A 57671-nucleotide genomic window follows, 5' to 3' on the forward strand; every position below is an offset into this window, starting at 1 on the left:
CTGTTTTTGACCGCCGAGTCCGGCAAGATAGTACCGGACAACGTCAAGTTTGAACTGAAGTGAATACTTCATCAGAACTGTACCTCCAAATGTCAGATGTTTGTCCAACATTTGGGGTTCAGTTCACCTTCGCGCCCGGTTTTTTTGCGTATGGCATTCCAACCTTGAATCTCCTTGCTTGCCGAGTTTTGGTTTTAGCGTCATTTTTATGCTCCCTCACCTTGAAATGATACCAATATTGATACTAATATGGGACAGCTAAATGAAAGGACTCAGAGAAACCATTGACGATCTGCAACAGCGGCAAGCCAATATCAAATTCAACACATTAGTAAAGATCTGCACCTACTGGTTTGGCCCACCCCGCTTGAACGGTGGCAGTCACAAGGTTTACAAAATGCCTTGGCCGGGGGATCCACGCGTGAATATCCAACGTGCAGATAGCGGCATGGCAAAGGTATATCAGGTCAAACAGGCGATCAGCGCGCTGATCAAACTGGAGGAAGAAAATGGAAAAACATGAGCACTACACTTACCGCATCACCTGGTCAACGGAGGATAGCGAGTATGTCGGCCTCTGTACGGAGTTTCCTTCTCTGTCATGGCTGGCACCTACCCGCACCGCAGCGCTGGACGGCATTGAAAAGCTGGTCCGCGATGTGATTGCCGATATGCTTTCCCAAGGTGAAACGCCGCCAGAGGCACTGGCAGAGAAAAATTTCAGTGGGAAACTGGTGCTGCGGATGACCCCGGAACAGCATCGCCGCCTGGCGATTAATGCTATGGATGAAGGCGTTAGCCTGAACCGCTATTTGTGCGCCCGGTTGGCAGGATAAGGGCAGCATTGCGCTGCCCTCGGCGTAGCTTAGAACAGGCGTTTTTTCGCCTCGGCGATTGCATAGGCAACCTGCTGAGGAGAAACGCCGCCCTTGGCCGCACGCTTATCCAGGCAAGATTGCAGCGACAGGATCGGATAAACATCGTCACCAATCACGCTGTTGAATTTCTGCAAATCGCTCAACGGCAGGTCTTCCAACGGTTTGCCCTGGCGGATCGCTTCCACTACCGCTTCACCCACAATGTGGTGCGCTTCGCGGAACGGCACGCCTTTGGCAACCAGATAGTCGGCCAGCTCAGTGGCGTTAGCATAACCTTGCTGTGCCGCTTCCTGGCAACGCGGGCGCTTCACCTGAATGCCGTCCAGCACCAACGCCGCCATTTGCAGGCAATCCATCCAGGTGTCGAGCGCGTCGAACAGCCCTTCTTTGTCCTCCTGCATGTCTTTGTTGTAGGCCAACGGCAGGCCTTTCAACGTCATCATCATGCCGGTCAAAGCCCCTTGCACGCGGCCAGACTTGCCACGGATCAGCTCTAGCGCATCCGGGTTTTTCTTCTGCGGCATCAGGGATGAGCCAGAGGTCACGCGATCCGAAAGCTCGACAAACGCCGCTTCGCCGCTGTTGAAGAAGATCAGATCTTCTGCAAAGCGCGACAGGTGCACCATGCTGATGGCCGCATTGGACAGCAGTTCCAGCACGTGGTCACGATCGGAGACGCTGTCCAGACTGTTGCGCGTAGCAGAGGCAAAGCCCAACCAGCCAGCCAGTTGTTCACGGTCGATAGGATAAGCGGTTCCGGCCAAGGCACCGCTACCCAGCGGGCTGACGTCCAGGCGTTTCAACGTATCCTGCAGGCGGCTTTCATCACGCGCCAGCATCTCGACGTAAGCGAGGCACCAGTGGGCAAAAGTCACCGGCTGGGCGCGCTGCAGGTGGGTATAACCCGGCATCACCGCATCCTGATTGGCTTCGGCGGTTTCCACCAGCGCCTGTTGCAGCTGTATCAATGCCTGAAGCAGTTCACTAACCTGATGTTTGCACCACAGTTTCAGATCGGTGGCCACCTGATCGTTACGGCTGCGGCCGGTATGCAGCTTTTTGCCCAGATCGCCGACTTTCTCGATCAGCTTCTGCTCGACCCAGCTGTGAATATCTTCTGCGTCGCTGTTAACGATCGCCAGAGGATCGGCCTGCACTTCTTCCAGCAGCACGTTCAGTGCCTGCTCAAGCTGCTGTTGCTCTGCTGACGTCAGTACGTTGACGGTCACCAGCGCTTTTGACCAGGCGACGGAGCCCACAATATCCTGTTCCGCCAGGCGATAGTCAAAGCGCAGGGAATCATTTAACTGTTTGAACCGCTGATCCGCTGCCTGACTAAACCGTCCGCCCCAAAGTGCCATAATCTTGCTCCTGAATAAGTATGCGAAAGGGCGCAGCATGCTGCGCCCCTCTAATTGACGCTAAACCAACAACGTTACTTTTTCTTCTCGTTCAACGCGCGAATACGGGAAGAGAGCGAGAACAGACGGATAAAGCCACCCGCATGGCTGTGATCGTAAACTTCGTCTTCGCCAAAGGTCGCAAATTCTTCTGAGTACAGGCTGTTGGCTGATTTCTTCTGGATCGCCGTCACCTGGCCTTTATACAGCTGCAATACCACTTCGCCGTTAACTTCTTCCGCCAGCGCTTGTGCTGAAGCCTGAATGGAACGACGTAGCGGAGCAAACCAGCGGCCATCGTAGACCACATAGGACATTTCCAGGCCCAACTGCTCACGCCATTTAAAGCTATCACGATCCAGTACCAACTGCTCGATCCCGCGCAGCGCGGCAACCATAATGGTGCCTCCTGGGGTTTCATAGCAACCACGGGATTTGATGCCTACCAGGCGGTTTTCCACGATATCGATACGGCCCACGCCATGTTTGGCACCCAGCACGTTCAGGGCTTCCAGACACTTGTACGGGCTCATGGCTTCACCGTTAACGGCCACTACACAGCCTTTCTCAACGGTCACGGTCACTTGTTCTGGCTTGTCCGGTGCTTCCAACGGATCGACAGTCCAGACCCAGCAATCTTTGTTTGGCGCATTCCACGGGCTTTCCAGCACGCCGCCTTCGGTAGAGATGTGCCAGGCGTTTTCGTCACGGCTGTAGATCTTCTCCAGCGAAGCGGTGGTTGGGATATTACGCTCTTTCAGGTAATCCAGCAGTGCCTCACGGGAACGCAGGTTCCACTCACGCCAAGGTGCGACGACCTTCAGGTGTGGAGCCAATGCGGTATAGGTGGTTTCGAAACGCACCTGATCGTTGCCTTTACCGGTAGCCCCGTGACACAGCGCATCAGCGCCCACTTTCAGCGCCAGCTCAACCTGAGCCTTGGCAATGATCGGACGCGCCATTGAAGTCCCCAGCAGGTAGCTGCCTTCGTACAGTGCGCCGGTCTGCAGCACCGGATAAACGTAGTCACGGATAAACTCTTCACGCAGATCGACAACATGACACTCAGAGGCACCGGATTGCAGAGCTTTCTGCTCAACGCCTTCCAGATCGCCGCGCTCCTGGCCGATGTCCGCCACGAAGGCTACCACTTCACAGCCGCCGTAGTTCTCTTTCAGCCATGGAATGATGGCCGAAGTATCCAGACCGCCGGAGTACGCCAGAACGATTTTCTTGATGCCTTTGTTTTGCATTGTGTTATTCCTTTTTAATTCTAAATTTAAGCGAGGATCCGGGTGCCAATCGACACACCATTAAACAGAGCAGGGAGCTTTTCGGCATTACGCCAGCTGGCGATATCTACCGGGCGGCCAAGGGTACGTGCAGCATCCAGCGCTGCATTGACCTTCACCACCATACCATCGGTAATGATGCCTTGAGCAATCAGTTGCTCGGCTTTTTGTGCTGTCATTTCCGCGATGCGCTGCCCTTTGCCGTCGAGAATACCGCTGACATCCGACAGCAGGATTAAATCCGCCCCCAGCGTGGCGGCCAGGGCCGTCGCTGCCTGATCGGCGTTCACGTTCATCAGTTGGCCCTCGGCAGTGATACCGATGGAGCTGACCACCGGCAGGTAGCCAGCGCCTAACAAGGTATTGAGCAGCGCAGGTGTTCCTGGAACTGCATGGCCTACGTGGCCCAACGCTGGATCCAGCTGCGTAACCGCAACGCTGCCACCGTCTGCCAGGCTCAGACCAACGGCATTAATTTTGTGCTTCACCGCCCAGGCCAGCAGGGTTTTATTGGCCGTTCCTGCCAGCGCGCCGGTGATGATATCGATCTGATCGGCTGGAGTGACACGCAGGCCGTTCTTCTTCACTACCGGCAGGGAGAGCTGTTTCATCAGCTCATCTACCACGCAGCCGCCGCCGTGAACGATCACCAGCGGGCGCTGATGTTCCTGGCGATAGACATCCAGCGCGGTAAACAAACGCTCCAGCGCTTCTTCACTGTCCAGTAGCACGCCACCTAGTTTGATAATCAATGGATTCATTGCTGTTTACTCACGCTGATTTAAAGTAAGGATTGGGTTTCCGGGAAGCCGAAACGGATATTCAGACACTGCACCGCCTGGGCCGCCGCACCTTTCAACAGGTTATCTTCTGCAGCTACGACGATCAGATGCTCGCCCTGCACGGCAAAACCGATATCACAGAACGGCAGGCCCACCACGGATTTCAGTGCTGGCACCCCTTGGTCGTACAGCCGTACCAGCGGTTTATCATCGTAAGCCGCATGGTAAGCCGCCGCCACGTCCTGCGCGGTGACGCCCTTGTTCAGGCGGCAGGTGATGGTTTCCAGAATACCCCGTGGGAAGTTACCCAGATGTGGCGTAAAGATGACAGGCACCCCGAGATGAGCAGAGATTTCTGGCTGATGACGGTGATTGAACAGGCCGTAAGGTTGCAGGCTGACTTCACAGAAACTGGTCGTGACGCTGGCTTTACGCCCTGCACCGCTCACGCCACTGACGGCGTTGATCACTGGCCATTGAGCCAGGTTCAGCAATTGCTTGTCGAGCAGCGGTTTGAGCGCCAGCTGCGCTGCCGTTGGGTAGCAGCCCGGCACGGCAATCAGCTGCGCCTGCTTGAGTTTTTCGCTCTGCCACTCTGCCAGGCCGTAAACCGCCTGCGCCAGCCACTCGGCATGCTGGTGTGTAAAACCATAATACTGCTGATAAAAATAAGCATCCTGTACGCGGAAGGCGCCGGAGAGATCAAACACCACACAACCGGCGGCCAAGAATGCTGGCGCGATGTCGTGGCTCACCTCATGGGCGGTCGCGAGGAAAACAACATCGATGCCTTTGGCCGCTGCGGCAACGTCAACCAGCGGTTGTAATGGCAGATCGACGATGCCTTTTAATTGAGGGTGCAGCTCGGAAAGCAATTTTCCTGCATCTGCACTTTGCGCTGAAACCGCTAAAGCGGTTATGTTCATGTGTGGGTGGCGATTCAGGTAAGCCGTGAGCTCTGCTCCGGCATAACCGCTGGCACCAACAATCAGCGTATTCAACATGTGGCCTTTCACCTTCTTGGCTAGCAATCTAAGAGTCACGGCGACCCTGGTAGCAGGGCTTGGTCGCGTTGTTGCGCGGTTCACCCACGTGGTTGAGCGTGATGTTTTTATCAACATCCGGGTTACAGGTTCCCTTACGCTCTAGCTTACTGTATTTTTATTCAAAATTAATGCATGAATATTGATACTATCCTAACCAAAGGCTGTCAACAGTGAAGATGAAATTACCTCCATTTATTGAGCTGTACCGGGCGTTGATCGCCACTCCGTCGATCAGCGCCACCGATGGCGCCCTCGATCAGAGTAATGAAGCATTAATCAACTTGCTTGCTGGCTGGTTCAACGATTTGGGCTTCCGCGTCGACGTGCAGCCCGTGCCGGACACCCGCAACAAATTCAACCTGCTAGCCAGCCTCGGCGAAGGTAGCGGCGGCCTGCTGCTGGCGGGCCATACCGACACGGTGCCTTACGATCAGGGCCGTTGGACGCGAGATCCCTTTACCCTGACCGAGCACGACAACAAGCTGTACGGGCTGGGTACCGCCGACATGAAGGGTTTTTTCGCCTTTATCCTCGATGCGGTACGCGATATCGATGCCAGCAAGCTGACCAAGCCGCTGTACATTTTAGCCACCGCTGATGAAGAAACGACGATGGCTGGTGCACGTTACTTTGCTGCCTCCAGCAAAATCCGCCCGGACTTTGCCATCATCGGCGAGCCAACCTCGCTGCAACCGGTGCGCGCGCACAAAGGCCATATCTCAAGTGCGATCCGCATCGTTGGCCAGTCGGGCCATTCGAGCGATCCGGCGCGCGGCGTCAATGCCATCGATCTGATGCATGAGTCCATTGGGCATCTGATGGCATTGCGCAAAACGCTACAGGAGCGCTACAACAACCCGGCGTTTGCTGTGCCTTACCCAACCATGAACTTTGGCCATATCAGCGGCGGCGATGCGGCCAACCGTATCTGTGCCTGCTGTGAACTGCATATGGATATTCGCCCATTGCCGGGGATGACGTTGGATAACATCAACGAACTCCTGCACGAAGCGCTGGCGCCGGTAAGCCAACGTTGGCCTGGCCGCTTGACGATCGATGAGTTGCATCCGCCGATCCCAGGCTACGAATGCCCAACCGACCATCACATGGTGGCGGTGATTGAAAAACTGCTGGGTTCACGCACCGAAGTGGTCAATTACTGCACCGAAGCACCGTTCGTCCAGGAAGTATGCCCAACGCTGGTGCTCGGCCCAGGTTCGATCAACCAGGCGCATCAGCCGGATGAATATCTGGATACCGCGTTTATTGAGCCAACGCGTAAGCTGCTGGGTCAGTTGGTCGACCATTTCTGCCGGCAATAAACCTTAATAACAACAGGGGAATGGGTTACCATCCCCTACCTCTTAAGAGGTAGCAATTTACGCCGATAAGCCAGACTGATAACCGACAGCGCGTAATTAAATTTCAGAAAATACGCCGAATTTGATGTTTTTTTGCTAAAAATAGTGTCAATTGATGATTGGACAGGCACGTGATCGGCTAAAACCGGCAGGCTGCGACGGCACGTGAAATTTACTTACAAGATGAAAAATCACGTACTCATCGTGTTCAGGTAGTGGTGAAAAACGCTGCAATCGGAGGATGATAAGTATGCAAAGAACTGGGTCAGGGATTATATGAACGAACAATATTCGGCAATGCGAAGTAATGTCAGTATGCTCGGCAAACTGCTAGGCGATACCATTAAAGAAGCGCTGGGCGAGCATATTCTCGATCGCGTTGAAACTATCCGTAAGCTTTCCAAATCTTCACGTGCCGGTAACGAGGCGCATCGTCAGGAGCTGCTCTCTACGCTGCAGAACCTGTCTAACGATGAGCTGCTGCCCGTTGCCCGCGCCTTCAGCCAATTCCTCAACCTGACCAACGTTGCCGAGCAATACCACAGCATCTCGCCGCACGGCGAAGCGGCCAGCAACCCGGAAGCCTTGGCGCAGTTGTTTACCAAGCTGAAAGACAACAAGCTGGATAACAAACAGCTGCAAAAAGCGGTGGACGATCTTTCCATCGAGCTGGTCCTGACCGCTCACCCAACGGAAATCACCCGCCGCACCCTGATCCACAAGCTGGTTGAGGTGAACACCTGCCTGAGCCAGCTGGACCATAACGATCTGGCCGACTACGAGCGCAATAAAATCATGCGCCGTCTGCGCCAGTTGGTCGCGCAATCCTGGCATACCGACGAGATCCGCAAGAATCGCCCATCCCCGGTTGATGAAGCCAAATGGGGCTTTGCCGTGGTGGAAAACAGCCTGTGGGAAGGCGTACCGGCTTTCCTGCGCGAGTTCAACGAACAGCTGGAAAACTCTATCGATTACCGCCTGCCGGTAGAAGCCGTGCCTATCCGCTTCACCTCCTGGATGGGTGGCGACCGCGACGGCAACCCGAACGTGACCGCCGAAATCACCCGTCACGTGCTGTTGCTGAGCCGCTGGAAGGCCTGCGATCTGTTCACCCGTGATATTCAGGTGCTGGTTTCCGAACTGTCGATGACCGAATGTACCCCGGAACTGCGGGCATTGGCCGGTGGTGACGAAGTACAAGAACCTTATCGCGAATTGATGAAGCAACTGCGCAGCCAGTTGATGAGCTCCCAGGCCTACCTTGAAGGCCGCCTGAAGGGTGAACGCGTGCTGCGTCCGCACGATCTGCTGGAACATAACGAACAGCTGTGGGAACCGCTGTATGCCTGCTACCAATCTTTGGTGGCCTGTGGCATGAGCATTATCGCCAACGGCCAACTGCTGGACACGCTGCGCCGCGTGCGCTGCTTTGGCGTGCCGCTGGTGCGTATCGACGTGCGCCAGGAAAGCACCCGCCATACCGAAGCCATTGCCGAACTGACCCGCTATCTGGGCCTGGGGGATTATGAGAGCTGGTCAGAAGCTGACAAACAGGCATTCCTGATCCGTGAGCTGAACTCCAAGCGTCCGCTGGTACCACTGAAGTGGGAGCCGAGTGCAGACACTCAGGAAGTGCTGGAAACCTGCAAGGTAGTCGCCGAAGCGCCACAAGGTTCGATCGCCGCCTACGTCATTTCCATGGCACGTACCCCGTCCGACGTCTTGGCTGTGCACCTGTTGTTAAAGGAGACTGGTTGCCCATTCGCGCTACCGGTGGCCCCGCTTTTCGAAACCCTCGACGATCTGAACAACGCCGAAGACGTGATGACCCAGTTGCTGAACATCGACTGGTATCGCGGTTTTATTCAGGGCAAACAGATGGTCATGATCGGCTATTCCGACTCGGCAAAAGATGCTGGCGTGATGGCGGCCTCCTGGGCGCAATACCGTGCACAGGACGCACTGATCAAAACCTGTGAGAAGGCCGGAGTAGCACTGACGCTGTTCCATGGCCGTGGTGGTTCCATTGGCCGTGGTGGCGCACCTGCGCACGCCGCTCTGCTGTCCCAACCACCAGGCAGCCTGAAAGGTGGCCTGCGCGTGACCGAACAGGGCGAGATGATCCGCTTTAAATTCGGTCTGCCAGAAGTCACCATCAGCAGTCTGGCGCTGTACGCCGGTGCGGTGTTGGAAGCCAACCTGTTGCCACCGCCGGAGCCTAAGCCAGAATGGCGCACGCTGATGGATGAACTGTCCGAAACCTCGTGCAACATGTATCGCGGTTACGTGCGTGAAAACCCTGAGTTTGTGCCTTACTTCCGCGCCGCTACGCCAGAGCAGGAACTGGGGAAACTGCCATTGGGTTCACGCCCGGCCAAACGCCGCCCGAACGGCGGTGTTGAAAGCCTGCGTGCCATTCCGTGGATCTTCGCCTGGACGCAGAACCGCCTGATGCTGCCAGCCTGGCTGGGTGCCGGTGCTGGCCTGCAGGAAGCGGTGAAGGCTGGCAAGCAGGACCAGTTGGAAGCCATGTGCCACAACTGGCCGTTCTTCTCTACCCGTATCGCAATGCTGGAGATGGTATACGCCAAAGCCGACCTGTGGCTGGCCGAATACTACGATCAGCGTCTGGTAGACAAGTCCCTGTGGCCGCTCGGCCAACAGTTGCGTGATCAATTGGCCAGCGATATCAAGACGGTGCTGACCATTGCCAACGACGACCATCTGATGGAAGACCTGCCGTGGATCGCTGAATCTATCGCGTTGCGCAACGTCTACACCGACCCGCTGAACGTGTTGCAGGCCGAGCTGCTGCACCGTTCGCGCCAGCAGGAGCATCCGGATGCCCGCGTTGAGCAGGCGCTGATGGTCACTATTGCTGGCGTGGCGGCCGGGATGCGCAACACCGGCTAATATTGCTTCATCTTTGCAGCAAGCACCGATGCGATCGGCGTCGGTGCTTATTTTCCCCCGGCGATCCCCCGTTCCCAATCTGCATATTTTGCCCCAGCGGTCACTCGCTACGGGTTATCAAGACTATCATTGCTGACACTCATTCTGAGTCCATGCTCAGTTTGACCACACCTTTTGCATTGATTATGCTGAACTTCTGGTCCAATAATGCAGTTAACATCAAAATTACCGGTACTATTCGTTACTGGTAATAGCCAAAGACCTTACCTTCTTGAAAATATCCCCACAGAAAGATATTTATCATGAAGATTGATAATGACAGGGAAAGTAAATGGATGTAGCACTAATAATCAGCTTGGCAGTACTCGTCGTGGTCGGTTACGCCATTGCCAAGAATTACGACACCAAGCTGGTGTTGTTTAGCTCAGGGATCGTACTCATGTTGGCGGCAGCCACCTTGGGCTTGCCGATTTTGAGCGCCGGAACGGGGACGGGCACCGTCTGGTTGGATCCGTTAAAACAAATCGAGCTGGATTTCATCAAGCAGTTTAGCCGGGCAGGCATCATCATCATGGTGCTGTTCGGCTTTTCCGCTTATATGTCGCACATTGGCGCAAACGATGTCGCGGTTAAAATCATGTCAAAACCCATCGCGAAGATCCGCTCCCCCTATATTCTGGTACCGATCGTATTCTGGATAGGGTCACTGCTGTCATTGATTATTCCCAGCGCCGCCTCACTCGCCGTGATTTTAATGGCTACGCTTTACCCCATTCTGCGCGTGGCAAACATGTCCTCACTCAGCGCCGCCGGGGTCATTGCCACCACTGCCACCATCGTACCCACACCGCTGGGTGGCGATAATGTGGTCGCAGCCAAAATCCTGGGTTTCGAACACGTGGTGGACTACGTCACTATGCACCATGCCGTTATCTCACTGCCGGTACTGGTCATTATCGGCATCGCGCACTATTTCTGGCAAAAGTACATGGATAAGCGCCAGGGTGCCGCCGCGTTTACCGACGTCGATGAGAGTAAATTGGCCACCAACAGCCTGCTCCCTCCGGCTTACTACGCCATATTCCCGCTGATCCCGTTATTCCTGATCGTGGTATTTGGCCTGTTCTTCCGCCAGATAAAAATCGGCCTGGTGGAAATTACCCTGTTCTCGTTTGCCCTGGCCTTTATTGTGGAACTGATCCGCAAGGGCGACCTGCGCGAGCAAATGAAAAACTCGTCGCTGTTCTTTACCGGCATGGGGCAAGGCTTCTCGCAGGTGGTGGTGTTGATCGTGGCTGCCAGCACCCTGGTGGCCGGGTTGACCGTCATCGGGGCCATCGGCACCGTGGCCTCGCTGGTTAAAGAGGTCAACAACGCCGGGATCGGCCTGATGTTTATCTTCTCTGGCCTGACCGCGCTGATCACGCTGATCAGCGGTAGCGGTAATGCGGTGTTCTACTCCTTTATCGAGCTCATTCCTTCGATAGCCACTCAGGCTCACGTCGATCCGGTGATGATTGCCCTGCCGATGCAGCTGACCTCAAACCTTATCCGTGCGATGTCGCCAGTCTCTGCGGTGGTGATCATCGTGGCATCAGTAGTCAAAGTCAGCCCGATTGAGGTGGTCAAAAGAACCTCGGTGCCGTTGCTGATCGGGTTTATCGCCACCCTGATTTTCACGCTGATCCGCTATTCGTTCTGAGGAGATGCAAATGAGTACTATCAGCTATTTTGACCATCAGCACTAACTCTGTATGGGAGATATTATGTCCTCTAGCTCTGCACCTATTGCCATAATCCTGGATACCGATCCCGGTATTGATGACGCCGTCGCGCTGGTTGCCGCGCTGTTTCATCCCAAAATCGACCTGCGCCTGGTAAGTACGGTAGCTGGCAACGTTAGCGTGGATAAAACCACCAACAATGCGCTGCGCCTGCTGCATTTCCTGGGCGCATCAACGCCCGTAGCTCGCGGGGCAGCGGCTCCGCTGGTACGTAAACTGGAGGATGCCAGCCATATTCACGGCAACTCCGGCCTGGATGGATACGAGTTTGAAAAGCCGACACGGCAGATCGTTGACGGTCATGCCGTTGAAGTGATGCGTGACCTGCTACTGGCCAGCAAGGAACCGATAGTCTTGGTGCCGATTGGCCCGTTAACCAACATTGCCCTGTTGCTCACGCTCTACCCGGAATGTAAACCATCCATCGCGCGGATCGTCATGATGGGAGGCTCCGCCAGCCGTGGCAACCATACGCCAAACGCGGAGTTCAATATCTACGTGGATCCCGAGGCCGCCAGCATGGTGTTTGCCAGCGGTATCCCGATTGTCATGTGCGGTCTGGACGTCACCAACCGGGCTACGCTCACCGCCGAGATGATAGCCAGCTTACCGACGCTGAACCGCACCGGGGCCATGCTGCATAGCCTGTTCCAACACTATCGGGGTGGGAGTATGAGCCGTGGGCTGAAAATGCATGACCTATGCGCTCTGGCCTATCTGGCAAAACCCGAGCTATTTACCACTCAGGCCTGCCATGTGGCGGTAGAAACGCAAGGTGAGCTGACCAGAGGAACGACCTGCGTCGATCTGGCCAACCGTTTGAAACTGCCAGCCAATGCCGAAGTCTGTCTAGAAATCGATGTCGAAGGATTCCGGCAGTGGTTTGTGGAGATGCTCACGCACCCGGCCGTCCCTTGATGATGTCGCGGTTGCCGCAACGGCAACCGCTATCTATCAGCCCACCACTGCAGCGGGGCGCACGCCCAGGGTATGGCAGATGGCGTAACTCATTTCCGCACGGTTGAGCGTATAGAAGTGGAAATCTTTGACTCCTTCGCGGCTCAGGATCTTCACCATATCCATGGCGATATTGGCGCCGACCATCTTGCGGGTTTCCGCATCGTCATCCAGCCCGGCAAACATGCTGGTCATCCAGCTTGGCACCCGCACGTTGGTCATGGTGGCAAAGCGCTGTAGCTGCTTGAAGTTGGACACTGGCAGAATGCCAGGCACGATTTCTACGTCGATGCCAGCAGTCACACAGCGGTCACGAAAACGCAGATAACTTTCAACGTCGAAGAAGAACTGGGTGATGGCACGGTTGGCACCGGCATCGATTTTACGTTTCAGGTTGATCAGGTCTGACTGGGCGCTTTTCGCTTCCGGATGCACTTCCGGGTAGGCCGCGACAGAAATATCAAAGTCGCCGACGTCTTTGAGCAGCGTGACCAGATCGGTCGCATACATCTCCGGCTTGCCACCGCCTGGTGGTAAATCGCCACGCAGCGCAACGATATGGCGGATACCGCTGTTCCAGTAATCAGTAGCGATCTCACGCAGCTGCGCCGGGCTGGCATCAATACAGGTCAGGTGAGGCGCTGCTTCCAGACCAGTGCGCTCTTTGATCCCCTTGATGATGCTGTGGGTACGGTCACGCTCACCCGAGTTGGCACCGTAGGTCACAGAAACAAACTTGGGTTTGAGGCTGCTCAGGCGATCGATCGACTGCCACAAGGTATCTTCCATCTCGCTGGTGCGCGGCGGGAAGAACTCGAACGACACGTTAATCTGGCCGTTTAACTCTGCCAGACTCTGATTCAGCGCTTCCCGCTGGTTTGCGTGATAAAAACTCATACCCTGTCCGCCTCTTATCGATCACTGTTTTGCTTCGTTATAATAAGCGTCTATACGTTTAGACGTCTAGATAGAAAATGCCGGATGTTGCCTGAAGAGTCAACAGGAAAGTGAGGGAGATACGATGATTAATCCTCACGCAAGATGAGAGAATTTCATGTTGAAGGATTGAACGGGGGCAGCGCGGCGCCACCCCCGAGGCTAAAGCGAGGATTTAAAGCAGTTGTGCCAAGCGGTTAAGGTCGGACTGGATGGCTCCAGCCGTCACGTCGCGACCGGCCCCTGGCCCACGGATCACCAGCGGGTTGTCGCGGTACCAGCGGCTCTCGATGGCGAACACGTTGTCACAGGGCAGCAGCGAAGCCAGCGGGTGTTCTGGCCGCACGGCCTCAACGCCAACGCGCGCTTTGCCATTGGCATCGAAACGCGCCACGTGGCGCAGCACCAGGCCCATTTCGTTGGCCGCTTCGAAACGCTGTAGCATTTGCTGATTCAGCGCGTCGCCGTTCTCGAAGAACTGGTCGATGGACCCTTGCTCCGCACCTGCAGGCACCAGTGACTCCACACGCACCTGGTTAGGTTCAATGTCATAACCCGCTTCACGCGCCAGGATCACCAGCTTACGCATCACGTCTTGTCCTGACAGGTCAACACGCGGATCCGGTTCCGTCAGCCCCTGCTGCCAGGCCTGATCCACCAGATCGGTGAACGGCACCGTGCCGTCAAACTGCAGAAACAGCCAGGAAAGCGTGCCGGAGAAGATGCCGCTGATCGCAAGGATGCTATCCCCGCTGTCGCGCAGATCGCGCACGGTATGGTTCACCGGTAACCCGGCTCCCACGGTGGCGTTATACAGCCAGTGGCGGCCCGTTTTGGCAAACGCATCGCGGATCTGGCGGTAATTGGCACTGCATGAGGCCCCCGCCAGCTTGTTGGCGCTGATCACATGGAAACCATAGCTGGCAAAGTCCAGATATTGCTCCGCCAACTCCCCACTGGCGGTGACGTCGAGCACCACCAGATCGTCGAACGGGTGCGCTCGCATCCACAGGAACAGCGACTCTTCGTCCAGTTCCTGGGCTTCATCTTCAAAGAACGCCAGCGCGCGGCTGGCATCCAATCCGTCATAATCGAGCAGGCTGCGACGGCTATCCACCACCCCTGCCAGGCTAAACTCAAAGCCGCTGCGCGCAGAGATATTCTTCTGTTCACGAGCAAACAGCTCCAGCCAACGCGAACCAATATTGCCTTTGCCAAACAGCACCAGGCCAATACGCTTTTCCGCGCGGAACAGCGTTTGGTGCAGGCCCTGGATCAGCAGACCAGTCGGCCCCTGACGCAGCACGGCCACCAGGCTGATACCATCCTCGGCCTGCCAGATGAACTCCACCGGCTGGTCCTTCAACTGCTGATAGAAACGATGGCTATGCAGCGGATTCTTGCACACGCCCGCGCCCACCAATGCTACCAGCGCCAACCCTTCACGCAGTTGCAGTTCACCCGGTAGCCCAGCCTCCTGCAAAATGCGCAGCACGCTGCCCACCACTTCAGAGGTGTAGCACAGCTGGATCAGGTTACGGTCAGGATGAACCCCTACGGCCAACGGTTTGATCTGCGCGCGCTTGAGCACCAGATCCAACTCTTTCTGCGCCAGCTTGAAGTCATGCTGCGGCGCAACGCTGAGTTCGATCAGGCAGACATCATCGTGGCTGGTGACAATTTTGGCACCGGTGCCGGAAGCCAGCACGCGCTCAATACGGGTCGACCCCTGCTCCGGCTGATAGCTGCAACGCAGTTGCAGATCGATATCGCTGCCAGACACCGGCTGCAAGGTTCGGGTATGTAGCACCGGAGCCGCCAGGCGGGCCAGCTCGCTGGCCTCATCCAGACGCAACAGCGGCAGCAGGCAGGCATCTTTCACTTTGCGCGGATCGGCGCTGTAAACCCCGGCCACGTCGCTCCAGATGGTGACTCGCTCCACTCCGGCTAACGCGCCAACCTGCGTGGCAGAATAGTCACTGCCGTTGCGCCCCAGCAGCACGGTTTCACCGCTGTCATTACGCGAAATAAAGCCGGTTACTACCAGACGTTTGCCGGGATGTTGAGCCAGCAGTTGCTGCAATAACGGATAGGAACGACCTTCGTCGACCTGCGGCTGTGCCGCACGTTCGGCACGCAGGAAATCACGCGCGTCCAGCCATGCCGCCTGCATGTCCTGCTTGTTCAGCACCGCAGCCATCAGGCGTGCTGACCAGATCTCACCGTGCCCCACCACTTCGGCATACACCGCATCATCAACCTTGCCGTCCAGCAGGATTGCCAGGCGCTCAAGATCGTGGATAAATTCGGCAATCAGCGGTTCCGCCGTTTCCGCCGGCAACAACCCGCCGATCAGCTCACTGTGATAACGGCGCAGCGTTTGCTGCACCTGATGCGCGGAAAGGCGATCGCTCTGGCTAAGCTTCAGCCAGCTGATCAGTTGGTTGGTGGTGCTCCCCGCCGCCGACACCACCATCATGTCACCCGGCTGGCTGTATTCGGCCATGATCCCGGCCACCCGCAGATAACACTTCACATCTGCCAGGCTGCTGCCGCCAAATTTGTGCAGTTGACGCCCGCTAACCGGCCCTGCTACCGCAATTGCATTCATGACTTACCTCGTAGCCGCCGCCTGGAAGGCTTGTTCCAGATCGGCAATCAAATCTTCGCTGTCTTCAATCCCCACGGAAACACGCAGCAGGCTTTCGGAAATCCCCGCTGCGGCACGCGCTTCTGGCGCCATACCGGCGTGAGTCATGGTTGCCGCATGTGAGATCAGGCTTTCTACGCCACCCAGGGATTCCGCCAGCGTAAACAGCTCCAGAGCGGACAGGAAACGGCGCAGCAGCGCTTCATCCCCATCCAGTTCAAAGCTGAGCATGGCACCGAACCCACGTTGCTGACGGCACGCAATCTCATGGCCAGGGTTTTCTGGCAAGGAAGGATGATACAGCTTTTTGACCAAGGGTTGCTGCTGTAAATAGCCGACAATCGCCTCGGCATTATGTTGTGCAGCCTTGATACGCGGCGACAGGGTACGCATCCCCCGCAATAACAAATAGCTATCGAATGCCGCGCCGGTGACGCCGATATTGTTGGCCCACCAGGCCAGCTCGACCGCCAGATCTTTATCTTTAGCAATCACCGCGCCCGCAACCACGTCGGAGTGGCCGTTGAGGTATTTGGTACAAGAGTGGACGACCAGATCGGCACCCAGTTCGATCGGCTGTTGCAGCGCCGGGCTGAGGAAGGTGTTGTCTACCACGGTCAGCGCACCGGCTTCGTGGGCAGCTTTACAGATGGCCGCGATATCCACCACGCGTAATAGCGGGTTGCTTGGGCTTTCGATCAGCACCAACTTCGGTTTTTGCGCCAACGCATCGCGCAATGCGGCTTCATTTCCTTGATCGACAAACAGCACCCGATACGCCCCGCGTTTGCTCAGGCTATCGAACAGGCGGTAGCTGCCGCCGTAGCAATCATGAGGGGCCACCAGCAGATCGCCCGGTTTGAGAAATACCGTGGTCACCAGATGGATCGCCGACATCCCGCTCCCGGTCATCACCGCCCCCGCACCTCCTTCCAATTCTGCCAGCGCACGCTGCACGACATCACGCGTAGGGTTACCACGGCGTGAGTAATCATGAGCTCGGGGCTGGTTGAAATCGGTGAAGTTATAGGTGCTGGAAAGATGGATCGGCGGAACGACGCAGCCGTACTGTTCGTCATCATTCAGACCGCTACGTACGGCAATCGTGGCTGGTTTACGCGTCATAGGGTGGCTCGGCTCTCGGAAAGTGGGGGAATGAGGCTTAAAGATTAACCGCAGCGGATATAGACGTCAATACATCTGGACATCTAAACTTCTTTGCGTATAGATTGAGCAAAGGGACAATACCCGCTAAAATTATGGCGGTTTGTAATATTGATAAGATGTCAGCCCAACAATGCATAGGCATAGCCTATTAAATCATCAGATTCAGTGACCCTTATCGCGTAAAGAAGACATTTATTTAGTGAGCACAGTGAAGATCGGGCATAATTGGCCGGTTTTTAGAATTTTGTATTTTTCAGACAATTTTAAGGTGTCCCATGGCTGAGTGGAACGGCGAGTATGTCAGCCCTTACGCTGAACACGGTAAAAAGAGCGAGCAAGTCAAAAAAATCACGGTATCCATTCCGCTGAAGGTGCTGAAAATCCTGACGGATGAACGGACTCGTCGCCAGGTAAACAACCTGCGCCACGCCACCAACAGCGAACTGCTGTGTGAAGCATTCCTGCACGCCTTTACCGGCCAGCCGCTGCCGAACGATGAAGACCTGCGCAAAGAACGCAGCGATGAAATCCCGGAAGCCGCGAAAGTACTGATGCGAGAATTGGGTGTCGACCCTGATACCTGGGAATATTGATCCTGCCTGCACCGAAGGCAAAAACGAAAAAAGGCGCCCGAAGGCGCCTTTTTCATCTGACGATAAGAAAACTTATTTCTTAACGCCTGGCACGCTGAAACGCTTGTTGAAGCGGTCAACGCGGCCACCGGTAGCAACATCACGCTGCTTGCCAGTGTAGAACGGGTGGCATTCGCCACAAACGTCCAGGTTCAGATCGTGACCCACGGTAGAGCGGATTTTGATCACGTTACCGCAAGAGCAGTTTGCAGTAACTTCTTCGTATTTAGGGTGAATACCTTTTTTCATGGGAGAACCTCAGTTAAGGCCGTGTCGCTATCCAGCCCTGTTCCGCCAGACACCACACGTGGTTGATAATAGGTTTTGATATGGGATTATACCAAAGGCGGCAAATTATACAGAATAAAATGTAGCGCGCAATCGGATCCGTACATTTGCCAGCCTACCGTGTAAACTAGCCAACACTTTTTTCTACCTGGACAGCCACATGCCTGTTGTACACGTTGCTCTACCGGTTCCCCTTGCCCGCACCTTCGATTATCTGCTGCCCGCAGGCCTGCAGCCGGTCATCGGCGCGCGCGTCAGTGTGCCTTGGGGAAAGCAACGGGCGATAGGCATCATCACCGGCAGCAGCGAGAGCAGTGAACTGCCGCTGGAAAAGCTCAAGCCCATCGATGGCCTGCTGGATAACGACTCGCTGTTCACCACCAGCCTGTGGCGCATCCTGCTGTGGGCCAGCGAATACTACCATTACCCGATCGGTGAAGTGTTGTTCCATGCGCTGCCCATTCTGCTGCGTCAGGGTAAGCCCGCAGAAGCCGCCCCGCTGTGGCAATGGTTTGCTACCGAACAGGGGCGCGCAACCCCGCCGGAAAGCCTGAAGCGTGCGCCGAAGCAGCAACAGGCACTGGCGGCACTGCTGCAACGCCCGGTGTATCGCCATCAGGTCAGCGAATTGGAGCTGACGGAAAGCGCGCTCCAGGCGCTGCGGGCCAAAGGTTTGATCGACCTGCGTTCGCAAACTGTGGCAACGCAGGATTGGCGGCCAGGCTTTGCCGTGCTCGGCGAACGATTGCGGCTCAATACCGAGCAGGCCACCGCCGTGGGCGCTATCCGCAGTGAAGACGAGCAGTTTGCCGCCTGGCTGCTGGCCGGGGTCACCGGCTCCGGCAAAACAGAGGTTTACCTCAGCGTGCTGGAAAATATCCTGGCGAAAGGTAAGCAGGCGCTGGTGTTGGTGCCGGAGATCGGCCTCACCCCGCAGACCATCGCTCGCTTTCGTGAACGCTTCAACGCACCGGTAGAAGTCCTGCACTCCGGCCTGAACGACAGCGAACGGCTGGCCGTTTGGCTACGCGCGCGCAGCGGTGAAGCCGCCATTGTGATCGGCACCCGCTCGGCGTTGTTCACCCCCTTCTCACGCCTTGGGGTGATCATCATCGACGAAGAACACGACAGCTCCTATAAACAGCAGGAAGGCTGGCGCTATCACGCTCGCGATCTGGCGGTATTCCGCGCTCACGCCGAAAACATCCCGCTAGTGATGGGCTCTGCAACACCGGCGCTGGAAACGCTGCACAACGTGCAGTTAGGCAAATACCGCCAGCTCAAACTGACCCAGCGGGCGGGCAACGCCAAACCGGCCAATCAGCATCTGATCGATTTGAAAGGCCTGCCGCTGAAGGTCGGGCTCTCTCAGCCTCTGCTGAAAAGCATGCAGCACCACCTGAAGAACGGCAATCAGGTGATCCTGTTCCTTAACCGCCGTGGCTATGCCCCCGCGCTGCTGTGCCATGAGTGCGGTTGGATCGCCGAATGCCAGCGCTGCGACCATTACTACACGTTCCACCAGCATCAACGCCAGCTGCGCTGCCACCACTGCGACAGCCAGCGCCCGGTGCCACATCAGTGCCCGCAGTGCGGTACCACCAACCTGGTTTCCGTCGGCGTCGGTACTGAACAGTTGGAGAACGAACTGGCTCCCCTGTTCCCGGAAACCGCCATTACCCGTATCGATCGCGATACCACCAGCCGCAAGGGATCGCTGGAACAGCATCTGGCCGATATTCACCGTGGCGGCCCACGTATTCTGATCGGCACGCAAATGCTGGCCAAAGGCCACCACTTCCCGGATGTCACCCTGGTGGCGTTGCTCGACGTGGACGGCGCGCTATTCTCCGCCGATTTCCGTTCTGCCGAGCGGTTTGCCCAGCTTTATACTCAGGTTTCAGGCCGTGCCGGGCGGGCGGGCAAGCAGGGCGAGGTGCTGCTGCAAACCCATCACCCAGAGCACCCATTACTGCAAATCCTGTTGCAACAGGGTTACGACGCCTTTGCCAAGCAAACCCTGGTCGAGCGTAGCAGCGTCTTCCTGCCGCCCTACACCAGCCACATCATCGTGCGTTCGGAAGATCACGATAATCAGCAGGCACCGCTGTTCTTACAGCAGCTACGCAATCTGTTGGAAGCCAGCCCGCTGAAGGATGATTCGCTGTGGGTAATGGGCCCGGTTCCGGCACTGCAACCCAAACGCGGGGGTCGCTTCCGCTGGCAACTGTTGTTGCAGCACCCGTCCAGAAAACTGTTACAGCACCTGATAAAAAGCACGTTGCCATTGATTGGCACCCTGCCTCAGGCACGTAAAGTCAAATGGACGTTAGACGTTGATCCCATTGATAGTTGATTAAGAAAACTCTCAATTCCTTGGTTAAAAGCAAACGTTTACACCACAATTTGCGAGCGAACACGAAAAAACCTTCCTGCGTCACACTTTTCATGCAAATTAGGTAACAAAAGCGGCCCGTAATCTGTTTAGAATGTCGGTGAAGGCATTTTTTCAGCCAGGCAATGGAATGCTTGAATGTGGATGACGCTAAAAATAACACCACCACCACTGCATGCCAGACTTTTTGAGCAAACTGAAGTAACCGCGTTAGCCGGGTGCTGACGCAAGGAGAAAGGCGTTGGAACACAAGCAAGAATTACCCATGGCGACCATGAAAGACGTTGCCGAAATGGCCGGCGTTTCCACGGCAACCGTGTCGCGTGCGCTGATGAATCCGGAAAAGGTGTCAACGCCAACGCGCCAGAAAGTGGAACAGGCCGTGCTGGCCGTGGGTTACTCCCCTCATGCCCTGACACGCAATATCAAACGCAATGAATCCCGCACTATCCTGGTGATCGTCCCGGACATCTGCGATCCGTTTTTTGCCGACGTGATCCAGGGGATCGAGCAAACGGCAGCGCAGCAGGGTTACCTGGTGCTGATCGGCGACTGTGCGCAGCAGAACCAACAGGAACGCACCTTCGTTAACCTGATCATCACCAAACAAATCGATGGCATGCTGCTGCTCGGCTCCAACCTGCCTTTCGACGCCAGCAAGGAAGAGCAACGCAACCTGCCGCCAATGGTAATGGCCAACGAGTTTGCACCGGAGCTGGAACTGCCAACGGTGCATATCGACAACCTGACCGCCGCGTTTGAAGCCGTACATTATCTGCATCAGCTTGGCCATAAACAGATCGCCTGTATCGCCGGGCCAGAACAGATGCCGCTGAGCCATTATCGGTTGCAAGGCTACATTCAGGCGCTACGCCGTAATGGCATTACCGTCGAAAGCAGCTATATTACCCGGGGTGACTTCACCTACGAAGCCGGTGCGCAGGCGTTAGCCTCACTGATGGCGCTGCCGAAACCGCCAACGGCGGTCTTTTGTCACAGCGACGTCATGGCGATCGGCGTATTGTCCCAGGCGAAAAAGCTGGGCTTGCGTGTACCGCAGGATCTGTCGATTGTCGGCTTTGACGATATCAAGCTGGCGCAGTATTGCGATCCGCCACTGACCACCGTGGCACAGCCCCGCTTCCAGATTGGTCAGCAGGCGATGTTGCTGCTGCTGGAACAGTTGCATGGGCAAACCGTGAACAGCGGTTCCCGGTTACTGGACAGTGAATTGATCATCAGAGGCAGCACCGCGGCCCCTAAACGCTAGTCAAATATTTTTGGGTTAAGTAACATGGCTGACCCAGCGCCGGCCAAACCGGCGTAATGATCATTGTTGTGGTCATTTTGCCAGAACCGCTCCCCGGAGCCTGCCTACACCTACAGGGCAGTAAGCTTATGCAAAATGGCCGATAAAATAGCTAGAGGATAGGTTTTAACCTCATCACGACACAGCGGAATTATAGTGGCACAGAGAGACTATGTAGGCCGCGGGCGCTCAGGAGCAGCGCGGCGCAAGACCCCCAGCCGTAAAAAACGCAGTTCTCCAAAGGTATCCAAAACCGTGGTGGCGCTTGCCGTCGCCATTCTGGTTGTCTTTATCGGTGGTCTTTATTTCATTACCCACAACAAACCGGATGAAACGCCGATGTTGCCTACGCATGGCACACGCCCGGGCAACGGTCTGCCACCGAAGCCGGAAGAGCGTTGGCGTTACATCAAAGAGCTGGAGAACCGCCAGATCGGCGTCAAGACACCTACCGAGCCAACCGCCGGGGGAGAGGTCAACTCCAAAACGCAGTTGACCGACGAACAGCGCCAATTGCTGGAGCAGATGCAGGCCGATATGCAGCAGCGCCCAACGCAACTGTCTGAGGTGCCTTACAACGATCCTTCACAGCTGCGTAACGGTGGGCAACAGCCGGTACAGCAGCAGATAGCGCCACCGGTACAGCAACAGCAGACCACTCAGCCTCGCAACCCGTTCAACAACGGCGCAGCACCCGTGCAGCAGCAACCGGTACAGCAGCACCAACAGCAAGTGCAGCAGCCGAAGCCGCAGGTACAGCAACCAAAACCACAGGCCGTGACTCCGCAAGTGCAGACCCGTCAGCCAGAAGTGAAACAAGAAGTAAAAACGGAAGCGGCCAAGCCGGAAACCAAACCGGAGTCGAAGCAGAAGTGGATGGTGCAATGTGGTTCGTTCCGCGCAGCCGATCAGGCCGAGTCGGTACGGGCACAGCTGGCGTTTGAAGGGGTTGAAAGCCGGGTCACCGCAGGCGGTGGCTGGAATCGTGTGATGCTCGGCCCATACAGCAGCCGCGCCGCCGCAGACAAAACCCTGTCGCGCCTGAAAGGCATTGGCATGTCAAGTTGCATTCCCCTCTCCGTCGGGGGTTGAAAAGCGTCAATCTCCCCCCATCTATAGTCTCAATATGCCTCGTAGTCTCTGCCAACGCAGAGGCTGCGGGGACTTCTTTCCGTCCGCAACGAGGGTCTGCTCGTGACAACAATTGTAAGCGTACGCCGCAACGGCCAGGTAGTGATCGGTGGCGATGGCCAGGCCACACTGGGCAACACGGTAATGAAGGGCAACGTCAAAAAAGTCCGTCGCCTGTATAACGATAAAGTGATTGCCGGTTTCGCCGGGGGTACCGCTGATGCTTTCACCCTGTTCGAACTGTTCGAGCGTAAGCTGGAAATGCACCAGGGCCATCTGGTAAAAGCGGCCGTTGAGCTGGCAAAAGACTGGCGTACCGACCGCATGCTGCGCAAGCTGGAAGCCCTGCTGGCGGTAGCCGATGAGAATGCCTCGCTGATCATCACCGGTAACGGTGACGTGATCCAGCCTGAAAATGATTTGATTGCGATCGGTTCTGGTGGCCCTTATGCCCAGTCTGCCGCTCGTGCGCTGTTGGAAAATACCGAATTAAGCGCCCGCGAGATCGTGGATAAATCCCTCAACATCGCCGGTGACATCTGTATTTACACCAACCATTTCCACACCATTGAAGAATTGCCTTCCAAAGCGTAAGGATCGAATACCATGTCTGAAATGACCCCGCGCGAGATCGTCAGCGAACTGGACAGCTACATCATTGGCCAAAACAAAGCCAAACGTGCCGTCGCCATTGCCCTGCGCAACCGCTGGCGCCGGATGCAGCTCAACGAGATGCTGCGTCACGAAGTGACCCCAAAAAACATTCTGATGATCGGCCCAACTGGCGTCGGTAAAACCGAGATCGCCCGCCGTCTGGCTAAACTGGCCAACGCTCCCTTCATCAAGGTAGAAGCCACCAAGTTCACCGAAGTGGGCTATGTGGGTAAGGAAGTGGACTCTATCATCCGCGATCTGACCGATGCTGCCGTGAAAATGGTGCGTCTGCAATCGATCGAGAAAAACCGCACCCGTGCGGAAGAGATGGCAGAAGAACGCATTCTCGACGTGCTGATCCCGCCGGCCAAAAACAACTGGGGCCAGGCCGAAGAGCAGCAAGAACCCTCTGCCGCTCGCCAGGCATTCCGCAAGAAACTGCGTGAAGGTCAGTTGGACGATAAAGAAATCGAAATCGATCTGGCTGCAGCCCCGATGGGCGTGGAAATCATGGCTCCTCCGGGCATGGAAGAAATGACCAATCAACTGCAATCGATGTTCCAGAACCTCGGTGGGCAGAAGCAGAAACCGCGTAAAGTGAAGATCAAGGAAGCCTTCAAGCTGCTGATCGAAGAAGAAGCGGCCAAGCTGGTAAACCCGGAAGAGCTGAAAGAGCAGGCGGTGGAAGCCGTTGAGCAGCACGGTATCGTGTTTATCGATGAGATCGACAAAATCTGTAAGCGCAGTGGCCAGAGCTCCGGCCCAGACGTGTCCCGCGAGGGCGTCCAGCGCGACCTGCTACCGCTGGTGGAAGGCTGTACGGTATCGACCAAGCACGGCATGGTGAAAACCGATCACATTCTGTTTATCGCCTCCGGTGCATTCCAGACTGCCAGCCCTTCCGACCTGATCCCGGAACTGCAAGGCCGTCTGCCAATCCGCGTTGAGCTACAAGCGCTGACCACGGAAGATTTTGAACGTATCCTGACCGAGCCAAGCGCGTCGCTTACCGAGCAGTACAAAGCGTTGATGGCTACCGAAGGCGTCACCATCGATTTCACCGCTGACGGTATCCGCCGCATCGCTGAAGCCGCCTGGCAGGTTAACGAAAGCACCGAAAACATCGGCGCACGTCGTTTGCACACCGTGCTGGAGCGTCTGATGGAAGATATTTCGTACGATGCGAGTGAAATTGGCGGCCAATCCATTACAATTGACGCCGAATACGTGCGCAATCATCTGGATGAACTGGTAGCGGATGAAGATCTGAGTCGTTTTATCCTATAATCGCTCTATCACTGTCCTGTCAGTTATCTTTGTGGGAGGCATTGCCTCCCACATTTATTTTTAACGGACACCGTCTTTTGACTTACTGAAGCGAAATATGAGCTCATCAACCACCACCACCCCGGCCAGAGCCTGGCTGGAAAGTTTACGACCACGAACCCTGCCATTGGCCTTTGCCTCCATCGTTGTCGGTTCCGCGATCGCCGCCTGGCAGGGCAGCCTGAAGCCCGGCGTGGCGCTGTTGGCTCTGCTGACCGCAGGTCTGCTGCAGATCCTCTCCAACCTGGCCAACGATTACGGTGATGCGGTAAAAGGCAGCGATAAAGAAGACCGTATCGGTCCGTTGCGCGGCATGCAAAAGGGCATGATCACCCAAAGCCAGATGAAACGGGCCTTGATGCTGACGGTAGTGCTGATCGCCATTTCCGGTTGCTGGCTAATCGCCGTCGCCTGTGAAAAACCCAGCGATGTGGTGGGCTTCCTGGTGCTGGGCGGGCTAGCGATTGTCGCGGCCATTACCTACACCGTGGGCACCAAACCTTACGGTTATCTGGGACTGGGCGATATTTCGGTATTGGTATTTTTCGGCTGGCTCAGCGTGGCAGGCACTTACTATCTACAGACTCACACTTTCGATAGCGTCGTGATGTTGCCAGCCACCGCCTGTGGTCTGCTCGCAGCGGCGGTGTTGAACATCAATAATCTGCGCGATATCGAAAGTGACCGCGCTAACGGCAAAAATACCCTGGCCGTCCGCCTTGGCCCACAGAATGCGCGCTATTACCACGCAACGCTGCTGATTGCCGCCGTGGTCTGCTTTGCCTTGTTTACCCTGCTTAACCTGCACAGCCTATGGGGCTGGCTGTTTGTGCTGGCCATCCCGTTTCTGTATCGCCACGGAATGCGTGTCTTACGTGACCCTACGGCCGTCGGCATGCGTCCAATGCTGGAACATATGGTCAAGGCCGCGTTGCTCGCCAACGTGCTGTTTGCGATTGGCGTGGTGCTCAGTTAGTTGAGACATGCGTAGCAGAACGCATCCTGGCACTGATGATTTTGCCAACGGGGCGAATAAAGGGATATACTGGTTATTCCAGCGGCAAACAGACGTAAAATCCTATGAAATACGATACTTCCGAACTTTGCGATATCTATCAGGAAGAGGTCAACGTAGTTGAGCCTCTGTTCTCCAACTTTGGCGGGCGTACTTCATTTGGCGGGCAAATCACTACGGTGAAATGCTTCGAGGATAACGGCCTGCTGTTTGAACTGCTCGAAGAAAACGGCCGTGGCCGCGTGTTAGTGATCGACGGCGGCGGCTCGGTACGCCGAGCTCTGATCGACGCGGAGCTGGCCCGTCTGGCGACTCAGAACGAATGGGAAGGCATCGTGGTTTACGGTGCGGTGCGCCAGGTGGACGATCTGGAAGAACTGGACATCGGCATTCAGGCGATGGCAGCAATCCCGGTAGGAGCCACCAGCGAAGCGATAGGCGAAAGTGATATCCGCGTTAATTTTGGCGGTGTGACCTTCTTCTCTGGCGATCATCTGTATGCCGACAACACCGGCATCATCCTTTCTGAAGATCCGCTCGATATCGAGTAACCGCAGAAAATGACAAAGGGCGCCTGAGGCGCCCTTTTTCGTTGGAGCTAATGGATCAGACTTCTTCCATTTTACCCAGCAATGCGCGCAGGCGATCTTGCCACACGTGCTGCTCTTCTTTCAGCTGCTGGTTTTCACGCACCAGTGACTCGTGGTTACCCGCAGCACTCTGGACTTCCTGAGACAGGGAATTGTTTTTCTCTTTCAGCTCTTCAATTTCCATCTGCAACAGCGTGATGGTATCGATCGCCTGCTGAACTTTTGCTTCCAGTTTTTCAAATACTTCAAATGACATTCTTCAGTCCCCTCATGATAGCAAGGCGTACATCCATAAGTAGCGCCGCAACCTTAGCTGCAGCGACTGCGAATATGCTCGCGTAACCAACAGGCCCAACGCCTGTTTCGATAAAATCTTTCCCGCAATAAAAACGATTGTAAGTAGCCAGCCCCCCAGTGTCTAGCAACATACCGACCCAACGCGCACTCTGTTGCAATTTTCCTACCCTAGCTATCGGTCAAAGCTGAAAGTCACCGCTGCCAAACGGCAGGGTTGTTAACAAATAGAGACAAAATAACTGGTCAGATCACCGTTTTATGGCGCAGAAAGAACACCGAACAACGCGAATTCGCTCAATTTTATGACGAATTACACACATTTTGATTTCGCTATTTCTCGTTTATGCTCGTTAACGATAAATTTACATCACATCCTCAACCGATAAGAGGACGTGAAGAAAAACTCTGTAGCTCAAGGCCACAACGCCAACGCGCCAAGCCTAGATAACCTATAACCGTCGTCTGCAGGACAATAATATTATGAGCCAAACCATCAGTCCGACCTTAAAAGGCCAGTGCATCGCTGAATTCCTCGGCACCGGTCTGTTGATTTTCTTTGGCGTAGGCTGTGTGGCAGCGCTGAAACTGGCAGGTGCCAGCTTCGGCCAGTGGGAAATCAGCATCATTTGGGGCCTGGGGGTGGCGATGGCCATCTATCTGACCGCCGCCATTTCCGGTGCTCACCTGAACCCGGCCGTCACGCTCGCGCTGTGGCTGTTCGCCTGCTTTGATGGACGCAAAGTACTCCCTTACATCGTTGCGCAGATTGCGGGTGCCTTTTGCGCGGCAGCACTGGTCTACGGGCTGTATTACAGTCTGTTCTTCGATTTTGAAGCCGCCCACCAGATGGTGCGTGGCAGCAACGAAAGCCTCGAATTGGCCGGCATTTTCTCGACTTATCCCAACGCACATATCTCCGTCGGCCAGGCCTTCCTGGTAGAAACCGTGATCACCGCCATCCTGATGTGCCTGATCCTGGCACTGACAGACGACGGCAACGGTATTCCACGCGGCCCGCTGGCACCGCTGTTGATCGGTATTCTGATTGCCGTCATCGGTGCCTCTATGGGACCATTAACCGGCTTTGCACTGAACCCGGCGCGTGACTTTGGCCCGAAAGTGTTCGCCTATCTGGCAGGCTGGGGCAACGTGGCCTTCACCGGCGCTCGCGACATCCCTTACTTCCTGGTGCCTATCTTCGGCCCTATCGTCGGTGCAGGTTTGGGCGCCTTTGGTTATCGCGCGCTGATCGGTCGCCATCTGCCTTGTGACGTTTGCTTCGAGGAAGAGCAACCCGCCACTAAACCAGAACAACGTAAAGCGTGATTGGCACGGCTTTAAACGGTTAACCACAGTAGGACTCAAAATTATGACAACCGAAAAAAAATACATTGTCGCCCTCGACCAGGGAACCACCAGTTCACGTGCCGTAGTGCTCGATCACGATGCCAATATTGTTGCGGTTTCACAGCGTGAATTTACGCAGATCTACCCGAAGGCCGGCTGGGTAGAGCACGACCCGATGGAAATCTGGTCCTCACAAAGTTCCACCTTGGTCGAAGTGCTGGCCAAGGCCGATATCAGTTCGGACCAAATCGCCGGGATCGGCATTACCAACCAGCGTGAAACCACCATCGTCTGGGAAAAAGAGACCGGGAAGCCGATTTATAACGCGATCGTCTGGCAGTGCCGTCGCACCGCCGACATCTGTGAAAAACTCAAGCGTGATGGCCTGGAAGAGTATATCCGCCACAATACCGGCCTGGTGGTTGACCCTTACTTCTCGGGCACCAAGGTCAAATGGATCCTCGACCACGTCGAAGGCGCGCGCGAACGTGCCAAGCGCGGTGAACTGCTGTTTGGTACCGTCGACACCTGGCTGGTGTGGAAGATGACCCAAGGGCGGGTTCACGTGACCGACTACACCAACGCCTCGCGTACCATGATGTTCAACATCCATGAGCTGGACTGGGACGATCGTATGCTGGAAGCGCTGGACATCCCACGCGCCATGCTGCCAGAAGTCCGCCCTTCTTCCGAAGTGTATGGCCAGACCAACATCGGGGGTAAAGGCGGGACGCGTATTCCTATCGCCGGGATCGCCGGTGACCAGCAGGCGGCGCTGTATGGCCAACTCTGCGTTCAGCCGGGGATGGCGAAAAACACCTACGGCACCGGCTGCTTCCTGTTGATGAATACCGGCAAAGAGGCAGTACGCTCCAGCCACGGCCTGCTGACTACCATCGCCTGCGGCCCACGCGGGGAAGTGAACTATGCGCTGGAAGGTGCGGTGTTTATTGGTGGGGCCTCTATCCAGTGGCTGCGCGACGAGCTGAAACTGATCAGCGATGCCGCAGACTCCGAATACTTCGCCACCAAGGTCAAAGACAGCAATGGCGTCTACGTGGTACCCGCCTTTACCGGCCTGGGTGCCCCCTACTGGGACCCGTATGCCCGTGGCGCCATCTTCGGCCTGACCCGCGGCGTCAACAGCAACCACATCATCCGCGCCACGCTGGAGTCTATCGCCTACCAGACCCGCGACGTGCTGGATGCTATGCAGGCCGATGCCAATACCCGTCTGCAATCGCTGCGTGTGGACGGTGGTGCGGTAGCCAACAACTTCCTGATGCAGTTCCAGTCCGATATCCTCGGCACCCGTGTCGAACGTCCTGAAGTGCGTGAAGTGACAGCATTGGGCGCGGCCTATCTGGCCGGGCTGGCGATTGGCTACTGGAGCGATCTGGATGAGGTGAAGAGCAAAGCCAACATCGAGCGTGAATTCCGTCCGGGTATCGAAACTACCGAGCGTAATTTCCGTTACAGCGGCTGGAAAAAGGCCGTGGCTCGTGCACAAGCCTGGGAAGATCACGACTGATTCGTTTTATCCTGCAACAGCGCTGCCTTCGGGCAGCGTTTTTTTGCCTCGCCCTACCGCCTCCCCCCTGTGGTAAACTTTGCCGATATTTTCTTCCCTTTTCTCACTGACAGGTTTGCCATGAAACGTGAATTAGCCATCGAATTTTCCCGCGTTACCGAAGCCGCCGCTCTTGCGGGTTATAAATGGTTGGGGCGTGGTGACAAAAACGCCGCCGACGGTGCCGCCGTCAATGCCATGCGCATTATGCTCAATAGGGTGGATATCGATGGCCGGATCGTGATCGGTGAAGGTGAGATTGATGAAGCCCCGATGCTGTATATTGGCGAAAACGTCGGCACCGGGCTGGGCGATGCGGTGGATATCGCCGTCGATCCCATCGAAGGTACGCGCATGACCGCAATGGGGCAATCCAATGCGCTGGCTGTCCTGGCGGTAGGCGATCGCGGCACCTTCCTGCACGCTCCTGATATGTACATGGAAAAACTGGTCGTCGGCCCACAGGCGCGTGGGGTGATCGACCTCAACTTGCCGCTAGCCACCAACCTGAACAACGTCGCTGCCTGCCTGGGCAAACCACTGACGGAGCTGACGGTGATCACGTTGGCTAAACCGCGCCACGATGCGGTGATCGCAGAAATGCAGCAGCTCGGGGTGAAGGTTTTCGCTATTCCCGACGGTGATGTCGCCGCCTCGATCCTGACCTGTATGCCGGAAAGCGAAGTGGATGTGATGTACGGCATCGGTGGCGCACCGGAAGGCGTGATCTCCGCTGCGGTGATCCGTGCGCTGGATGGCGATATGCAAGCCCGCCTGCTGGCTCGCCATCAGGTCAAAGGGGATAACGAAGATAATCGCCGTATTGGCGAGCAGGAGCTGGCCCGCTGTAAAGAAATGGGCATCGAAGCCGGTAAAGTGTTGGTTCTGGATGAAATGGCGCGCAACGATAACGTGATCTTTGCCGCGACCGGGATCACCAAGGGCGATCTGCTGGAGGGCATCACCCGCAAAGGTAATATGGCCACCACCGAAACCCTGCTGATCCGAGGCAAATCGCGCACTATCCGCCGCATCCGTTCGACCCACTATCTGGATCGCAAAGACGCAGCGCTGCACGAATTCCTGCTTTAATGCTCAGGGGCGCAGAGCGCGCCCCATCTCTATCAGGCGGTATGTCCCTGATGCTGCATACGGCTCGATAGCGGCCACCAGCACAGCAAAATCAGCAACGCCATGGCAAACATCAGCAAGCCAAGGCTGAACTGCCCGGTTTGCGGCAGCATGGCTGACAACCATGTCGCCAGTCCAGACCCCATATTCTGCATGCCGCCCACCAGGGCACCCGCCGCCCCGGCCAGATAAGGGAACGGCTCCATCGCACCGGTGGTCGCCAAGGGGAATAGCATCCCGGCACCGAAGAAGAACAACGCCGCAGGCACGATCAGCGTCCAGATATTCATCACCCCGAACCAACCAGGGATCCACATCATCAGCCCGGCCAACAGGCAACTGATCACCGAATGCCACATCAGACTGTGGAAGGATTTGCCGTCACGCCCGGCATACCAGGCACCAAAGAACGCCGCCGGGATCGGCAAGATAAACAGGATACTGACGGTCAAACCGCTCAGGCCCAACACCCCGCCCATCAACACGCCACAGCTGGCTTCAAAGACGGCGATACCGGCCAGAGCACCGATCAACATCACCAGATAGCAGCTGAAGGTGCCGTCCGCCAGCAGTTGGCGGAAGCTGGAAAGCATACGGCGTTTTTCCGTTTGCTGCGGCCGGGTTTCCGGCAACCAGCGGAACATGGCAAACGCTACACCGGCGCACAACACCAGCAGGAAGCCATAACAAGCCCGCCAGCCAAACATCATCGCCAATCCCCCGCCAATCACAGGAGCCAACAGCGGGCTGACCAGAATGCCCATATTCAGCAGGCTATTGGCATATCGCAGGGACGTCCCCGCATACAGATCGCGCGGCATGGTTCTGGCCATCACGCCCGCCACGCCGGTGCCCATACCCTGAACCGCACTGGCGGCTACCAACATCGATAGGCTGTTGGCCAGCAAAGCGCCCAAAGCACCAAGTAGGAAAATCATCATGCCAGCCAGGATCACCGGGCGGCGGCCAATGCGATCGGAAAGCGGTCCGTAGATCAGCTGCGAGAAGCCGTAGGTCAACAGATAAGCCGCCATAACGCGCTGCACGGAGCCGGAGGGCACCGAGAGATCGCGGGCAATATCGGCGATGATGGGGACATAAATGGTTTGCGCCATCTGACCGACGGCAACCAGCAGGATCAGCATCACCAGCAGGTGGAAGTTCTCAACTTTTCTCATTATCTTCATTAACTTATTCAGTATTGCGACACTCAACCCCGCCCAATACCCCAGGGGGAACCACAGAGCAGCTTCTCAGCGACGCATAAGCTAACAAATCTGATTTTTTTAGCGAGTTTCGGGCAAATATAGATCGCCGTCACACTGGCACCTATCGCTACCAGTCTCGTAAATCAAACTGTACGTATCTGTTGTCATAACGGGAAAGAGTTAAAAATGATAAACTTGCATCAGATTAGCTTTAACACTTAATCGATAATTATTTCCATCAACTTGAAATAAGATACCGCCACAGGGATTTGGGTTTTATGAAAACACCAGAGCTGATTTTATTGCAGTTAAAAACCTTGGGTCCTCATTCTGCCAAAATGCTGGCAGAGCGGCTGGAAATCACGCCGATGGGGATCCGCCAGCATCTGCAATCCCTTGAACAACGTGAGCTGGTTTGCTACGAGGAAACGCGCGCCAAAGTAGGCCGCCCGACGCGTTACTGGTCTTTGACCCAACAGGGCCATGCCCAGTTTGCCGACGGACACGATCGGCTTTCGGCGATCCTGCTGGAGTCTGCACATGAGCTGTTCGGTGCCGAAGGTATAGAAAAGCTGATCCGGGCGCGCGAGGATAAACTCTATCACCGGTACGCCGATGAGCTGGCAGAGGAAGAAGACCATCTCAGCAAGCTCAACCGCCTGGTTAACCTGCGCCAGCGTGACGGCTATATGGCGGAACTGTTGGAAAGCCCGCAGGGCATGTTGCTGGTGGAAAACCACTGTCCGATCGGCGTGGCGGCACATACTTGCAGCAACCTGTGCAACTCCGAACTGCAGCTGTTCCATCGCCTGTTTGGTAAAGGCTACCGGATAGAACGTACCGCGCATGCCATCTCCGGCTCACGACATTGTGCTTATTTGATCCAACCACGGGAGCGTTAAAAGTATGGCTGAATGGGTTAATGGCAAAGTGACAGGGGTACAACATTGGACCGATGGCTTGTTCAGCATCACCGTCAATGCCCCGATCGACAGTTTCACCGCCGGGCAGTTTGCCAAGCTGTCACTAGAAATAGGCGGCGAGCGCGTTCAGCGCGCCTATTCTTACGTTAATGCCCCCAGCGATCCCAACCTGGAGTTTTATCTGGTCACAGTGCCGGAAGGAAAACTCAGCCCAAGCCTCCATCAGTTGCAGCCCGGAGCGGAAGTGATGGTCACCAAAGAAGCCGCCGGATTCTTTGTGCTCGAAGAAGTGCCAGACTGCGACACCTTATGGATGCTGGCGACCGGCACCGCCATCGGCCCTTATCTGTCGATCCTGCAAGAAGGCAAAGATCTGGATCGCTTCAACAACCTGGTACTGGTGCACGCCGCACGATTTGCCCGCGATCTCAGCTACCTGCCGCTGATGCAGCAGCTGCAACAGCGTTTTAACGGCAAACTACGCATTCAAACCGTGGTCAGCCGCGAAGAGGTGGCTGGCTCATTGACCGGGCGCGTTCCTGCTCTGCTGGAAGACGGCCGACTGGAAGCGGCAGTCGGTTTGACCCTGGATGCCGAAACCAGCCATGTGATGCTGTGCGGCAACCCGCAGATGGTGCGAGATACTCAGCAAACGCTGAAAGAGAAATATCAGATGCGCAAACATCTGCGCCGCAAGCCGGGCCATATCACCAGCGAGCATTACTGGTAGTTCAGCGGAATTTTACCGGTTCGGCTTCTGGCCCGAATCGGTTATCCCCTGGGGTGCCCAGAAAAGCCCCCAGATCGATCGCCATCATCACCACAATCAGCGTCGGAATAAAACGCCCCACGCCCCACTGCCAGACCGGTGCCAACATCTGCCAGTTACCGGCTGCCAATATCCACGCCAGGATCAACAGCAACGCCCACCAGCCCTTTTTATTGCGATCGTGCAGGCGCTTGACCAGCACCGCCGCCGTTGGCCACAGCAGCGCCACAATGCAAAAGGCGATGGTCTGGATCGCTACCACATCGTAGTTGGCCAGCGTGAAAGCCACCGCCATCAGCACTACCCAGACAGCCATCCAGATCCAGAAGTCGCGCCGCCCGATACGGCCCTTAAAGGAAAAACACCATTGCTGTAAGCTCATCGATTCATGCACTCTTGGCCTGCCCATATTCTGCGCCGCAGTGTAACATAGGCCATACCGGGTTGAGCTAGCCCCGGAAAAACGCAGACCATCGCACCGCCTTGCGTCAGCAAACGACAATCACGCGGAATTTTTGACAATTCGCCCAGGTTATCGTTTTAATCGGAGTCATCTTTGTTACCGATGCCGTATACCATGCTGAAAAAAATCATCGTTATAGCCTACCTGTGCTCCCCCATCGGCAGTGCTTGGGCCGATCCACCGGATACGCCTACCGAAGCCCCGGCGAACGCCCCCTACTTGCTGGCTGGCGCGCCGACCTTCGATCTGACGGTGGTGCAATTTCGCGAAAAGTACAACCGCGACAACCCAACGCTGCCGATTGGTGAATTCCGCGTAGTCCCCTCAAGAGAGGATGACTCTCCTTTGCTGACCCGCGCGGCCAGTAAGATTAACGAAAACCTGTACGCCTCTACCGCGCTGGAAAAGGGCACCGGTAAGATTAAAACCATGCAAATTACCCATTTGCTGTTGCAGGATGGCGAAGAAAAAGCGGCCAAAGCCATCGCGGTGAACTACATGGCAGCCCTGAGCCGCCAGTTTGAACCGACACTCACCGTGGAAGAAAGCATCATCAAGGTGAACAACCTGCTGGAAAAAGGCAAAGGCTCCTACTTCTACCAACAACAGGTCGGGGCAATACGCTATGTGGTAGCAGATAACGGCGATAAGGGGGTAACCTTCGCCGTTGAACCGATTAAGCTAACGCTATCTGAACCCTGATACCCCAGCAATTAATGACAAAAAGCAAAGCCTTTGCACTGATTCATCTCTATACTGTTGGGCAGGTAAACTGCCTGTCCGGCAGTTGTCATTTAGACTCTCGCGTCCCCTTTTTGGAGGAAAACACATGCGTCATCCATTAGTAATGGGTAACTGGAAGCTTAACGGCAGCGTTCACATGGTTAACGAACTGATCGCCGCCTTGCGTAAAGAACTGAGCAGCGTTGACGGTTGTGGCGTTGCCATCGCACCTCCAGTCATGTATCTGGATCTGGCCAAGCACGCACTGGGTGGCAGCCGCATCGCTCTGGGCGCACAGAACGTCGACATCAACCTGTCTGGCGCCTTCACCGGTGAAGTTTCTGCCACCATGCTCAAAGACGTCGGTGCTGAATACATCATCATCGGCCACTCAGAGCGCCGTACCTATCACAAAGAAACCGACGCAGCGATCGCCGAGAAATTTGCCGTGCTGAAAGCCGCTGGCCTGATCCCAGTGCTGTGCATCGGTGAAACCGAAGCAGAAAACGAAGCGGGTAAAACCGAAGAAGTTTGTGCGCGCCAGATCGACGCCGTGCTGAAAACCCAGGGCGCTGAAGCGTTCAAAGGCACCGTCATCGCTTATGAGCCAGTGTGGGCTATCGGTACCGGTAAATCTGCCACCCCAGCGCAAGCTCAGGCAGTACACAAATTTATCCGTGACCATATTGCCAAGCAAGACGCTGCAGTCGCTGCCGAAGTGATCATCCAGTACGGCGGTTCCGTGAACGATAAGAACGCTGCAGAGCTGTTTGCTCAGCCAGACATCGACGGCGCGCTGGTTGGCGGCGCATCACTGAAAGCTGACGCTTTCGCCGTGATCGTCAAAGCCGCTGCCCTGGCGAAAAAAGCCTGATTTTATCCGGCCTGAAATGACAAAACCCCGGTTTCCCGGGGTTTTTTATGGCCAAAAATTAGCGATCAGCGCTTGCTGATTTCGTCAAAGATCCCGCCGGTGGCAAAGTGCACCTTCTGCGCTTCAGTCCAGCCGCCAAAAGTATCATCCACGGTGAACAGCTTCAGTTTTGGAAACTGCTCGGCGAATTTGGCTGCAACGGCTGCATCACGTGGACGGTAGTAGTTGTTGGCCGCAATGGTCTGGCCTTCCGGTGAATACAGATACTTCAGGTAAGCCGTAGCCACATCACGGGTGCCGCGCTTATCAACGACCTTATCCACCACCGATACCGTCGGTTCAGCCAGAATGGATTCGCTCGGGGTGATGATTTCAAACTTGTCTTTACCCAGCTCTTTCTCTGCCAGCAAAGCTTCGTTTTCCCAGGCGATCAGCACATCACCGATGCCGCGCTCAACGAAGGTATTGGTTGCGCCACGTGCACCGGAATCCAACACTTCCACATTTCGGTACAGCTGTTTGACGAACTCCTGAGCCTTGGCTTTATCGCCACCGTTCTTGTGCAGAGCATAACCCCAGGCAGCCAGATAGTTCCAACGGGCACCGCCAGAGGTTTTCGGGTTCGGTGTAATAACCGACACGCCAGGCTTCACCAGGTCAGCCCAATCATGGATCTGTTTTGGATTATCCTTACGCACCAGGAAAACGATGGTCGAGGTGTAAGGTGCCGAGTTGTCTGGCAGGCGCTTGATCCACGCTTTATCAATACGACCACGCTCGGCAATCGCGTCCACGTCGTATGCCAACGCCAGCGTGACCACATCCGCTTCGATGCCGTTAATCACCGAGGTCGCCTGCTTGCCGGAACCGCCGTGTGACTGACGCACGGTAACCTTATCGCCGGTCTGCTGCTGCCAATACTTACCAAACGCCGTGTTATATTCCTGGTAGAACTCACGCGTAGGATCGTATGAGACGTTTAGCAGTTGAATATCTTTCGCCATAGCACCCGATGCCAACAGCAGTAAAGTCAGACCCACACCCCATTTTTGCATTGCCGTTCCCCCAGAAAATGACGCAACCTCAAGCGGTTGATTTAGCATCAAAGCCTGCCAGAAACTTCCCTCACAATTAAAGAATAAAAAATGTTGTACTAGACCATTCTGGAATATAGCGGCTACCGATAAAAAAAAGCCCCCAACAAAGGAGGCTATTTCGCGGCGTTCAAGCCGGATTAGTACAGCTTTTTCGCCGTTTCCAACCAGTCACCCTTGAACGGACGCTTCATGTTTTCGATCGCGTCAACGATGTCGTGGTGCACCATCTTCTCGTTCTGGATCCCTACGCAGCGGCCACCGTAACCTTGCAGCAGCAGGTCGATGGAGTACGCGCCCATGCGGGAAGCCAGAATACGGTCGTAAGCAACCGGTGAACCACCACGCTGGATGTGGCCCAATACGGTAGCACGGGTTTCACGCTTGGTTTCTTGCTCGATATGGCGTGCCAGTTCGTCGATATCACAGATATGCTCGGTGATCGCCACGATGGCATGCTTTTTACCTTTGGCGATACCGGCTTTGATTTCGTCAACCAGATCGTCACGGCTGAATTCGATTTCCGGCAGAACGATAAATTCACAACCACCGGCAATGGCCGCCGCCAGGGTCAGGTCGCCACAGTAACGCCCCATCACTTCCACGATAGAGATACGTTGGTGTGATGAAGAGGTATCGCGCAGGCGGTCAATGGCTTCCACCACGGTTTCCAACGCGGTGAAGTAACCGATGGTGTAGTCAGTGCCTGCAACGTCGTTATCGATGGTGCCAGGCAAACCGATGCAAGGGAAACCCTCTTCGGTCAGGCGCTTCGCCCCCATGTAGGAGCCGTCACCACCGATGACCACCAGCGCATCAATGCCGCGGTTTTTCAGGTTTTCAATCGCCTTGGCGCGCACGCTGTCATCCCTGAACTCAGGAAAACGCGCAGAACCCAGGAAGGTGCCGCCGCGGTTGATCATATCAGACACGCTATAGCGGTCTAATTGCTCCATACGATCTTCGTACAAACCAAGGTAGCCATCGTAAATACCAAATACTTCCAGACCTTCTGTGAGCGCGGCACGCACAACGCCACGAATGGCAGCGTTCATACCTGGGGCGTCACCGCCACTCGTCAGTACACCGATTTTCTTGATCATGACTACCTCTGAACTGTAGATGCAATTTCTTAAGAATTCTGTATTCGCCGACTCACCGGGTATCTCTCCAACGGCGCAAAACCAGCTTTACGGCTTTTATTGCTGGATATTATAACAAAAACACCCAGCTGAATTGATTCAGGTCACGCAACATCAAGGAAAAAACTTCACATGGCACGGCGTGCTAACACCGTGTTTTCTCAATCCACCCAACATTGACCTATGTCAGTTGATTATAGTTCCCAATGCCCCTGTCGGCCCTGAGGAACAACAGAACAGGGATCTTGGTGAATAATCACGTCGGCTCCGGGGAAACGATGCAACAATGCCTGCTCCACCTGTTCTGCCAGAATATGCGCCTGCATCAACGGCAGGGTGTCTTCCATTTCCAGATGCAACTGGATAAACCGCGTTGGCCCAGACTGCCGCGTACGCAGATCGTGGGCACCTTTGATACCCGGCCAAGACGATACCACATCGATAATTGCCTGACGCTCTTCATCCGGCAAGGCGCGATCCAGCAGGGACTGCACCGCCTCGTACCCCATACGCAGCGCGCTATAGAGAATATAAACCCCAATGCCCAGGGCAAACAGCGCGTCCGCACGATGAAATCCGTACCAGCTTAGCCCAAGTGCTATCAAAATAGCACCATTCATCATCACATCTGACTGATAATGCAGCATATCGGCCCGTACCGCCTGGCTGCGCGTTTTTCTGACTACCCAACGTTGATAGGTCACCAGGATGAAAGTGCTAATCAACGCAATGATAGTTACAGCTACCCCTATGCCCGGCGAATTCAGGGGCTGCGGGGAATACAGATGCTGGAAGCCGGTCAAGAACAGGAACAGGGCAGAACCGGAGATAAACATGCTTTGCGCCAGCGCCGCCAGCGACTCGGCCTTGCCATGGCCAAAGGTGTGCTCTTCATCAGCCGGCTGCAACGAGTAGCGTACCACCAGCAGGTTGGTTAACGATGCGGCAATATCCATCAACGAATCCACTAAAGCCGCCAACAGGCTGACCGACCCGGTGAGATACCAGGCAACAATCTTGATCAACAGTAGAATGGAAGCCATTCCGGTGGCGGCTAAAGCAGCGGACTGTACCAGCCGCGCGTATTGCTGTTCCATAAAAAACCCCAACTAACGTTTATGGGCTTCAGTATAACGGAATGCGGGGTAAAAAAAGTCCCGCCATCATGACGGGATGCGTGTCAGCTAAGCAAAAAAATCTGGCAAAACGTGCAGTAATGTCGCTCTCCCTAGATAAGTATTCATAAGGTATCCAGGTTTGAAGGCGCGTCCACATACTGTCCACACTCAACGGTTTTTGAAAATCCGCAGCCTCCCAGAAAATAGCTAACGCATTGTTTTTTAAGTTATTTTATTTAATAGGGATAAAAAAAACCCCCTCATCATGAGGGGGAAGACAGGGATGGTGTCTATGGCAAGGAAAAACAGGGGATTACTCGGTCATACTCAACTTCTGGGCAGAAGTTTGCTGCAAACCAGAAATCTGTTGCTTCATCAACTGCACACGCTGCTGATGCTTCTGGTCTAAAACACTTTTTTGCTCTGGCGTCAGCAGGTTATACATTTGGTTGCGTACCCGGGCCATTTCGACCTGGCGCTTAACCTGTTCCTGAGCCATCTTTTCCGCCTGGGCCTGCACGGCGGCTTCATCAAATTTATCTGCGGTGACCAGCTTATGCATGGTTTCCACTTCATCTACATTAACACCAGGCAGATCGTAACGGGCCTGGCGCATCAAATCGCGCATTTGCTGGCGTTGCTGTTCGGTCAAGCGAACGCCGTCGAACATGTGATTCTGGCCAAGCGCTCTCAATAGTGCATCATTAGCAGGAGGTTGGACAGTTTCCGGTGTAGTATCAGCAGCAAAGGCAGCGGTAGAACCAAATGCCAAAATTGATGCCATAACTACTGCGGTCACCTTAACCATTTTTACTCCTCGAGCTTTCTCACTTTGCGAATCAACGAGGAGCAGTGTATCGCTGCACCTGCAAACATGCGTCAGGGCATGTAAAACTACGTAAAGTCATGGAATAGCAACAGTTGATGACGTATTTTGCGTCAGGAGGTAAATCACATATGCACAAAATTCTGTTAGTTGACGACGACCGCGAGCTCACCTCGCTACTGAAAGAACTGCTTGAAATGGAAGGCTTTAACATCGTCGTGGCTCACGACGGTGAACAGGCGTTGTCGTTACTGGACAGCTCCATCGATCTGCTGTTGCTCGATATCATGATGCCGAAGAAAAACGGTATCGATACGCTGAAAGAATTGCGTCAGCACCACCAGACTCCGGTGATCATGCTCACCGCTCGCGGCAGCGAATTGGACCGGGTACTTGGCCTGGAACTCGGTGCGGACGACTATCTGGCAAAACCCTTTAACGATCGCGAACTGGTTGCGCGCATCCGGGCCATTCTGCGCCGTTCCAACTGGAGCGAACAGCAACAGAATGTGGATACCAGCGCACCTACGCTGGACGTTGACGGCCTGCAGCTGAACCCCGGCCGCCAGGAAGCCAGCTTCGACGGGCAGGTGCTGGATCTGACGGGCACCGAATTTACCCTGTTATATCTGCTGGCACAGCATCTCGGCCAGGTAGTATCCCGTGAACTCCTCAGCCAGGAAGTGCTGGGCAAACGCCTGACGCCGTTCGATCGCGCCATTGATATGCATATCTCCAACCTGCGGCGCAAACTGCCGGACCGCAAAGATGGGCATCCTTGGTTCAAAACCCTGCGTGGACGGGGCTATCTGATGGTATCTGCAGCATGATCAACAGCTTGACGGCACGCATCTTCGCCATTTTTTGGTTCACATTGGCCCTGGTGCTGATGTTGGTGTTGATGGTGCCCAAACTCGACTCCCGCCAAATGACCACGCTGCTGGAAAGCGAACAGCGGCAGGGGTTGATGCTGGAACAGCATGTCGAAGCCGAACTGCAAAACGATCCGGCCAACGACCTGATGTGGTGGCGCCGCCTGTTCCGCGCCATCGAAAAATGGGCACCGCCGGGCCAGCGCCTGTTGTTGGTGACCAGCGAAGGGCGAGTGATCGGCGCGCAGCGCAACGAAATGCAGATCGTGCGCAACTTTATCGGCCAGTCGGACAACTCCGACCAACCGCAAAAGAAAAAATATGGCCGCGTCGAGCTGGTTGGCCCGTTCTCGGTGCGCGATGGTGAAGACAACTACCAGTTGTACCTGATCCGCCCGGCCAGCAGCTCGCAGTCCGATTTTATCAACCTGATGTTCGACCGGCCGCTGCTGCTGCTGATCGTCACCATGCTGATCAGTGCCCCGCTGTTGCTGTGGCTGGCCTGGAGTCTTGCCAAACCGGCGCGTAAGTTGAAAAATGCCGCCGATGATGTAGCCCGTGGCAACCTTAAGCAACACCCTGAGCTGGAAGCCGGGCCGCAGGAGTTTCTTGCCACCGGGGCCAGTTTCAACCAGATGATCAGCGCGCTCGAAAGGATGATGACGGCCCAGCAACGGCTGATCTCCGATATCTCCCACGAATTGCGCACCCCGTTAACGCGTCTACAGCTGGCAACCGCCCTGATGCGCCGCCGCCACGGTGAAGGCCATGAGCTGGCGCGTATCGAAACCGAAGCCCAACGCCTGGATTCGATGATTAACGATCTGCTGTTGCTATCCCGTGGCCAACAGAAGAGCGAGCTGGTGCGCGAACTGCTGAAGGCCAACGAACTGTGGGCCGACGTACTGGACAACGCCAGTTTCGAAGCCGAACAGATGGGCAAACAGCTGGAGGTCACCTCCCCTCCAGGCCCATGGACGATTTACGGCAACGCAGGTGCCCTGGACAGTGCGCTGGAGAATATCGTGCGTAATGCCCTGCGTTATTCCAATACGCGCATCGCGGTGGCATTCAGCGCCGATAATCAGGGGATCACCATCGTGGTGGACGATGATGGCCCTGGCGTCAGCCCGGAAGATCGTGAACAGATTTTCCGGCCATTCTATCGCACCGATGAAGCACGCGATCGCCAATCCGGCGGCACCGGGCTGGGTTTGGCCATCGTTGAATCCGCCGTCAATCAGCATCGCGGCTGGGTGAAAGCGGAAGACAGCCCGCTAGGTGGCCTGCGTCTTGTGTTGTGGTTGCCGCTGCATCAGCGTTAATCGCCAGCACCCAAAGATTTTGCTATTCTGCGCCCCTCGTCATGAGGGGCTTTTTACATGCTGAATATCGTTTTATTTGAACCTGAAATTCCGCCGAACACCGGCAACATCATTCGCCTGTGCGCCAACACCGGTTTCCAACTGCATCTGATCGAACCTATGGGCTTCCCGTGGGACGACAAACGCCTGCGCCGTGCCGGGTTGGATTATCACGAATTTGCCTGCATCAAGCGCCATGCCGACTATGCCGCCTTCCACGCCAGCGAAAATCCACAGCGGCTGTTTGCCCTTACCACCAAAGGCACACCGGCACATAGCGCCGTCAGCTATCAGGCTGGGGATTATCTGCTGTTTGGCCCGGAAACCCGTGGCCTGCCCGCCAGCATTCTGGATGCCTTACCCGCACAGCAGAAGATCCGTATTCCCATGCAAGCCCAAAGCCGCAGCATGAATCTGTCCAATGCCGTCTCGGTGGTGGTTTACGAAGCCTGGCGCCAACTGGGTTATGCGGGCGCACTGCTTAAAGAGTAATCTCTATTGGGCGATCGCCTGCCAGCCAGGCGACGGTTAAACCCCGTCGCCTTATTTTTAACGCCGTACTATTTTTTACTATAAATAATAAATGAGGTTCTTTGGCCAATTTTATCGTACAGCGAACGGGCAGAAGAATTGAACTCCTGGGTCATCCAGTAAACGCGGCTTGACTCTCTCACTTCCGCCTGTTGATAAGCTTCATTAAATAAGCTCTCCGCCACGTTTTTTCCCCGCGCGCTTTTATCAACGAACAGATCTTCAATATAACAATAGTTTTTATCGCTCCACGTCGAGGCGTGATAAACCAAATGCATAAAGCCGAGGAGCTGCCCCTGATCGTTAACGGCGACCAGGCCGACCAAATCCTGTTTTTGGCACAGGCGGATAAAGGTTTTTTCGGTGATTTCGGCGCTGACATCGGCACGATAAAAGTGCAGATACTGCTGCCACAGATGTTCCCAACCCGCTCTATCTGAAGCGATTATTTCCCTGATGGTAACGCCATTTTTAGTCATCAACATAGTCCTACCCCTGCATGTTCAAAGTGGCGCAAGTATAGGCGATGCCATAGGGCGGGGTTAATGGACCAATCCGCTATAGATACCGGACCATTTCAGCGGCTAATTATCGATCTCGTTTAAACAGCGCGTTAGCAACTGGGAAAACTGTTCGACGTTATAGGCTATCTCAATAGGGTCCAGCGCCGCGAAACCCAGCAGCCAGCCAGATAAGGGAATATCTGCAGTACAAAACTCGGCAACGCTTCTAAGCGTTAAATTATACTCAGAAGCGCGATGGGCAACAGCTTGCTCCAGCTGTTTACTTTCCACCAGGCAGAGTATTTGCAAGCCGCAGTTAGGCACTATAACCTTCACCTTTAAGCCGCAGTGCTTGTTGATCTCGTTAATAAACAGCGCCGCACGGGATGAATATATTTTCTTCATGGTCAGGACATGCTCTCGATAATGTCCCTGCATAATGAATTTTGCCAGCGTACGCTGAGCGATCCCCGAAACCTGGCTGTCCGTATTCGCCCGCGCGCTGGTCATGGGTTTTACCAGCGCTTCTGGCAATACCATATAAGCCACATGCAGATCCGGGAACAGGGTTTTACTGAAGGTGCCCATATAAATGGTGCGCTGATGGGGGTCTAACCCCTGCAAACAGGCCGTCGCAATGCCTTGGTAGTGAAACTCGCTGTCATAATCATCTTCGATGATCCACATATCCCGTGTTTTAGCCGCCTCAATTAATGCCAACCGCCTGGCCAGCGAAAGTGCTCGCCCGGTAGGATATTGGTTAGAAGGGGTGACATAGACAAATTTGCCGTTAGCTTGAGAGCGAATGATTTCATCGGTACAAATCCCCTGCTCATCCACGGTAATCGGGATAGGCTTTAGCTGGGCCGCCCGCAAGGCCTTAATCGCACCGGTATACCCCGGATTTTCGATAAAGACGCTATCGCCAGCATCCGCCAGGACCTGCGCACATAAAGACAGCGATTGCTGCGTACTGCTCACAATCAGAATTCGATCGGCCTGCGCCTTCACGCCCCGCTCGGCCAGCAGGAAATCGCAAATCGCCTCCCGTAGGTGAATATTGCCCTGCAAGTTGCTGCCCGCCGAGATAGACAGCCCCTCTTCTTTGACGGTTTGCTGATATAGCCTGAGCCAGGTATGGATCGGAAAATTTCGGGTTTCAGGCATGCCGGGACTAAATGCCCGCTGCTGGGGCAAGTTGCCTGATTCAGGCCTGGTATGCTGTGACGATCTCCGGCTCAATGTGACCTGGTCGCCGAAAGGTGCAACTGAGCGCTCGCTAGTCAGGCCCAGCAAAGGTTGCTGTCTTTGGGCGACAAAGCTTCCCCGCCCCACCTCTCTGCAGACGTATCCCTCGGTTTCCAGCGCCGTATAACAGTTCTCGATGGTCCCTCGAGATAACTGCAGTGAGGCTGCCAACGCACGGCTGGCCGGTAAACGTTGGCCGGTGATGAACTCACCCTGCTGGATCATCGTCTTGAAAGCAGCAGCCAGCGCCGTAGTTAATGAAACTTCGGGGACTGTTTGCTTGGCGAGGTTTTTTTGCAGCAAGAGAGTCTGGAGCTGCTTTTCGGTCAGGCGGTTCAAAGGGCAACTCCACTCACAGTGAGGACAACGCTAAAGGTATCACGCTATCAGAATTCGACCACCAGCAGGCAGGTTAAAAAATAAATAACCACATGTTATTTATGTAAATTTAATCCTTATAACCTCTTTCACCGATCTAAATTCTGCGCCGCCTCCCCAAAATGCACCGCTGAAATGTTCATAGTATCGACATGAACCCAAAACGTGTCGAAATAATCGATTTTTATCAACACGTATTGATGACATGTTTATGGTATCAACATATGCGCTAAACGTGTCGAAATGTAGAGCCTTTATCGACACATTGTTGAAACCTGTCGATAAAACGTGGGGAAAATCTATGCAATAGGATCCTGAAAAACCGTTTAACCCGCTTCCGCCCCTCCCACCTATGGGTGAACTAATGGAGTCGGTGCCAGTATTGAAGTCTTGCATTAAGGCGCGAGCTGCATGCATTGGCCGAGCTAAAACAGGCGGGAGAGTTGCTACCTAACCAAGGGTTACTGATTAACTTAATCCCGATCCTTGAAGCTAAAGACTCGTCTGAGATTGAAAATATCGTGACCACTTCGGATAAACTTTTTCAGTTCTCGCAAGAAGATAGCCTGGCTGACCCCGCAACTAAAGAAGCACTGCGTTACCGTACAGCGCTTTATGATGGATTTAAGCACTTGGGACAGCGCCCACTTTGTACATCCACTGCGATGGGCATTTGCAGCACATTAAAAAATACGGTGATGGATATTCGCAGAATTCCAGGCACCGCTCTGGTAAACAATGAGCATAAGGTTGTTTACACTCCTCCAGTGGGTGAAGAGCTGATACGTAGCCTTCTGAAAAATTGGGAAAACTTTATTCATGCTGATGATGATATTGATCCTTTAGTAAAAATGGCTATATCACATTATCAATTTGAGGCAATTCACCCTTTCACAGACGGCAATGGCAGGACTGGACGCATACTAAATGTACTTTTTCTCATTGAGAAAAACCTGCTGACACTACCGATCCTCTACTTAAGTCGCTATATCGTCACTCATAAGGCCGATTATTATGGCTTGCTGCGTGGCGTAACGGCCTCTGGCGATTGGGTGCCATGGATCGTGTTTATGCTGGATGCTGTCAATGAGACATCGCAATGGACTACCGCAAAAATTGCGGCCATTAGGGAGTTGCTTGACGTCAGTACCCAGTACATTCGTAACTCGTTGCCAAAAATTTATAGTTACGAACTGATACAGGTAATCTTTGAACAGCCATACTGCCGCATATCAAACCTGGTCGACCAAGGCATAGCCCAGCGTCAATCTGCTTCTACATATCTTAAGCAGCTCTGCGAAATTGGTGTGCTGAATGAAATTACCGTAGGTCGCGAAAAGCTGTATGTGCATCCTAAGCTTATACAGTTGATGACTCGTGATGATAATACCGTACTACCCTACTGATTATTTTGCGCCAGGATCGAAACTTGGCTCCGCAAATGACGCACTCATGACAGTGTTACATACCTCAGGGTTGGGCGACACCTTTTAGGCCTGCGCTAGTCATGGTCCCAAAAGGGTAAATATACAGAAGGGCTGTTAGATACCGTCGCCATACTCAAACCCGTGATTGGCACCGTTGAAGTACTGGTCCATATCCATCGATGGCGTATCGCTTTCCGGGCGGCCAACAATACGTGCAGGCACGCCTGCGGCAGTGGTATGTGGCGGCACGGGTTGCAGCACCACGGAACCGGCACCGATCTTGGCCCCTTTGCCCACTTCGATATTGCCGAGGATTTTAGCCCCCGCACCAATCATCACGCCTTCGCGGATTTTAGGGTGGCGATCGCCGCTGGTTTTGCCTGTCCCGCCCAGGGTTACCGACTGCAGGATAGAGACGTTATTCTCCACCACGGCGGTTTCACCGATCACAATGCCGGTGGCGTGGTCGAGCATGATGCCGCAGCCGATGGTAGCCGCCGGGTGAATATCCACCCCAAAGGCAACCGAGATTTGATTTTGCAGGTAGATCGCCAATGCCTGACGGCCCTGCATCCACAACCAATGGCCGATACGGTATGCCTGCAAGGCATGGAAACCTTTCAGGTATAGCAACGGCGTTGAATATTTATCTACTGCGGGGTCGCGCAGCCGCACCGCCAGAATATCGCGGGCCGCTGAGACGATCATTTGAGCGTCGGAACGATAGGCGTCTTCCACCACCTCACGCACGGCGATTGCCGGCATGATCGGATTAGCCAGTTTGTTCGCCAGAATGTAGCTGAGCGCACTGCCCAGATTTTCATGCTTGAGCAAGGTCGCGTGGAAAAAGCTAGCCAGCATCGGTTCACAATCTGCCAGTGCTCTCGCCTCTGATTTAATGCTGCTCCAGACCTGTTCTAACTCTTCTGACGACATCGCTTCCTCTCTGCCAAAACAGGCTGCCCCGCCTGATCCCGGCAGGGTAACCTAATCAAATTGTCGTGACGCGATACATTGCTGCACCGCAGCCAAGGTCAGGCACTGTGCTTTTCGTCTTTCTTGGTGCGCCCAAGTAGAGTCAACGCTGCCTCGCGGGCATTTTTATTACAGTACAACACCTGATAGATCTGTTCGGTGATCGGCATTTCCACGCCAAAGCGCTGCGCCAGTGCCAATACCTCTTTGGTATTGCGATAGCCTTCAACCACCTGGCCGATGCTATCCTGCGCTTCCTGCACGCCCTTGCCTTGCCCCAGCATAATACCGAAACGACGGTTGCGCGATTGATTATCCGTGCAGGTTAACACCAGATCGCCCAACCCAGCCATGCCCATAAAGGTGGAAGGATCGGCACCCAATGCCGAACCGAGACGGCTCATTTCTGCCAGACCACGGGTGATCAATGCGGTACGCGCGTTGGCACCAAAACCGATACCGTCGGACATACCGGCACCGATGGCAATCACGTTTTTCACCGCGCCGCCCAGCTGTACCCCGATGAAATCCGGGTTGCTGTAAACGCGGAAGCTTTTGCCACAGTGCAACAGCTGCTGTAAATCTTCGGCAAACTGCTCGTCGGTGGCGGCGAGGGCGATCGCCGTTGGCAATCCGGCCGCCAGCTCTTTGGCAAACGTTGGCCCAGAAACGACCGCCAGTGGGATGGTATCCCCCAGAGCCTCACGAGCCACGTCTTGCAACAGCCGCCCCGTTTCCGCTTCCAGACCTTTGGTCGCCCATACGATGCGGGCATCCGGGCGCAGGTGAGGTTTCAACTGACGCAATACGTCACCAAACACGTGGCTAGGCACCACCACCAGCACATCACGGCTGGCCGCTAATGCACGAGCAAGGTCGGTTTCGAGCAACAGGGTATCGGGGAAAGGAACGCCGGGAAGGAACGCCTGATTGCAGCGATCGCGCTGCAGAATCTGGATCTGCTCGGGGTTATGCCCCCACAGCACTACCGGGTGGCCATTACGCGCCAGCGTAATGGCTAAAGCGGTGCCGTACGAGCCGGCACCGATTACAGTCATTGAAGCATTGACGGTATTCATCAGGCATCCTGATGAGGTTCAGCGCTTTCGCCTTCCGCCTGCTGCTGCAAATAGCTCATGAACAGCGCGTCAAAGTTTACCGGTGCCAGATTCAACTGCGGGAAGGTACCGCGAGAAACCAGGCTGGTGATGCACTCACGCGCATACGGGAACAGGATGTTGGGGCAGTATGCACCCAGGCAATGTGCCAGTTGCGTGCCTTCGATACCGGAGATGGAGAAGATACCTGCCTGCTGAACTTCACACAGGAATGCAGTTTCTTCACCCAGAGAGGCGGTAACGGTAACGCGCAGTACCACTTCGTAGACGTCGTCTGCCAGGTGGCTGGAAGCCGTATCCAGATCGAGCTTAACTTCTGGCTGCCATTCTTGCTGGAATACCTGCGGAGCGTTTGGCGCTTCGAATGAGATATCCTTGGTGTAAATGCGTTGGATCTGGAAAGCCATCTCTGTGCTGTTTTGTTCTGACATGTGTGTAATACCCTTGGTTAACTATCCTTAGAGACACTCAGTGGTTGCAATACCCACATCTTGGCAGTGGGACCGCCGCTGGTTTACAGCAGCGGATCCAGCCTACCGCGAGCATCAAGTGCATGTAAATCATCACAGCCGCCAATATGTTGGCCATCGATGAAAATCTGAGGCACGGTGGTTCGCCCACTGCGCGCGATCATTGCTTCGCGCTTGACGTTATCACCATCGATGGCAATCTCGCTAAACGCAGCTCCCTTGCTGTTCAGCAGCGCCTTGGCGCGATGACAGAACGGGCAGGTTGCCTTGGTGTAGATCTCAATGTTAGCCATGGAAACCCCTTCAATCACACTAAAATTTACTTGCCACGCGCCAACGGCAGGTTTTCCCCACTCCAGCCGGCAATGCCGTCTTTCAGGGTATAGACCTGTTCAAACCCGGCTTTGCTCAGGTTTTCTGCGGGTTCGCGTGAGGTGGTGCCATTGGCACAGACCACGATGACCGGCTGGGCCTTGTGTTTATCCAGTTCGCCGAAGCTGCCGGTTTTGATCTCGCTCGCCGTCAGGTTGATCGCGTTGGCGATATGGCCTCTGCGGAAATCATCACGGGTACGGGTATCGACCACTACCGCATCTTCTTTATTAATCAAGCGAGTAGCTTCACCGCGGGCGATCTCTTTAACCTTGGAGAAACGGCTCTTGAAGGTCATGACGATCACGGCAGCCAGCAGACCGACCCAGGCCAGACTAAGTATGGGGTGCCGGCTAACAAATTGCATAATTTCTTGCAGCATGGGGTGTAACAACTCCCGTCAGTTAAGGGAAAAATAAGTCAAGGTTTCAGAGTATACCTGCCGAATGCGTCAAATACAGCCAATAAGCAAACGGGAATGCAGAAACTGCGGAGTACACTGGAAAATTACCGTCATGACGTTGAGAAAGTCGAGGCTGTTCACCGCATCTTTGATCTCTTTGGGCTCTTTTTAGTCGGTCACAATGTAGTATCATCGGGTTCCAGAGGGTGAATAGCCATCATTCCAGTGCCCACGGGCTGATGGCTATTCACAACTTAAAACGATCATAAAGAGGTTACTGCAATGTCGAGCAAGAAAAAGCCCATGGTACTGGTGATCCTGGACGGTTACGGCCACCGGGAAGAGCAACAGGACAACGCGATCCTGAACGCCAAAACGCCGGTCATGGACCGTCTGTGGCAACAACAGCCGCATACCCTGATTGCCGCTTCCGGTCTGGATGTCGGCCTGCCTGATGGCCAGATGGGTAACTCGGAAGTCGGTCACGTGAACCTCGGCGCTGGCCGCATCGTGTATCAGGACCTGACCCGTCTGGATAAAGAGATTAAAGACGGTGATTTCTTCACCAACGCAACGCTGACCAGCGCCGTCGACAAGGCCGTGAAGGCAGGCAAAGCGGTACACATCATGGGCCTGATGTCCCCTGGTGGCGTCCACAGCCATGAAGATCATATCCTGGCGATGATCAAGCTGGCCGCACAGCGCGGTGCCAAAGCGGTTTACCTGCATGCCTTCCTGGATGGCCGCGATACTCCGCCGCGCAGTGCTGAAAATACACTGAAACGTTTCAGTGACGAATTTGCCACGCTGGGTGCCGGGCGTATCGCCACGGTGATCGGCCGTTACTATGCGATGGATCGTGATAATCGTTGGGACCGCGTACAGCTGGCCTACGATCTGATGACCCAGGCCAAAGGCGAATTCACCGCCGACAACGCCGTGGCCGCGCTGCAGGCTGCCTATGCCCGTGACGAAAACGACGAATTCGTTAAACCAACCGTGATCCAGGCTGCGGGCGAAGCCAGCGCCGAGATGAACGACGGCGACGCGTTAATCTTCATGAACTTCCGTGCCGACCGTGCTCGCCAGATCACCCGCGCCTTCGTCAATGCCGATTTCGACGGCTTCCCACGTAGCAAAGTGGTCAAGTTTGGTGATTTTGTCATGCTGACCGAATACGCCGCCGACATCAAAACCGCCTGTGCCTATCCACCTGCCTCGCTGGCCAACACCTTCGGTGAGTGGCTGATGAAGCATGACAAAACCCAGCTGCGCATTTCGGAAACCGAAAAATACGCCCACGTCACCTTCTTCTATAACGGCGGCGTCGAAGAACCGTTCAAAGGTGAAGACCGTATTCTGATCAACTCGCCAAAAGTGGCCACCTACGATTTACAGCCAGAGATGAGCTCCGCCGAGCTGACCGAAAAGCTGTTGGCAGCCATCCACAGCGGTAAATATGACGCCATCATCTGTAACTACCCGAACGGCGACATGGTTGGCCACACCGGTGTCTATGATGCAGCCGTCAAAGCAGTAGAAACCCTGGATAACTGCATTGCGCAGGTAGTTGAAGCGGTGAAAGCCGTTGACGGCCAACTGCTGGTCACCGCCGATCACGGTAACGCCGAGCAAATGCGCGATCCGGCCACCGGCCAGGCGCACACTGCCCATACCAGCCTGCCAGTGCCGTTGATCTACATCGGTAAAGCCGCCAAAGCGGTGGAAGGTGGCAAACTGTCCGACATCGCTCCAACCATGCTGTCACTGATGGGAATGGAAATCCCGCAAGAGATGACTGGTAAGCCGCTGTTCATCGTGGAATAATCCTTCCCCATGAGGGAGAAGGCGAATTTTGCACTATCAAGGGTAACCCGAAGCGCAAACTCAGGCAGCCAACCGCTGCCTGAACGCTCCGCGCCACGGAAGTTAACCACACTCTGCGCCAGCGTGTTTTTCGCTGGCGCATTGTTGTTGCCATTCACCAGCAACGCCGCGGAAGATAACAAATCCCAGCTCAAAGATATTCAGCAGAGCATCGCGGAAAAAGAAAAAGCGGTTAAACAGCAGCAACAACAGCGCAGTTCGCTGCAAAATCAGCTCAAACTCCAGGAAAAGACCATCGCGCAAGCCAGCCGTTCGCTGCGTGATACCCAAGGTACGCTCGACATACTGGGCAAAGACATTGCCGGACTGAACACCTCCATCGCCAAGCTACAAACACAGCAGTCCACTCAGCAGGAAATCCTCGCCAAACAGCTCGATGCCGCCTTCCGCCAGGGGCAACACAGCGCCTTGCAATTGGTGCTCAGCGGTGAGGAAACCCAGCGCAGTGAGCGCATGCTGGCTTATTTCGGCTATCTGAACGAAGCACGTCAACAGTCGATTGAACAACTCAAGCAGACCCGCAAGCAATTGGCAGAGCAAAAGAGCTCGCTGGTGGCCAAACAGGGTCAGCAGAAATCCTTGCTTGGCGAGCAACAAACCCAGCAGCAAAAGCTGGAACAGGCGCGCATCGCCCGTAAAAAAACCCTGACCGCGTTAGAAGCCTCGTTGGAAAAAGATCAACAGCGGCTGGTGGAACTGCGCCAGAACGAAAGCCGTCTGCGCGATCAGATCGCCCGTGCCGAACGTGAAGCCCGCGCCCGAGCCGAACGCGAAGCGCGTGAAGCGGCCAAGGTGCGTGAGCAGGTCAAAGTCAAAGAGCAGCAGGCGAAGAAAACCGGCACCAGCTATAAACCGAGCGAAGGTGAGCGTTCACTGATGGCGCGAACCGGCGGTTTGGGCAAGCCTGCGGGGCAAGCCGTATGGCCAGTGCGTGGCCGCATCGAACATCGCTTTGGCGAGCAACTGCAAGGTGAGTTACGCTGGAAAGGCATGGTGATTTCCGCAGCCGAAGGCAGCGAAGTCAAAGCCATTGCCGATGGCCGCGTGCTGCTGGCTGACTGGCTGCAAGGCTATGGCCTGGTGGTCGTGGTCGAACACGGTAAGGGCGATATGAGCCTGTATGGCTATAACCAGAGCGCTTTGGTTAGCGTCGGGGCGCAGGTGCGTGCAGGTCAGCCTATCGCCCTGGTCGGTACCAGCGGTGGTCAGGGAACGCCATCGCTCTATTTCGAAATCCGTCGCCAGGGTCAGGCCGTTAACCCACAGCCGTGGTTGGGAAGATAGATTTGTACTATAGCAAAACGCGTACTGCCCTGTTGTTGAGTGCGCTGCTGTGCGTTAGCGCAGCGCAGGCAGGCAAGCTCTCTATCGTGATCGATGACGTGGGCTATCGCCCACATGAAGAAAATGCCGTACTGCAAATGCCGACGGCGATCTCCGTTGCCGTGCTGCCCAATGCGCCTCACGCCCATCTGATGGCCACCAAAGCCCATAGCCAAGGCCGTGAAGTGCTAATCCACATGCCCATGGCTCCCCTCAGCAAACAGCCGCTGGAGCGCGATACCTTACAACCCTCCATGAGCAGTGAAGAAGTGCAGCGTATCATCCGTAATGCGGTGAATAACGTGCCTTTTGCGGTGGGCATGAACAACCATATGGGCAGCGCCATGACCTCCAGCCTGCCGGGCATGCAAAAGGTCATGCAGGCGCTGGAAAGCTACCATCTCTATTTTCTCGACAGCATGACCATCGGCAACAGCCAGGCCACGCATGCGGCGGCGGGCACCGGCGTGAAGGTGATCAAACGCAAGGTGTTCCTTGACGATACGGCCAACCCGGACGATATCCGCCGCCAGTTTAATCGTGCCGTCGAGCTGGCACGCCGCAATGGATCGGCCATCGCTATCGGCCACCCGCGCCCGGCAACGGTAAAAGTGCTGCAACAGATGCTGGCTACGCTGCCCTCCGACATCGTGCTGGTGAAACCCAGCTCGCTGCTCAATGAACCTCAGCAGAGCGGAAGCGGCTATGTGCCGCCATCCAAGCCACACAAACCGCAGCCGAAAAATCCGTTCACCGGTGGCATCAAGCAGTGCAAAGTTAAATTGCCGCAGGAAGGCGTGAATGCCAGCCATGCGCTGGGCATCATTACAGAAAGCGTGGCGCAGTCGCCAGTGGTGGTAATAATCAAACGCCATTGGCAGCACTGGGTAGGTTCGGAGCCAACCAAGCCATAAGATAAAAGGCGGGGCTTACGCTCCGCCTATCATTTAATGACCAAGTAGCCAGGACGCCGTATGCAGCGCCCACTTAGCCAATCACATCAATCCCAGCTCAGCACCACTTTCCCCGACTGCCCGGAACGCATGGCGTCAAAGCCCTGCTGGAACTCATCAATCGAGAAACGATGGGTGATGATCGGCGTCAGATCCAGACCGGATTGGATCAGTGCCGCCATCTTGTACCAGGTTTCGAACATTTCGCGGCCGTAGATCCCTTTGATAAACAGCCCCTTGAAGATCACCTGAGTCCAGTCAATCGACATATCTGAAGGTGGGATCCCCAGCATCGCAATACGGCCGCCGTGGTTCATGGCATTGAGCAACGAACGGAACGCCGGTGGCGCGCCGGACATCTCCAGGCCCACGTCAAACCCTTCGGTCATGCCCAACTCGGCCATCACGTCCGTCAGGTTTTCTTTGCTGACGTTTACCGCACGGGTCACGCCCATCTTGCGCGCCAGCTCCAGGCGATATTCGTTCACGTCGGTGATCACCACGTGGCGTGCGCCAACGTGTTTACATACCGCCGCGGCCATAATGCCGATTGGGCCTGCGCCAGATACCAGCACGTCTTCCCCAACCAGGTCGAAGGAGAGCGCGGTATGCACGGCGTTGCCAAACGGGTCGAAGATCGAGGCCAGCTCGTCCGAGATATTGTCCGGGATTTTGAAGGCGTTAAACGCCGGGATCACCAGATATTCGGCAAAAGAACCTGGGCGGTTTACGCCCACGCCGGTGGTGTTGCGGCACAGATGCGTACGGCCACCGCGGCAGTTACGGCAGTGGCCACAGGTGATGTGCCCTTCGCCAGAAACGCGATCGCCGATGCTGAAACCTTTGACTTCCTGGCCGATGGCGACCACTTCACCCACATATTCGTGGCCCACGACCATCGGTACCGGAATGGTTTTCTGCGACCATTCGTCCCAGTTATAGATATGCACATCAGTACCGCAGATAGCGGTTTTGCGGATCTTAATCATGACATCGTTGTGGCCCAGCTCAGGCTGAGGCACATCGGTCATCCAAATACCTTCTTCCGCTTTCAGTTTTGCTAATGCTTTCATCGAATTACCTTATGCAATAACGCCAAGCGTCTTACCGATGCGGATAAACGCCTCAACGGCACGTTCAATCTGCTCCGGTGAGTGATCGGCTGACATCTGGGTGCGGATACGTGCATGACCTTTTGGCACCACCGGATAGAAGAAACCAGTAACGTAGATGCCTTCCTTAAGCAGTGCGTTGGCGAAATCCTGCGCCAGTTTTGCTTCACCCAACATCACCGGGATGATGGCGTGATCGGCCCCGGCAAGCGTAAAGCCCGCTGCGGTCATTTTTTCGCGGAACAGGCTGGCATTGGCCCAAAGGCGATCGCGCAGGGCGTCCCCGTCTTCGAGCAGTTCCAACACCTTGATCGACGCTGCCACAATGGCCGGCGCCAGCGAGTTGGAGAACAGATAAGGGCGTGAACGCTGGCGCAGCCACTCCACCACCTCTTTCTTGCCAGCGGTATAGCCGCCGGAAGCGCCGCCCAGCGCCTTACCCAAGGTGCCGGTGATGATATCGACGCGGTCCATCACTTCGCAGTATTCGTGCGTCCCACGCCCGTTGGCGCCGACAAACCCCACCGCATGGGAATCATCAACCATCACCAGCGCATCGTATTGGTCCGCCAGATCGCACACGCCCTTCAGGTTGGCGATCACGCCGTCCATGGAGAACACCCCGTCGGTGGCGATCATGATGTGGCGCGCCCCGTCCGCCTTGGCCTGCTTCAGTTGCTCGGCCAGTTCACTCATGTCGTTATTGGCATAGCGATAGCGCTTGGCCTTGCACAGGCGCACGCCGTCGATGATCGAGGCATGGTTCAGCGCGTCGGAAATAATGGCGTCTTCCGGGCCCAGCAGGGTTTCAAACAGGCCACCATTGGCGTCAAAACAAGAGGAGTAGAGGATCGCATCTTCCATTCCCAGGAAATCGGCCAACTTTTGTTCCAGTTGCTTATGGCTATCCTGTGTACCACAGATAAAACGCACTGACGCCATGCCGAAGCCATGGCTATCCATCCCGGCCTTTGCCGCCGCGATCAGCGCCGGATGGTTAGCCAGCCCGAGATAGTTATTGGCGCAGAAGTTGATCACCTGGCGACCATCAGCCACCGAGATATCGGCCTGTTGGGCAGAAGTGATAATGTGCTCTTGTTTAAACAGCCCTTCGGCGCGAGTGGTAGCAAGCTGCTGTTCCAGCTGCTGGTAAAAAGACGCAGACATTCGGTCATCTCCAGGATAGGGGCATTTTCGGCATATTTTACTGCGTTGCCGGCAAACTGACGACATTCCGCCGCAGAGAATCTGAAAATTGCAGCAGATATCACGGCAAACCGGCGCATAGTGTAACGGCACGGGATATTAAGAGCCGTACCGATGTTCCCAATGGCATGAAATGCTATTATAGGCAGCATATAGGGTGGGGCATTGTGCACCACCGGGAAGAACACAGGGGTAAACCCAATGATTATCGTCACTGGCGGCGCTGGCATGATTGGCAGCAACATCATCAAGGCACTGAATGAAAACGGATATCGCGATATCCTGGTGGTGGATAACCTGAAAGATGGCACCAAATTCGTTAACCTGGTCGACCTTGATATCGCTGACTATGTCGATAAAGAAGACTTTATCGCCAGCATCATGGCCGGTGACGATCTGGGTGACATTGACGCCATTTTCCATGAGGGTGCCTGTTCCTCTACCACCGAGTGGGATGGCAAATACATGATGGATAACAACTATCAGTATTCCAAAGACATCCTGCACTACTGCCTGGATCGTCAGATCCCGTTCCTGTATGCCTCTTCCGCTGCCACCTACGGCGGCCGCACCGATAACTTTATCGAAGAGCGTCAGTTTGAGCAGCCGCTGAACGTTTACGGTTACTCCAAATTCCTGTTCGACCAATACGTGCGCGAGATCCTGCCAGAAGCGGATTCGCAGGTGTGTGGCTTCCGTTACTTCAACGTTTACGGCCCGCGTGAAGGCCATAAAGGCAGCATGGCCAGCGTCGCGTTCCACCTGAACAACCAGATCAACCGTGGCGAAAATCCAAAACTGTTCGCCGGCAGCGAAAACTTCAAGCGTGACTTTATCTACGTCGGCGACGTGGCGGCGGTCAACCTGTGGTTCTGGAAGAACGGCGTATCCGGCATCTTCAACTGCGGTACCGGCCGTGCGGAAACCTTCCAGGCGGTGGCCGATGCGGTAGTGGAATACCATCAGTCCGGTGCCGTGGAATACATTGAATTCCCGGAAAAGCTGAAAGGCCGCTACCAGGCTTACACCCAGGCCGATCAAACCAAGCTGCGCGCTGCCGGTTATGACGCACCGTTCAAAACCGTGGCTGAAGGCGTGAAAGAATACATGGCCTGGTTGAATCGTCCCGCTTAAGCGCTGAAGGAAGTTACTCACGGTATGAAAATACTGGTCATTGGCCCTTCGTGGGTTGGCGATATGATGATGTCGCAAAGTCTCTACCGCACCCTGAAGGCCGAGCACCCGTCGGCAGAAATCGATGTGATGGCACCTGCCTGGTGCCGTCCCCTGCTGGCGCGGATGCCCGAAGTCAACCAGGCATTGGCAATGCCGCTGGGCCACGGTGCCCTGGCATTGGGCGAACGCCGCCGTCTTGGCCATGCGCTACGCGCCAATGGTTATGACCGTGCCTATGTGCTGCCCAACTCATTCAAGTCTGCCCTGGTGCCCTTCTTTGCCAACGTGCCGCAGCGTACCGGATGGCGCGGCGAGATGCGCTACGGCCTGCTCAACGATCTCCGCGTACTGGATAAAGCAGC

At 55.3% G+C, this 57671-nt stretch carries 53 protein-coding genes and 1 pseudogene (1 of these 54 running past the window's edge); 30 read left to right on the top strand and 24 right to left on the bottom strand.

Annotated features, from left to right (window positions below; genetic code table 11):
• The first annotated feature begins 262 nt into the window (after nt 1-262).
• Both ACMV5H_RS20100 and ACMV5H_RS20105 read left to right on the top strand, forming a co-directional pair.
• Entirely contained in the window at nt 263-523 is a 261-nt protein-coding gene (locus ACMV5H_RS20100) for a toxin HicA (protein ID WP_115159614.1), read from the top strand.
• Complete coding sequence (locus ACMV5H_RS20105; RefSeq protein WP_021807212.1) at nt 510-836, top strand: type II toxin-antitoxin system HicB family antitoxin; 327 nt, start codon at nt 510-512, stop codon at nt 834-836. The genes ACMV5H_RS20100 and ACMV5H_RS20105 overlap by 14 nt, the downstream gene beginning before the upstream one ends.
• A gap of 29 nt (nt 837-865) precedes the next feature.
• Here ACMV5H_RS20105 and argH read toward each other — a convergent pair whose 3' ends face one another.
• From argH to argC, 4 genes are all read right to left on the bottom strand, one after another.
• On the bottom strand, nt 866-2239 hold the full coding sequence (gene argH, locus ACMV5H_RS20110) for an argininosuccinate lyase (RefSeq protein ID WP_021807213.1): 1374 nt from the start codon (nt 2237-2239) through the stop codon (nt 866-868).
• A 74-nt stretch (nt 2240-2313) separates the two neighbouring features.
• Entirely contained in the window at nt 2314-3531 is a 1218-nt protein-coding gene (locus ACMV5H_RS20115) for an argininosuccinate synthase (protein WP_021181909.1), read from the bottom strand.
• A 26-nt stretch (nt 3532-3557) separates the two neighbouring features.
• Nucleotides 3558-4331 carry an acetylglutamate kinase gene (argB, locus tag ACMV5H_RS20120; protein ID WP_021181908.1) on the bottom strand — a complete coding sequence of 258 codons (774 nt, stop codon included), beginning with the start codon at nt 4329-4331 and terminating at the stop codon, nt 3558-3560.
• 20 nt (nt 4332-4351) lie between these two features.
• On the bottom strand, nt 4352-5356 hold the full coding sequence (gene argC / locus ACMV5H_RS20125) for an N-acetyl-gamma-glutamyl-phosphate reductase (protein ID WP_166735121.1): 1005 nt from the start codon (nt 5354-5356) through the stop codon (nt 4352-4354).
• Between the two features lie 218 nt (nt 5357-5574).
• Here argC and argE point away from each other — a divergent pair, with 218 nt between their 5' ends.
• The 4 genes from argE (at nt 5575) to rihC (ending at nt 12374) form a co-directional block, all read left to right on the top strand.
• Complete coding sequence (gene argE, locus ACMV5H_RS20130) at nt 5575-6720, top strand: acetylornithine deacetylase (protein WP_037376432.1); 1146 nt, start codon at nt 5575-5577, stop codon at nt 6718-6720.
• A 315-nt stretch (nt 6721-7035) separates the two neighbouring features.
• Nucleotides 7036-9672, top strand: coding sequence for a phosphoenolpyruvate carboxylase (gene ppc, locus ACMV5H_RS20135; protein WP_021807214.1), 2637 nt, complete (start codon nt 7036-7038; stop codon nt 9670-9672).
• A gap of 331 nt (nt 9673-10003) precedes the next feature.
• Nucleotides 10004-11374 carry a C4-dicarboxylate transporter DcuC gene (dcuC, locus tag ACMV5H_RS20140; protein WP_414822344.1) on the top strand — a complete coding sequence of 457 codons (1371 nt, stop codon included), beginning with the start codon at nt 10004-10006 and terminating at the stop codon, nt 11372-11374.
• Nucleotides 11375-11438: 64 nt separating this feature from the next.
• The gene (rihC, locus tag ACMV5H_RS20145) at nt 11439-12374 is read left to right on the top strand and encodes a ribonucleoside hydrolase RihC (RefSeq protein ID WP_059199391.1); all 936 of its coding nucleotides are present in this window, start codon (nt 11439-11441) and stop codon (nt 12372-12374) included.
• Nucleotides 12375-12410: 36 nt separating this feature from the next.
• Here rihC and metF read toward each other — a convergent pair whose 3' ends face one another.
• From metF to metB, 3 genes are all read right to left on the bottom strand, one after another.
• Nucleotides 12411-13310: a methylenetetrahydrofolate reductase gene (metF, locus tag ACMV5H_RS20150; protein WP_021807217.1), complete on the bottom strand. Its 900-nt coding sequence runs from the start codon at nt 13308-13310 to the stop codon at nt 12411-12413.
• 214 nt (nt 13311-13524) lie between these two features.
• The gene (locus ACMV5H_RS20155) at nt 13525-15960 is read right to left on the bottom strand and encodes a bifunctional aspartate kinase/homoserine dehydrogenase II (RefSeq protein WP_021807218.1); all 2436 of its coding nucleotides are present in this window, start codon (nt 15958-15960) and stop codon (nt 13525-13527) included.
• 3 nt (nt 15961-15963) lie between these two features.
• Nucleotides 15964-17124, bottom strand: a complete 1161-nt coding sequence (gene metB / locus ACMV5H_RS20160; protein ID WP_021181896.1) for a cystathionine gamma-synthase — start codon at nt 17122-17124, stop codon at nt 15964-15966.
• A gap of 317 nt (nt 17125-17441) precedes the next feature.
• Between metB and metJ the strand changes: the two genes are divergently transcribed.
• Complete coding sequence (gene metJ / locus ACMV5H_RS20165; protein ID WP_006317756.1) at nt 17442-17759, top strand: met regulon transcriptional regulator MetJ; 318 nt, start codon at nt 17442-17444, stop codon at nt 17757-17759.
• A 72-nt stretch (nt 17760-17831) separates the two neighbouring features.
• Here the strand turns inward: metJ and rpmE are convergent, their stop codons facing one another.
• Nucleotides 17832-18047, bottom strand: a complete 216-nt coding sequence (gene rpmE, locus ACMV5H_RS20170; RefSeq protein WP_021181895.1) for a 50S ribosomal protein L31 — start codon at nt 18045-18047, stop codon at nt 17832-17834.
• A gap of 199 nt (nt 18048-18246) precedes the next feature.
• On the opposite strand from rpmE, the gene priA reads away from it, so the two are divergent.
• The 7 genes from priA to rraA all read left to right on the top strand — a co-directional run bounded on the left by priA (nt 18247) and on the right by rraA (nt 26467).
• Nucleotides 18247-20442 carry a primosomal protein N' gene (gene priA, locus ACMV5H_RS20175; RefSeq protein ID WP_414822345.1) on the top strand — a complete coding sequence of 732 codons (2196 nt, stop codon included), beginning with the start codon at nt 18247-18249 and terminating at the stop codon, nt 20440-20442.
• Between the two features lie 280 nt (nt 20443-20722).
• Nucleotides 20723-21751, top strand: coding sequence for a DNA-binding transcriptional regulator CytR (gene cytR, locus ACMV5H_RS20180; protein ID WP_024482873.1), 1029 nt, complete (start codon nt 20723-20725; stop codon nt 21749-21751).
• Nucleotides 21752-21946: 195 nt separating this feature from the next.
• Nucleotides 21947-22882, top strand: a complete 936-nt coding sequence (gene ftsN / locus ACMV5H_RS20185) for a cell division protein FtsN (protein ID WP_115159611.1) — start codon at nt 21947-21949, stop codon at nt 22880-22882.
• Nucleotides 22883-22984: 102 nt separating this feature from the next.
• On the top strand, nt 22985-23515 hold the full coding sequence (hslV, locus tag ACMV5H_RS20190; protein WP_021807222.1) for an ATP-dependent protease subunit HslV: 531 nt from the start codon (nt 22985-22987) through the stop codon (nt 23513-23515).
• Between the two features lie 12 nt (nt 23516-23527).
• Complete coding sequence (gene hslU, locus ACMV5H_RS20195; RefSeq protein WP_021807223.1) at nt 23528-24862, top strand: HslU--HslV peptidase ATPase subunit; 1335 nt, start codon at nt 23528-23530, stop codon at nt 24860-24862.
• A 97-nt stretch (nt 24863-24959) separates the two neighbouring features.
• Entirely contained in the window at nt 24960-25877 is a 918-nt protein-coding gene (locus ACMV5H_RS20200) for a 1,4-dihydroxy-2-naphthoate polyprenyltransferase (protein WP_021807224.1), read from the top strand.
• A 104-nt stretch (nt 25878-25981) separates the two neighbouring features.
• On the top strand, nt 25982-26467 hold the full coding sequence (gene rraA, locus ACMV5H_RS20205) for a ribonuclease E activity regulator RraA (protein WP_021181888.1): 486 nt from the start codon (nt 25982-25984) through the stop codon (nt 26465-26467).
• A 55-nt stretch (nt 26468-26522) separates the two neighbouring features.
• Here the strand turns inward: rraA and zapB are convergent, their stop codons facing one another.
• Complete coding sequence (zapB, locus tag ACMV5H_RS20210; RefSeq protein ID WP_021181887.1) at nt 26523-26762, bottom strand: septal ring assembly protein ZapB; 240 nt, start codon at nt 26760-26762, stop codon at nt 26523-26525.
• Nucleotides 26763-27283: 521 nt separating this feature from the next.
• Here zapB and ACMV5H_RS20215 point away from each other — a divergent pair.
• The 3 genes from ACMV5H_RS20215 to glpX all read left to right on the top strand — a co-directional run bounded on the left by ACMV5H_RS20215 (nt 27284) and on the right by glpX (nt 30812).
• Nucleotides 27284-28129 carry an MIP/aquaporin family protein gene (locus ACMV5H_RS20215; protein WP_021807225.1) on the top strand — a complete coding sequence of 282 codons (846 nt, stop codon included), beginning with the start codon at nt 27284-27286 and terminating at the stop codon, nt 28127-28129.
• A 43-nt stretch (nt 28130-28172) separates the two neighbouring features.
• Nucleotides 28173-29681, top strand: coding sequence for a glycerol kinase GlpK (gene glpK, locus ACMV5H_RS20220; protein WP_115159610.1), 1509 nt, complete (start codon nt 28173-28175; stop codon nt 29679-29681).
• A 120-nt stretch (nt 29682-29801) separates the two neighbouring features.
• Complete coding sequence (glpX, locus tag ACMV5H_RS20225; protein WP_223498613.1) at nt 29802-30812, top strand: class II fructose-bisphosphatase; 1011 nt, start codon at nt 29802-29804, stop codon at nt 30810-30812.
• A 32-nt stretch (nt 30813-30844) separates the two neighbouring features.
• On the opposite strand, the gene emrD is transcribed toward glpX, so the two are convergent.
• On the bottom strand, nt 30845-32029 hold the full coding sequence (emrD, locus tag ACMV5H_RS20230) for a multidrug efflux MFS transporter EmrD (RefSeq protein ID WP_021807226.1): 1185 nt from the start codon (nt 32027-32029) through the stop codon (nt 30845-30847).
• 308 nt (nt 32030-32337) lie between these two features.
• Here emrD and ACMV5H_RS20235 point away from each other — a divergent pair, with 308 nt between their 5' ends.
• On the top strand, nt 32338-32961 hold the full coding sequence (locus tag ACMV5H_RS20235; RefSeq protein WP_414822346.1) for a helix-turn-helix transcriptional regulator: 624 nt from the start codon (nt 32338-32340) through the stop codon (nt 32959-32961).
• 4 nt (nt 32962-32965) lie between these two features.
• Nucleotides 32966-33712 carry a ferredoxin--NADP(+) reductase gene (gene fpr, locus ACMV5H_RS20240; RefSeq protein WP_021807228.1) on the top strand — a complete coding sequence of 249 codons (747 nt, stop codon included), beginning with the start codon at nt 32966-32968 and terminating at the stop codon, nt 33710-33712.
• A 1-nt stretch (nt 33713) separates the two neighbouring features.
• Here the strand turns inward: fpr and ACMV5H_RS20245 are convergent, their stop codons facing one another.
• A complete protein-coding gene (locus tag ACMV5H_RS20245) occupies nt 33714-34133 on the bottom strand; it encodes a DUF805 domain-containing protein (RefSeq protein ID WP_021181880.1) in 420 nt (139 codons plus the stop codon).
• 195 nt (nt 34134-34328) lie between these two features.
• Between ACMV5H_RS20245 and ACMV5H_RS20250 the strand changes: the two genes are divergently transcribed.
• Entirely contained in the window at nt 34329-34916 is a 588-nt protein-coding gene (locus ACMV5H_RS20250) for a DUF1454 family protein (RefSeq protein WP_414822347.1), read from the top strand.
• A 127-nt stretch (nt 34917-35043) separates the two neighbouring features.
• Nucleotides 35044-35811, top strand: a complete 768-nt coding sequence (gene tpiA, locus ACMV5H_RS20255) for a triose-phosphate isomerase (protein ID WP_021181878.1) — start codon at nt 35044-35046, stop codon at nt 35809-35811.
• A 65-nt stretch (nt 35812-35876) separates the two neighbouring features.
• Here tpiA and ACMV5H_RS20260 read toward each other — a convergent pair whose 3' ends face one another.
• The 4 genes from ACMV5H_RS20260 to cpxP form a co-directional block, all read right to left on the bottom strand.
• The gene (locus ACMV5H_RS20260; RefSeq protein WP_021807231.1) at nt 35877-36866 is read right to left on the bottom strand and encodes a sulfate ABC transporter substrate-binding protein; all 990 of its coding nucleotides are present in this window, start codon (nt 36864-36866) and stop codon (nt 35877-35879) included.
• Nucleotides 36867-37045: 179 nt separating this feature from the next.
• Nucleotides 37046-38008, bottom strand: a complete 963-nt coding sequence (pfkA, locus tag ACMV5H_RS20265; RefSeq protein ID WP_021181876.1) for a 6-phosphofructokinase — start codon at nt 38006-38008, stop codon at nt 37046-37048.
• Nucleotides 38009-38241: 233 nt separating this feature from the next.
• Nucleotides 38242-39144, bottom strand: coding sequence for a CDF family cation-efflux transporter FieF (gene fieF, locus ACMV5H_RS20270; RefSeq protein ID WP_021807232.1), 903 nt, complete (start codon nt 39142-39144; stop codon nt 38242-38244).
• A 334-nt stretch (nt 39145-39478) separates the two neighbouring features.
• On the bottom strand, nt 39479-39973 hold the full coding sequence (gene cpxP, locus ACMV5H_RS20275; RefSeq protein ID WP_021181874.1) for a cell-envelope stress modulator CpxP: 495 nt from the start codon (nt 39971-39973) through the stop codon (nt 39479-39481).
• Nucleotides 39974-40122: 149 nt separating this feature from the next.
• Between cpxP and cpxR the strand changes: the two genes are divergently transcribed.
• From cpxR to trmL, 3 genes are read left to right on the top strand one after another with little or no spacing between them, the layout of a single operon-like run.
• Entirely contained in the window at nt 40123-40821 is a 699-nt protein-coding gene (gene cpxR, locus ACMV5H_RS20280; RefSeq protein ID WP_021181873.1) for an envelope stress response regulator transcription factor CpxR, read from the top strand.
• Nucleotides 40818-42188 (top strand): envelope stress sensor histidine kinase CpxA, encoded by a 1371-nt coding sequence (gene cpxA, locus ACMV5H_RS20285; protein ID WP_021181872.1) that lies wholly within the window; start codon nt 40818-40820, stop codon nt 42186-42188. The genes cpxR and cpxA overlap by 4 nt, the downstream gene beginning before the upstream one ends.
• 57 nt (nt 42189-42245) lie before the next feature.
• A complete protein-coding gene (gene trmL / locus ACMV5H_RS20290) occupies nt 42246-42719 on the top strand; it encodes a tRNA (uridine(34)/cytosine(34)/5-carboxymethylaminomethyluridine(34)-2'-O)-methyltransferase TrmL (RefSeq protein ID WP_115159608.1) in 474 nt (157 codons plus the stop codon).
• Nucleotides 42720-42787: 68 nt separating this feature from the next.
• On the opposite strand, the gene ACMV5H_RS20295 is transcribed toward trmL, so the two are convergent.
• Both ACMV5H_RS20295 and ACMV5H_RS20300 read right to left on the bottom strand, forming a co-directional pair.
• The gene (locus tag ACMV5H_RS20295; protein ID WP_071683744.1) at nt 42788-43243 is read right to left on the bottom strand and encodes a GNAT family N-acetyltransferase; all 456 of its coding nucleotides are present in this window, start codon (nt 43241-43243) and stop codon (nt 42788-42790) included.
• Between the two features lie 99 nt (nt 43244-43342).
• Nucleotides 43343-44848: a PLP-dependent aminotransferase family protein gene (locus ACMV5H_RS20300; protein ID WP_115159606.1), complete on the bottom strand. Its 1506-nt coding sequence runs from the start codon at nt 44846-44848 to the stop codon at nt 43343-43345.
• A 391-nt stretch (nt 44849-45239) separates the two neighbouring features.
• Here ACMV5H_RS20300 and fic point away from each other — a divergent pair.
• A pseudogene (gene fic / locus ACMV5H_RS20305) lies at nt 45240-46293 on the top strand (protein adenylyltransferase Fic).
• A gap of 135 nt (nt 46294-46428) precedes the next feature.
• Here the strand turns inward: fic and cysE are convergent.
• The 5 genes from cysE to ACMV5H_RS20330 form a co-directional block, all read right to left on the bottom strand.
• Nucleotides 46429-47250 (bottom strand): serine O-acetyltransferase, encoded by an 822-nt coding sequence (cysE, locus tag ACMV5H_RS20310; protein ID WP_021181867.1) that lies wholly within the window; start codon nt 47248-47250, stop codon nt 46429-46431.
• A 98-nt stretch (nt 47251-47348) separates the two neighbouring features.
• A complete protein-coding gene (gpsA, locus tag ACMV5H_RS20315) occupies nt 47349-48368 on the bottom strand; it encodes an NAD(P)H-dependent glycerol-3-phosphate dehydrogenase (protein ID WP_071683747.1) in 1020 nt (339 codons plus the stop codon).
• Entirely contained in the window at nt 48368-48838 is a 471-nt protein-coding gene (secB, locus tag ACMV5H_RS20320) for a protein-export chaperone SecB (protein ID WP_021181865.1), read from the bottom strand. Before secB ends, gpsA begins: the two co-directional genes overlap by 1 nt.
• Before the next feature lie 83 nt (nt 48839-48921).
• Complete coding sequence (grxC, locus tag ACMV5H_RS20325; RefSeq protein WP_414822348.1) at nt 48922-49170, bottom strand: glutaredoxin 3; 249 nt, start codon at nt 49168-49170, stop codon at nt 48922-48924.
• Between the two features lie 26 nt (nt 49171-49196).
• Entirely contained in the window at nt 49197-49631 is a 435-nt protein-coding gene (locus ACMV5H_RS20330; protein WP_021807259.1) for a rhodanese-like domain-containing protein, read from the bottom strand.
• A gap of 303 nt (nt 49632-49934) precedes the next feature.
• Here ACMV5H_RS20330 and gpmM point away from each other — a divergent pair, with 303 nt between their 5' ends.
• The 3 genes from gpmM to ACMV5H_RS20345 are packed head-to-tail and all read left to right on the top strand — an operon-like array spanning nt 49935 to nt 53776.
• Nucleotides 49935-51479, top strand: a complete 1545-nt coding sequence (gene gpmM / locus ACMV5H_RS20335) for a 2,3-bisphosphoglycerate-independent phosphoglycerate mutase (RefSeq protein WP_021807260.1) — start codon at nt 49935-49937, stop codon at nt 51477-51479.
• A gap of 9 nt (nt 51480-51488) precedes the next feature.
• Nucleotides 51489-52823 (top strand): murein hydrolase activator EnvC, encoded by a 1335-nt coding sequence (gene envC / locus ACMV5H_RS20340; protein ID WP_039996198.1) that lies wholly within the window; start codon nt 51489-51491, stop codon nt 52821-52823.
• A gap of 2 nt (nt 52824-52825) precedes the next feature.
• Nucleotides 52826-53776 (top strand): divergent polysaccharide deacetylase family protein, encoded by a 951-nt coding sequence (locus tag ACMV5H_RS20345; protein ID WP_115159604.1) that lies wholly within the window; start codon nt 52826-52828, stop codon nt 53774-53776.
• Between the two features lie 86 nt (nt 53777-53862).
• On the opposite strand, the gene tdh is transcribed toward ACMV5H_RS20345, so the two are convergent.
• Together tdh and ACMV5H_RS20355 are read right to left on the bottom strand one after the other, a co-directional pair.
• Nucleotides 53863-54888, bottom strand: a complete 1026-nt coding sequence (gene tdh / locus ACMV5H_RS20350) for an L-threonine 3-dehydrogenase (RefSeq protein WP_021181859.1) — start codon at nt 54886-54888, stop codon at nt 53863-53865.
• Between the two features lie 9 nt (nt 54889-54897).
• Complete coding sequence (locus ACMV5H_RS20355; RefSeq protein ID WP_414822349.1) at nt 54898-56094, bottom strand: glycine C-acetyltransferase; 1197 nt, start codon at nt 56092-56094, stop codon at nt 54898-54900.
• A gap of 240 nt (nt 56095-56334) precedes the next feature.
• On the opposite strand from ACMV5H_RS20355, the gene rfaD reads away from it, so the two are divergent.
• Entirely contained in the window at nt 56335-57267 is a 933-nt protein-coding gene (gene rfaD / locus ACMV5H_RS20360; protein WP_021807264.1) for an ADP-glyceromanno-heptose 6-epimerase, read from the top strand.
• A 24-nt stretch (nt 57268-57291) separates the two neighbouring features.
• Nucleotides 57292-57671, top strand: partial view of an ADP-heptose--LPS heptosyltransferase RfaF gene (rfaF, locus tag ACMV5H_RS20365; RefSeq protein WP_115159603.1) — the beginning only. 667 nt of this gene lie beyond the right edge of the window; only the first 380 of its 1047 coding nucleotides appear in the window; its start codon is at nt 57292-57294; its stop codon lies off the right edge, out of view.

Source organism: Serratia sp. N21D137, from assembly GCF_047530005.1.
Taxonomy (GTDB): domain Bacteria; phylum Pseudomonadota; class Gammaproteobacteria; order Enterobacterales; family Enterobacteriaceae; genus Chania; species Chania fonticola_B.

Coding starts and splice junctions, on each gene's coding strand:
- trmL (WP_115159608.1), top strand. CDS start 42,246: ATGCTGAATATCGTTTTATTTGAACCTGAAATTCCGCCGAACACCGGC.
- ACMV5H_RS20250 (WP_414822347.1), top strand. CDS start 34,329: ATGCTGAAAAAAATCATCGTTATAGCCTACCTGTGCTCCCCCATCGGC.
- metJ (WP_006317756.1), top strand. CDS start 17,442: ATGGCTGAGTGGAACGGCGAGTATGTCAGCCCTTACGCTGAACACGGT.
- cpxR (WP_021181873.1), top strand. CDS start 40,123: ATGCACAAAATTCTGTTAGTTGACGACGACCGCGAGCTCACCTCGCTA.
- secB (WP_021181865.1), bottom strand. CDS start 48,838: ATGTCAGAACAAAACAGCACAGAGATGGCTTTCCAGATCCAACGCATT.
- ACMV5H_RS20260 (WP_021807231.1), bottom strand. CDS start 36,866: ATGCAAAAATGGGGTGTGGGTCTGACTTTACTGCTGTTGGCATCGGGT.
- argH (WP_021807213.1), bottom strand. CDS start 2,239: ATGGCACTTTGGGGCGGACGGTTTAGTCAGGCAGCGGATCAGCGGTTC.
- rpmE (WP_021181895.1), bottom strand. CDS start 18,047: ATGAAAAAAGGTATTCACCCTAAATACGAAGAAGTTACTGCAAACTGC.
- grxC (WP_414822348.1), bottom strand. CDS start 49,170: ATGGCTAACATTGAGATCTACACCAAGGCAACCTGCCCGTTCTGTCAT.
- ACMV5H_RS20330 (WP_021807259.1), bottom strand. CDS start 49,631: ATGCTGCAAGAAATTATGCAATTTGTTAGCCGGCACCCCATACTTAGT.
- rraA (WP_021181888.1), top strand. CDS start 25,982: ATGAAATACGATACTTCCGAACTTTGCGATATCTATCAGGAAGAGGTC.
- hslU (WP_021807223.1), top strand. CDS start 23,528: ATGTCTGAAATGACCCCGCGCGAGATCGTCAGCGAACTGGACAGCTAC.
- emrD (WP_021807226.1), bottom strand. CDS start 32,029: ATGAGAAAAGTTGAGAACTTCCACCTGCTGGTGATGCTGATCCTGCTG.
- pfkA (WP_021181876.1), bottom strand. CDS start 38,008: ATGATCAAGAAAATCGGTGTACTGACGAGTGGCGGTGACGCCCCAGGT.
- ACMV5H_RS20200 (WP_021807224.1), top strand. CDS start 24,960: ATGAGCTCATCAACCACCACCACCCCGGCCAGAGCCTGGCTGGAAAGT.
- ACMV5H_RS20245 (WP_021181880.1), bottom strand. CDS start 34,133: ATGAGCTTACAGCAATGGTGTTTTTCCTTTAAGGGCCGTATCGGGCGG.
- tdh (WP_021181859.1), bottom strand. CDS start 54,888: ATGAAAGCATTAGCAAAACTGAAAGCGGAAGAAGGTATTTGGATGACC.
- glpX (WP_223498613.1), top strand. CDS start 29,802: ATGAAACGTGAATTAGCCATCGAATTTTCCCGCGTTACCGAAGCCGCC.
- gpsA (WP_071683747.1), bottom strand. CDS start 48,368: ATGAATACCGTCAATGCTTCAATGACTGTAATCGGTGCCGGCTCGTAC.
- dcuC (WP_414822344.1), top strand. CDS start 10,004: ATGGATGTAGCACTAATAATCAGCTTGGCAGTACTCGTCGTGGTCGGT.
- cpxP (WP_021181874.1), bottom strand. CDS start 39,973: ATGGTTAAGGTGACCGCAGTAGTTATGGCATCAATTTTGGCATTTGGT.
- gpmM (WP_021807260.1), top strand. CDS start 49,935: ATGTCGAGCAAGAAAAAGCCCATGGTACTGGTGATCCTGGACGGTTAC.
- glpK (WP_115159610.1), top strand. CDS start 28,173: ATGACAACCGAAAAAAAATACATTGTCGCCCTCGACCAGGGAACCACC.
- argB (WP_021181908.1), bottom strand. CDS start 4,331: ATGAATCCATTGATTATCAAACTAGGTGGCGTGCTACTGGACAGTGAA.
- tpiA (WP_021181878.1), top strand. CDS start 35,044: ATGCGTCATCCATTAGTAATGGGTAACTGGAAGCTTAACGGCAGCGTT.
- ACMV5H_RS20115 (WP_021181909.1), bottom strand. CDS start 3,531: ATGCAAAACAAAGGCATCAAGAAAATCGTTCTGGCGTACTCCGGCGGT.
- envC (WP_039996198.1), top strand. CDS start 51,489: ATGAGGGAGAAGGCGAATTTTGCACTATCAAGGGTAACCCGAAGCGCA.
- fpr (WP_021807228.1), top strand. CDS start 32,966: ATGGCTGAATGGGTTAATGGCAAAGTGACAGGGGTACAACATTGGACC.
- ACMV5H_RS20100 (WP_115159614.1), top strand. CDS start 263: ATGAAAGGACTCAGAGAAACCATTGACGATCTGCAACAGCGGCAAGCC.
- ACMV5H_RS20235 (WP_414822346.1), top strand. CDS start 32,338: ATGAAAACACCAGAGCTGATTTTATTGCAGTTAAAAACCTTGGGTCCT.
- ppc (WP_021807214.1), top strand. CDS start 7,036: ATGAACGAACAATATTCGGCAATGCGAAGTAATGTCAGTATGCTCGGC.
- ACMV5H_RS20295 (WP_071683744.1), bottom strand. CDS start 43,243: ATGTTGATGACTAAAAATGGCGTTACCATCAGGGAAATAATCGCTTCA.
- metF (WP_021807217.1), bottom strand. CDS start 13,310: ATGAGTTTTTATCACGCAAACCAGCGGGAAGCGCTGAATCAGAGTCTG.
- ACMV5H_RS20155 (WP_021807218.1), bottom strand. CDS start 15,960: ATGAATGCAATTGCGGTAGCAGGGCCGGTTAGCGGGCGTCAACTGCAC.
- argC (WP_166735121.1), bottom strand. CDS start 5,356: ATGTTGAATACGCTGATTGTTGGTGCCAGCGGTTATGCCGGAGCAGAG.
- rihC (WP_059199391.1), top strand. CDS start 11,439: ATGTCCTCTAGCTCTGCACCTATTGCCATAATCCTGGATACCGATCCC.
- ACMV5H_RS20215 (WP_021807225.1), top strand. CDS start 27,284: ATGAGCCAAACCATCAGTCCGACCTTAAAAGGCCAGTGCATCGCTGAA.
- zapB (WP_021181887.1), bottom strand. CDS start 26,762: ATGTCATTTGAAGTATTTGAAAAACTGGAAGCAAAAGTTCAGCAGGCG.
- cpxA (WP_021181872.1), top strand. CDS start 40,818: ATGATCAACAGCTTGACGGCACGCATCTTCGCCATTTTTTGGTTCACA.
- priA (WP_414822345.1), top strand. CDS start 18,247: ATGCCTGTTGTACACGTTGCTCTACCGGTTCCCCTTGCCCGCACCTTC.
- argE (WP_037376432.1), top strand. CDS start 5,575: ATGAAATTACCTCCATTTATTGAGCTGTACCGGGCGTTGATCGCCACT.
- rfaD (WP_021807264.1), top strand. CDS start 56,335: ATGATTATCGTCACTGGCGGCGCTGGCATGATTGGCAGCAACATCATC.
- fieF (WP_021807232.1), bottom strand. CDS start 39,144: ATGGAACAGCAATACGCGCGGCTGGTACAGTCCGCTGCTTTAGCCGCC.
- cysE (WP_021181867.1), bottom strand. CDS start 47,250: ATGTCGTCAGAAGAGTTAGAACAGGTCTGGAGCAGCATTAAATCAGAG.
- metB (WP_021181896.1), bottom strand. CDS start 17,124: ATGACGCGTAAACCAGCCACGATTGCCGTACGTAGCGGTCTGAATGAT.
- ACMV5H_RS20105 (WP_021807212.1), top strand. CDS start 510: ATGGAAAAACATGAGCACTACACTTACCGCATCACCTGGTCAACGGAG.
- ACMV5H_RS20355 (WP_414822349.1), bottom strand. CDS start 56,094: ATGTCTGCGTCTTTTTACCAGCAGCTGGAACAGCAGCTTGCTACCACT.